Source organism: Bradyrhizobium sp. AUGA SZCCT0222 (assembly GCF_018130205.1).
In the GTDB taxonomy this organism is placed as follows: domain Bacteria; phylum Pseudomonadota; class Alphaproteobacteria; order Rhizobiales; family Xanthobacteraceae; genus Bradyrhizobium.
In genome coordinates this window covers 1-47,861 of record NZ_JAFCLX010000055.1, presented here as the reverse complement: position 1 = coordinate 47,861, position 47,861 = coordinate 1, and the positions used below count along the sequence as shown (strand labels likewise).

Genomic DNA, 47,861 nt, shown 5'->3' with positions numbered 1-47,861 from the left:
GCGGCCATCAGGCTTTTGTTCTGTGCTTTGGCGAGTTGCCGGATTACGGCGTCTAGATCAGCTTCAGCCATTCCGGACCACTCATCACTCCGCTACGTGACCCCCGGGGAAACGCGGTATTGGGGGGGCACTTTATTGGCGCACCCGACACGATTCGAACGTGTGACCTTTGCCTTCGGAGGGCAACGCTCTATCCAGCTGAGCTACGGGTGCAGTGGGCTTCATTTAGCCGATTGGTCTGGCATCGGCAACGGCCTTTGGGGCACCCTGAGGCGCCCGGCAATACGAAGGTGGCAGAACGGCGGGCGTCATCCCCGTCAAAAATCTGATCCGTTCTGCCGGATTGGTGCTAGTCTTGGTTTGTTGATCTTCTCGACCATCGATGGGGACGTCCGATGTATAAGAAGGTTCTTCTGGCCTATGACGGGTCTGTTGAGGGCCGGCGCGCCCTGCGGGAGGGCGCCAAGCTCGCACAAATGTGCCGTGCCGAGGTCTTCCTGCTGGCGGTTGTCGAGGTTTCCTCGATCATGACGCCGGAGGCCGGGCTCACCATTCCGATCGAACTGCAAACCGAAGACTACAAGGCGATCCTGGCCGAAGGCACGGAGCGGTTGAAGGCGGTGGGCTTTACGCCGACCTCGCGGCTGGAGGTGGGAGATGCCGGGCAAAAGATCGCGGAAGTGGCCGAGGAAATCGGCGCGCATCTCGTGGTCGTCGGGCATCGTCCGCAAGGGCCGCTGGCGCGGTGGTTCGGTTCCGTCGGCAGCTATCTGGTCAAGCGGCTGCGCTGCAGCGTGCTGGTCGCCCAGACCGAGATCAGCGACGATGAATTCGAGCGGCTGAAGCCGCCGGCCGAGACGGCAGCCTAGGCTCAGTTTTGCACCGCGCCGGAACGATCGGAGAGATCGTTACGCCGGAACGATGATCTTGCCGATCGGCCATAGCGCGATGCCGGCGAGTTTGAGGTGTGCCCAGGCGAAGGGAATGCCGATGATGGTCACGGCCAGCACAACTGCCGTGACGAGATGCGCGAGCGCCAGCCACCATCCCGCCAGCACCAGCCAGATGATGTTGCCGACGACGCCGAGCGGCCCGGTGCCGATATCCTCCTCACCGGTATAGAGGTCGCGCGACACCGCCCTGAACCCGAACGGAAACAGCGTGTAGGCCGCGATATTGAACGCCGCCCGTGCCCAGGGCAGGCCGATGATGGTGATGGCCATGATCACGGCGGCCACCAGCCAGCCGAATGCCATCCACGCGCCGCCAAGCACGATCCAGACAATGTTCAGAAGTAGCGAGACCGGTGACATGGCCCATCTCTACCGTGCCGGGGACGCCATTGAAACTCAAAAAGCCAGCTGCGGCAGGAATTGGCTTGTGCGCGTCGGCATCCGGAACTCGATTGCCGCAGGCCGTTCAGGCGCTAAACTGCTTTCCAATACGATCCGAACAACAGGCGTCCTTTAGGGAGAAGCGTCGATGCGTCCGCTCGAATTCGGCTGGTATCTGCCCACGCATGGCGACACCACGGCCTATGGGCTGATGGAGGCGCAGGTCGCAGGTTCCCCTGAACTCTGTGATCGCGTGGTGCAGGCGGCGGAAGCGGCCGGGTTCGAATATCTGCTGATACCGGTGGGCTCGGTGTGCTGGGAGGCGTGGATCACGGGCGCGTTCATGGCGGCGCGGTCGCGGACGATCAAGCCGCTGATTGCAGCAAGGCCCGGCTACATCAATCCGGTGCTGCTGGCCAAGATGATCTCGACCTTCGACCAGATGTCGGGCGGCCGCATCTGCATCAATCTGATTGCGGGCCAGAACGAGAGCGAGGTCGAAGGCGAGGGCGTGCGTTACGCCAAGGAGGAGCGCTACGCGCTGATGGAGGAGGAGGTCTCGATCCTCAAGGCGCTGTGGACCACGCGCGGCCCGGTGACGTTCGAAGGCAAGTTCCACAAACTGTCGGGCGCGCATATCAGGCCGCGTCCCTTGCAGCAGCCATTTCCAAAATTCTATCTCGGCGGCGGCTCGCGCCAGGCCTGGGAATTGTCGGCGAAACATTCCGACGTGCATCTGTTCTGGGGCGACCTGCCGGAGCGGATCGCCGGCAACATCGCCGAGATCAGGCAGATGGCCCGCGCCCATGACCGCGAGAACGACATCGGATTCGGCATGCGGCTGCAGGTGATCTGCCGTGAAAACGAAGCGGACGCCTGGGAGGCCGCCGATCAGCTGGTGCGTCATGCCACCGAACGGCAGAAGCAGGAGATGAAGACGCTCTACAACAAGTCAGAGGCCAACCAGCGCGTGCAGCAGCTTGCCCGCGAACATGGCGACCTGCTGCTGCCGCATCTATGGACCGGCATCACCAAGGTTCGCCCGGGGGCCGGCATCGCCGTCGTCGGCAATCCCGCGCAATGCGCGGATACGTTGCAGCAATTCATCGATGCTGGCTGCCATTCGTTCTGCCTGTCCGGTTATTTGCACGACGAGGAGGCCGAGCGTTTCGGCCGGATGATCCGCCCCATCCTCGCCGAGAACAATCGGGGCCGCTGGGCTGCCTAGGGTCGGGCGGGTAGGCATCGCGGGTCAGGCCGAGGCGAGCGCGGCTTCGCTGCCAACGCCGATCAACCGACGCACCTCGGCAGCCGGTTTGGGGGCGCTGAACAGATAGCCCTGCATCTGGGTGCAACCGAGCCTCTTCAGCAAGGCCTTCTGCTGTTCGGTTTCGACACCCTCGGCGGTCGTGATCATGTTGCGCGAAGTCGCAATGTTCACCACCGCCTGCACGATCGTCTCCGAGCCGTCGACCTCGATGTCGCTGACGAAGCAGCGGTCGATCTTGATCTTGTCGAACGGGAAGCGCTTCAGATAGCTCAGCGAGGAGAAGCCGGTGCCGAAATCGTCGAGCGCGATGCGCACGCCGATGTCGCGGAGCTGATGCAGGATCGCCAGCGCGGTCTCGTCGTCATGGATCAGGACCGCCTCGGTGATTTCGATTTCCAGCCGATCTGGCGGCAGGCGGGAGGTGGCGAGTGCGCCCATGATCCGAAGTGCGAGTGTCTGGGATCTCAACTGGACTGGCGAGACGTTGACGGCGAGTCGCACATGGGCCGGCCAGCCGGCGGCCTCGATGCACGCGGTCTGCAGCACCCAATCGCCGAGCTCGTTGATCAGGCCGATATCTTCCGCCAGCGGGATGAATTCCGCCGGCGAGACCATGCCGCGTTCGGGGTGGCGCCAGCGCAGCAGCGCCTCGCAGCCCACCACCTCGTTGCTGCCGAGGTCGAGCAGCGGCTGATAGTGAATTTCGAAACCGCGATCGACCATCGCCTGCCGCAGGTCCTGCTCCATGGTCAGCCGCGCCTTGGCGCGGGCATCCATGACCGGCTCGAAGAAACGATGGGTGCGGCGGCCTTCGGCCTTGGCGCCGTACATCGCCAGATCGGCGCTCTTGATCAGCTGGTCGAGATCGGTGCCGTCCTGCGGCGCCAGCGCGATGCCGATGCTGGCGTCGGTCGAGAGTTGATGGCCGAGGCAATGATGGGGTTGCCGGATCGCCTCCTGGATCCGCGTCACGAATTCGACGACGTCGTCGCGGTCGCCGGCCGCGGTCTGGATCACGGCGAATTCGTCGCCGCCGAGCCGCGCAATCAGATCGGTCGGCTTGAGGCAGTCCTTGATACGGGAGGCGACGGCCTTCAACAGTTCGTCGCCGACATGATGCCCGAGCGAGTCGTTGATGCCCTTGAATTCGTCGATATCGATATAGAGCAGCGCGAATTGTTCGCCGCCGACGGCCTTCTGCAACTCGCGCTCGATCTGTTCGCGGAACAACACCCGGTTCGGCAAGTCGGTCAGCGCGTCGTAATGCGCGAGATGGGCGATCTTTTCATCGGCGCGGCGACGCTCGGTAACATCCTCGACGACATGGACGATGTAGCTGGGCTCGCCGGCCTGATTGCGAATTCCGAGCCGTCTGGAGGTGATGTAGCGACGGCCCATCGCCTGGGTTTCCCAGAGATGCTCGTCCTTGAACAGGCCGTCGGCGGATCGCAGCGCCTTGTCGTCGTCGGCCGTGACGATCTCGGCGGATGCTTGCGGAAATATGTCGAAGGCGGTTTTGCCGATGATGCTGTCGCGGGAAATGCCGAATTGAGTTTCGGCCACGCGGTTGGCCAGAAGGTAGCGGCGATCCCGGGCGCCCTTCACGGTGATCTGCGAGGGGATGTGATCGATGATCTGGCTCAGGAAAGCATGGTTGCGGTCGCGTTCCTGCTCGAGTTTGCGACGCTCGGTGACGTCCTCGATGGTGGCGATCCAGCAGCCATGCGCCAGCGGCCGGCTGATGGCCAGGAAGCTTCGCCCGTCCGGGCACTGCATCATGCTGTGGTCGGCCTCACCCCGTGCGATATTCCGCAAAACGCTGGAACAGAATTCCTTGACGTCGCCGCTAAAGGCTCCCTTGTCCTTGCGGTGCTGGATCAGGTCGGAGAAATGACAGCCGGGCTTTACGATGTCCGGCGACAGGTTGAACATGTCGATGTAGCGTTGGTTGACCGTGACGATGCATGCGGAGGCGTCGTACATCACCAGGCCCTGGATCATGTTGTTGAGCGCGGTGTCGAGCCGGTGCCGTTGCGATTCCAGCCGTTGCTGCGCCTCTTTGCTTTGCCGGGTCATCTGCCGGATGATGAGGAACAGGATCAACGCGATCGTCGATGCCGACAAGATGGCGGCGCTGACCAGGAACCTGGTCTGGGCCTCCCAATCGGCCAGCGCGGCGGTCATCGAATTGGTCGCGACGACAATGATCGGGAAGCGGCTCAACTGGGCCGCGGACCCGAGCCGTTCCCTGCTGTCGATCGGGCTTTTGACGCGCAGCGTCTGCTGACCGCCCTGCGTCAGGACACGCTGCAGCAGCGGCGCCGATTTGAATTTTTGTCCGACCAGGTGTTCGGCGCGCGGATGCCGCGCCAGCAGGGTGCCGTCGGCGTGAAACATCGAAACGGCGGCGTCCGCTCCGATCGCGACGGAAGCAAAGAACTTCACGTAATTGGAAGGATCGATGCGCCGCGTCATCACGCCGAGAAAGACACCATCTTCGCCGGTCAGCCGATGGGCAACGACCGTGTTCAGACTGCCGCTGATAAGGCTGCGAAGCGCCTCGGTCTGGAGCGAAGGTGATTGCGGATTGAATTTGAAGGAATTGAAGTAGGCGCGTTCGGAGATGTTGAGGGCCGGCGTCGGTAACGGCCGCGACCAATTGATGATGTTGCCGTCGGCGTCATAGATCGAGATGTCGCCGAGATAGGACAGGACGCCGGCTTTGGATCTGAGGATTTCGTGAGCTTCCAAACTCGACATCAATTTCCGGAACGCCTGCGGCGAAGCGATGCCGGGAATGTGCAACCGCGCTATCACGTCGGCGGCGATGGTGTCGGAGTCCTCGAATTGCTGGTCGAAGTGACGGGTGAGCAGCAGTACGGTGTTTTGCAATTCGCGTTCGCTGTTAGCCAGCGCGCGCTCGCGGAATTCCGCGACCATCATGATCGTGCCGGCAAAAATCGCCGCAACCAGCAGGGCCCCGCAGACGGTCAGCCACAGCACCGGACCACGGATCGTCGTGCCGAGACGCCGACTGGCCGCCGCAGCTCGGGACGCCATGCTTTTCAGATCGCGAAACAGAACGCGCATTCCCCCTTCTCCCCGGGGAACTACATACGATGCGCTCATGTCATAAGCCGTTAGGAAATCCGGTTACCTAAGGTTTAATCGCGCCCCTGAATGCCGTTCTACGGCAGCGCCACGCGCATGGCGGGCCGCGTGCAGCACATGGTGGTATCTATCTTATGATACAACCAATGGTATTGGGCGGGCCGGGGCTTGAGCCGCTGCCGGTATTACCTAAATCGTCCCGGCGTTACGCGGGTCTCTGGCCCCTCACGTCGATGGCGATTGAGCCGTCGTTGCAGCTATGGAGTGTGAACTTCACCCCGAAAAAGCTGAAGGAAGTACCATTCTTGGTGCAGCCGTCGATCTTGACGCCGCCGCTTACTGCATCCAGTTCGTCGTTCGACAGCGCATTGCTGGTCGTCATGATTGCTCTCCACATCGTCAGGCGCGCGGGATTGCGGCCTCTGGGGGCATGATTAGCAATGTCCGGACGGCGCCTCAGTGATACGGCGCACAATGCGCGGACGCTGGGCTGCCTCAGCGGCGATAGCCGCCGGCGCGGGAAAAGGCCGGGCGGGTTTCCTGTGCCGGGCGGCTCGACAGGCTGGCGCGCGTTTCGCTGGCGAGCGGTGCGACCGGCCTGAGATCTTCCAGGAAGATCGGCTTGGAGAAGTAATAGCCCTGCGCATAGCGGATCTTGGTCGCGGCCTGCAGATAGGCCAGTTCCTCGAAGGTTTCGAGGCCTTCGGCGATCACGGTCATGCCGAGCGCTTCGCTCAGCGATTCGATCGCCCGCAAAATGCCCTGGCTGCGCGGCCGCAGATGGATGTCGGTGATGAAGGAACGATCGATCTTGATTTCGTCGGCGGTGATGTCGGCCAGCGCCGACAGCGACGAATAGCCGATGCCGAAATCGTCGATCGAGATGCCGACGCCGAGTTTGCGGAAGATCGGCAGGATTTCATCCTGGAAATGCGTCTTGGTGACGAAAGCGTCTTCGGTCACCTCGATCATGAAGCGCTTCGGAAATCCGGTCGCCTCCAGCGCCTGCGCGAACGGCCGCATGAATTCGGGATTGCCGGCCTGCTTGGCCGCGACGTTGATGCTGATCGTGGTATCGGGACCGAAGGTCTCGTTGATCAGGTCGATCGACTTGACGATCTCCGCCAGCACCAGATGGGTCAGTTCGTCGATCAATCCCAGTTCGACGGCGAGCTTGATGAAGGTGCCGGGGGCCTGAATCACGCCCTCATCGTCCCTGAGCCGCACCAGCGCTTCGATGCCCTTGACGGCCTTGGTGCGGATGTCGACCTTGGTCTGGAACGCGCAGCAGAAGCGCTTTTCCAGGATTGCCAGCCGCAGCGATTGTTCGACCTTCATCCGCGCCAGCGCCTCGCGTTCCATGCTGGAGTCGAAGAACGCTGCCCCGCCCTTGGCTCCGTTCTTGACGCGGTACATCGCGATATCGGCATTCTGGCGCAGCGTGTCGTAGGTCTTGCCGTGCTCGGGATAAAGGCTGACGCCGATCGACGTCGAAGCGAATATCTCCGATTCGTCGATGAAGAACGGCGCCTTCAGCCGTTGCAGCATGAAATGGATGTATTCGGCGACTTCGCTCTCGCTCTGGACCGGATTGAGCAGCAGCATGAACTCGTCGCCGCTGATCCGCGACAGGATGTCGGATTCGCGCAAATCCATGCCCAGCCGCTTGGCCATTTCGACCAGCAAGGCGTCGCCGATCGCGTGGCCGTAATAGTCGTTGATGTGCTTGAAATTATCGACGTCGAGAAATGCGAGCGCGAAGTGGCCGTGGACATTGCCTTGTTGCAAATGGCCTTGTTGCAAATGGCCTTGGGCGCTGTCGCGCGCGAGCAGCGTGTTGACGCGGTGTTCGATCACCCGCCGGGTCGGCAATCCCGTTAGTTCGTCATAATAGGCCGAGCGGAACAACGAATCCTCGAACGCCTTTTGTTCGGTGATATCGGCCGAACTCGAGAGCAGCAAACTGCGTCCGGCGATCTGGATCGGCCGGTGTGAGGTGAGAAATACGTGCTTGGCCGGACCGGAGGTCACGGCCTCTTCCAGTGTGGCCGCGTGGCCGCTGTGGAGCAATTCGAGACAGGTCTCCTGGCGATCGCTCAATTGCGAGGGCGCAGGCGCGGCCGCGGCCATCTGCAGTAACGCCGCGGCGGCGTCGTTCACCAGCAGGAACTCGCCTTGCTCGTCCTGAACCGTCACGCCGGTCGGAAGCAATCTGAGGACATCCCGCAGAATGCTCAATTCGGTACCAAAAGCGCCTTCATTACCGGCGCCAGTCGCTGCCGCCTGAAGGTCATGTTTATAGGGACTATGCATGCAGCGGAGCTTGCCAAAGTCCCTTCTAATTTTGGTTAAGTGGAACTGTGAAAAACCACGACACTCCTACAAGTTGGCGCTTTCGGACCACACGGCCGCAATCGTCATTAACAGAATCTCAATTCGGAATGCGGCCGCGTGCGATAATTGCGAATTGTGCCTTCAGGTTGTGCAACCGCGTTCAGCTCGCGGGGATGCGACACTGCATCGTGCAATGAACGCCGGTCTTCAGGAAACTGACTTCGGTCTTGCCGTCGAACGAGCGCAGTGCCGATTGCAACAGCTTGGTGCCGAAGCCCGGCGCTCCGATTTTTTCAACCGCGGGCCCCTCGGTTTCGTCCCAGGTGATCTTGAGCCAAGCCACATTGAGTTTGTCGTCTGACACCGTCCACGACACCTGCAACATGCCATTCGCAGCGGAAAACGCGCCGTACTTCCCGGCATTGGTGGCCAATTCGTGGAAGATCAGCGCCAGGCTGACCGCCAGCTTGGCCGGAAGGAATAGCGGATCGCCGTTCAGGTTGAATCGGACATGGCCGTAAGGCCCGAGTTCGGAGCGCAGCAAGTCCTTGATATCACAGCCGCTGCCATCGACCCGTGCGATCAGATCGTCGGTTGCCGACAGCGCGCGGATCCGGTGATCGATGCTGTTCCAGACCTGCGGTTCATCATGCAAGACCTGGTGCAGAACGGCGTGAATCGTCGATGTCTTGTTCTTCAGCCGGTGCTGCAGCTCGTCGACGATCAGCTTGCGGTATTCCTCTTCCTCGGTCAGGCGTTTGGCGACCTGCCGCTGTTGTACGACGATGGTCCGGTAGTGCTCGACGCCCCATATTGTGAGGCCGCAGACCGCCCAGAAAATCAGCAGCAACGCCAGGCGCGCGGAATCGGCCACGGTGCCGCTGAAATTGATGGCGACGCCAAGCGTGCCGCCGGCAAGCGCCGTTGCGATCCCGATCCGGAAGCCGCCAAAGGCGGTGGCAAAGAACACGGCCGGAAAATACGGCGTGAAGAACACGTCGGGGCGGATCTGGGCCAGTCCCCACCGCGCCAGGGTCGCCAAAACGAGGCAACAGACCGCAAAGGCGGTGCTGAATAGCGGTGAGGGCTGGGAAATTCCCTGCCAGCCATGCCTGAACTCGTCGATCAATTTCGTCATCGGTGTTGTCACTTCACGTGATCAGCGAATCCAAAATAAGGCCGACCCTAACGGAAACCGGGGATATCGAGCCCGCCGGCAACGACGAGGCGGTCCTGCCATGGCGATGTCAGCGCGATAAGCTCGCTTGCGTTGTTCCCGGCGGGCGGGAATATTGGCATCAACAAAAACGGGAGGAATGGATGAACCGTCTCATTCGCGCGTTCGGCGCATCGGCCCTCTTTGTCCTTGCGGCCACCGGGAACAGTTGGGCGGACCCGGTGCTCCCCATGGCTGTGACGCCCGAAGACGTCGGCCTGTCCTCCAGCCAGCTGGCGCGCATCGAGGCGGTGACCCAGAAATACGTCGAAACCGGGCTGGTGCCGGGCGCCGTGATGCTGGTGGCGCGGCGCGGCAAGATCGCCTGGCACAAAACCATGGGTTTCCGCGACCGCGCGGCGAAAGACCCGATGCGACCGGACTCGATCTTCCGCATCTATTCCATGACCAAGCCGATCGTCTCGGTCGCGGCCATGATGCTGGTCGAGGAGGGAAAGATGCAAGTCAGCGACCCCGTCTCGAAATATATTCCGGAAATCGGCCGCATGAAGGTGGGCAATGAGACCACCGAGAACGGCAAGGCGGTGCTGCAATTGACCGATCCCGCCCGCGAGATGACGGTGCAGGACCTGTTGCGGCACACCTCCGGGCTGATCTACGGCGCGCGCGGCAAATCGCTGATCAATGCGGCCTATGTCGAGGCCAGGATCGGCGGCCGTGATGCCAGCAATGAGGAGTTTGTCGCGAAATTATCGAAGCTGCCGCTGCGGTTCTCCCCCGGCGAGCGCTGGGAATACGGCGTGTCGACCGACGTGCTGGGGCGCGTGGTCGAAGTCGTCTCGGGCAAGACGCTGGGCGAATTCCTGAACGAGCGCATTCTGACGCCGCTCGGCATGACCGACACGGGCTTCTCTGTGGCGTCCGACAAGCTCAATCGCGCCGCCCAGCCCTGGCAAATGCCCGAATCGCCGCCGATGACGCCGCGCTTCGACGTGGCGCAAAAGCCCCGCTTCGAATCCGGTGGCGCCGGCCTCACCAGCACCATGGACGACTACCTGCGCTTTGCGATCATGCTCGCCGATAGCGGCGAATTCGCCGGCAAGCGCCTGCTCGGCAACAAGACCATCGATTTCATGACGGCGGATCATACTTTGGCGCGGCCGGGCCGGCCGCCGGGGCTAGGCTTTGGCCTCGGCTTCGAGGTTCGGACCAGCGTCGGGGATGCCGCCTTGCCGGGCTCGCTCGGGGAATATGGCTGGGCCGGCAACGCCGGCACGCTGTTCTGGATCGATCCCAAGGAACAGTTGATCGCGATTTACATGGTGCAGGTCGATGACGGCGTGCGGATCATGCTGCGCAATCAGTTCCGGACCATGATCCAGTCCGCGATCATCAACTAGGATTTCTCAGGTTTCGCAAAAGGGATGGTGAAATGGGACGGCTGGACGGCAAGGTCGCGGTGATCACGGGCGCGACCAGCGGCATCGGACTGCATACGGCGGAAATTTTCGTCGCCGAAGGCGCGAAGATCGTCATCGCCGGGCGACGCGCGCCGGAGGGTGAGGCGCTGGCCAAGAAACTCGGTGCTGCCTGCATCTTTCGTCAGACCGATGTCACGGTCGAGCAGCAGATGAAGGCGCTGATCGGGCTTTGCGTGGAAAAGTTCGGCAGGATCGATTGTCTGTTCAACAACGCCGGCGGCCCGGCCCAGACCGGCGGCATCGAAGGCCTCGAGGTCGATCGCTTCGATGCGGCGATGGCGACGCTGGTGCGCAGCGTGATGCTCGGCATGAAGCACGCAGCACCCCAGATGCGCAAGCAAGGCTCCGGCAGCATCATCAACAATGGCAGCATCGCAGGGAGGCTTGCCGGCTTCTCGTCATCGATGGTCTACGGCGCGGCCAAGGCCGCCGTCATCCACCTCACCAAATGCACGGCGATGGAACTCGGCGAATCCAACATCCGCGTCAATTCGATCTCGCCGGGTGCAATCGCGACCGGCATCATCGGCAAGGCGCTGGGCCTTTCGGTGGAAGCCGCCGAAAAGACCCCTGGTGTGATGCGTGAGGTCTACAAGACCGCGCAGCCGATCCCGCGCGCCGGATTGCCTGAGGATATCGCGCATGCCGCGGTGTTCCTCGCCAGCGACGAATCCTCCTTCATCAACGGCCACGATCTCGTTGTCGACGGCGCCATCACCGGCGGCCGCAACTGGACCCAGCAGCAGCAGGGCTATGTCGCGCTGCGCAAGGCATTCGATCAGGGATAGGGGACTTCCGTCATTGCGAGCGAAGCGAAGCAATCCATCGCGCCACAATAAGAAAAGAATGGATTGCTTCGTCGCCACGCCCCTCGCAATGACGGGTAGATAAACAAAGGGAGAAAACATGTCTGCAACACTTGGTTTGTCACCCGCCAGCCCCCAAGGGCGGCCGTATTATCTCGCCGTGATCGCCGGCCTCGCCTGCGCCTTCGTGATCGGGAAGACCTTGCCCTCCACGATGGATGCGATCTCGGCGATTATCGAGCCGCTTTGTTCGAACGCTGCGGCCGCAGGCTCGCCGCTCGACACCGTCGAGCCGATCGGCTCGTACGCGCTGCCGAACGTGCCGGGCAAGAGGGTGACGATCGTGCGCGTGTTCTACGGGCCCGGCGGGTTCACCCGCGCGCACCGGCATGCCGGCTCCGTCACCGCCTATGTCACCAAGGGCGAAATCCGCTCGCAGCTTGCCGGCGGCGTCGTCGAGACGTTCAAGGTGGGCCAGTCGTTCTTCGAACCGCCCGGTGCCGTGCACCTGGTCTCGGCCAATGCCAGCATGACAGAGCCCGCGGAATTGATCGCGGTATTCGTCGCCGATGAAGGCGCGCAGCTCACGACGTTTGTGGAGTAATCCCGACTTGTCATGCGCGGGCATAGTAGTCTGCCTTGTGCAGACTACGTAAACTTGTCTGCACTCCCGCGCATCCATCTGAAAAAGTCATTCAAGAGTGATGGATTGCCGGGTCAAGCCCGGCAATGACAGCAGCGAAACCTCACACCGCCTTCAGCACGACCTTCAATCCGTCCCGCGGTTTTGGGATCGGCCACATCTGCCAGTCCGGCTTGTAGCCGGGCTCCAGCGATACGCTGAGATTCTGCAGGAAATGCCGGGCGAAGCATTTCGCCTGCATATAGGCAAAATGCAGCCCGAGGCACATATGCGCGCCGCCGCCGAACGGCACCCAGGCGAAGCGATGACGGTTGCGCTGCGCCTCGTCGGAGAAGCGCATCGGATCGAACTTGTCCGGATCAGGCCAGATATCGGCCATGTGATGGGTGAACAGCGGATTGACGCCGACCAGGGTGCCGGCCGGGATCGCATAGCCCTTGAAGGTGAAATCGTGCACCGCGCGGCGCGGCATCGAGGGCACCGGCGGCTTCTTCCGCAACGCCTCCTTGAACGCCATCTCGCTCAGCGGCATTTTCTCGAGATTGTCGATGCTGGAGGGGTCGTTGGCCTCGATGCCGAGGCCTTTGACTTCCTCGCGCAGCCGCACCTGCCATTCCGGATGCGCGGCAAGCTCGCCGACAAAGGACGTCAACGACGACGTCAGCGTGTCATGCGCCGCCATCATCAGGAAACTCATATGATCGATGACGTCCTGGGTAGACAGCAGCGCGCCGTCCTCATGGGTGGCCTGGCAAAGTTGCGAGAACAAATCGTCGCCGCCGCCCCGCGCGCGGCGGATCGGAATTTGCTCGGAGAAATAGGCGACGATCCGCTTGCGCCCCGCGACGCCGCGGCCCATCTGCGTGAACGGCAGCGGGTATCGGATCGGCGCCACGGCCGCCGCCACCATGTCGACGAAGGCGCGCGTGATCTCGTCCACCTCGGGACCGATCTCGGCGCCGAGAAACGATGTTGCCGCCAGATCGAGCGTGAGCTGCTTCATCGCGGGATAGACCAGCATCTCGCCGGGTTGCGCCTTCCATTGCTTGACGCGCACGGCAATGCCGCGGTCGAGATCAGTGAGGTAGGATTTCATCGGTCCCGACTTGAACGCGACCGACAGCGCACGGCGGTGCAAACGATGTTCCTCGAAGTCCAGCAGCATCAGCCCGCGCGGAAACAGCCGGCCGAGGATCATGCCCCAGCCATGGGTCGAGGAAAATTGCTTGGCCTGGTCGAACAGCAGCAGTTCGTTGGCCTCGGGGCCGAGCAGGTTGATGCTGGTCTCGCCGAACACGTGGCTGCGATAGACCGGGCCGAATTTGGCGTGCATCCGCTCGACCTGCCCTTTGGGGTCGGCGAGCACCTCCAGCGTCTTTCCGATCACCGGCCAGCCTTCGTCGCCAGGTATGTGCTTGAGTGAATTACGCTTCGGCGGTGTAAGGGTGATCGCGGGGGAGGCCACATTCTGCATCGACATGGCGATTTGCTCCGGTTCGGCTCTGGCCCATTATGTGGGATCATCGGCATAACCAAGGCTGGAAAATAACGCTTTGTTGCGTCGATGCAAAGCCAATAGCGCCGGTGGCGCGCCGGCTCATCCAAGCCGCGCCACAAGGCCGCGGGCCGTGCTAGGGTGCGGCAAAATAAAGCCGGTCAGGGAGAACTGATATGTCGAGAATATTGGGTGTGATTGCCGTCACGCTGGCGGCGATGGTCGCCGGACCAATCGCCGCACAGGCGCAGACCATGCCCGCCATCACCAGCTTTGGTCCGGATTTCCCCAAAACCGGAATCTTCATCGGCAACAGCTTCTTCTATTACAACAACGGCCTGCCGGGTCATCTGTCGTTGATGGAAAAGGCCGCCGACCCCGAGAACGTGCAGGCCTACCGCAACACCATGGTGACGATCGGCGGTTCCGGCTTCGACTGGCATGATATCGAAAGCTATTTCCGGCCTAATGCGATCGGCAGCTATTCCTTCGACCCGAACAACAACGTCGTCTTCAACAAGCTCGACCGGCTGTTCGACGTCGCCGTCATGATGGATTGCAGCCAGTGCCCGATCCATCCCACCCTCAAAACCGTATTCACCGACTATGCGAAGAAGAACAGCACCATCGTGCGCGCCAGGGGCGCCAAGCCCGCGTTCTTCATGTCCTGGGCCTATGCCGACAAGCCGGAGATGACGGCGCAATTGGCCGAGGCCTACACGATTGCCGGCAACGAGAACAACGCGCTGGTGATTCCCGCAGGCCTTGCCTTCGCACGCGCCATCAGCAAGCAGCCCGAGCTCAACCTCTATGCGCCGGACAAGCGTCATCCGTCGTTGGCCGGCACGTATCTCGCGACTTGCGTGGTGTTTGCGTCGCTGACCGGGCGCTCGCCGGTCGGCAACCCCTATCTCGCCGGCATCGATGCGCCGACCGCGACATTCCTGCAAACCGTGGCGTGGGAAACCGTGCAGAGCTATTACGCGAAGTAGTGGCCTCTCGGCGCTGGCAATCGGCCGTCATTGCGAGGAGCGCAGCGACGAAGCAATCCATCCATCCGTTATGCCGCAAGATGGATTGCTTCGCTTCGCTCGCAATGACGAAGGATAGCACTTTGAGGATTACGCCTTGCGCTTGGCGGCTTCCTTCTGCAGGTCCGGCGCGTTGATGGTGGGAATCGCGACACGTCCGGGGCCGGTGACCGCGAGGGCCGCGGCGGCCTTGTCGTTTTCCATGATCTTGGCCATCACGGCTTGTCCTGCGCGCTCGAACACCGCGCGGTTTTCGACCAGGAATTTCTGCGACTCGCGCAGTCCCTTCACGTAGCCGTTGATCTCCGGGATCACGTAGCGCGCCACCATGTCCCAGCTGCGTCGGGTGTTTTCCGGATTGGCCCAGTCATGCACGAAGCCGACGATGGTGCCGACGCCGCCGGAAACCGCCATCAGATTCTTGATGGTCTTGATCAGGTCGTCAGGCGTTCCGATGGTGGAAGCGGCGGCTTCGCCGCCCGCGGTTTTCTCAAGCGCGTCCTCGGGTGACTTGAACGGCTCGAGGCCCGGCCGCTGCAGCGTGCCGACATTATATTCATTGTGCCACTTCATCAGGCCCGGGCCGGCCTCGCGATAGGCCTGTTCGCGCGTTTCGGCGATGTGCCAGGAGAGCAGCACGCGCCAGTCGGCGCGGCTCACGGTGGTGCCGGCCTTCTTGGCGGCGTCTTCCGCAAAGCCCCATTGCGTCGGCAGTGCCATCAGGCCCTGCGTCGACATCGAACCCAGCGAGATGATGCCGATGCCGTATTTGCCCGCCAGCGTCATGCCCGAGGGCGAAATCTGCGACGCCACCACGAACGGCATCTCTTCCTGCAGCGGCAGCAATTGCAGCGCGGCGTCGTTCATCTGAAACCAGTCGCTCTTGGCGGTGACGCGCTCGCCCTTGAACAGCCGGCGGATGACCGCGATCGCTTCGTCCTGGCGGTCGCGCTGCGTCATCGGATCGATGCCGAGGGTATGCGCGTCGGAGGCCAGCGCGCCCGGACCGGAGCCGAAGATGGCGCGGCCGCCGGTCATCCAGTCGAGCTGCACCATGCGCTGTGCGACATTGTAGGGATGGTGATACGGCAGCGACACCACGCCGGTGCCGAGCTTGATGCGCTTGGTGCGCTCGCCGGCGGCGGCCAGGAACATTTCCGGCGAGGCGATCATCTCCCAGCCCGAGGAATGGTGCTCGCCGCACCAGAATTCGTCGAAGCCGAGCGCGTCGATCTGCTCGACGAAGTCTAGGTCGCGGCGGAATTGCAGCAGCGGATTCTCGCCGATCGGATGATGCGGGGCGAGAAAGGCTCCGAATTTGAGGCGCGCCATGGGGTTTTCTCTCCGGATTTATTTTTCTTTGGAACTGCTCGGTGCCAAACTACGGGGTGGGGCAGGGCAAGGCAATCCTCCAAGCCCGCCGCTGGCGCATGGTTGTCGCGCAAGTTTGGCTGACATACCGTCGGCCGGAATTATGGCCACTCACCTCAGGGACCACCATGAATCGCATCCTCGGCCGATGAATCTGGCAAAACCCCGCATCGACATCGGCTTTGCCACCAATCACGCTCCGGCAGCGCTTGCGTTCTGGCAGAACGAGATCGGCCTGCCGTTCGACCACACCCAGCCGATCCGCCGCGGCTACAAGCAGCACCGCCACGATCTCTGCGGCTCGATCCTGAAGATCAATCAGGTCTATGAACCGCTGCCGGACAATCCGCCGTCGGGTTACCTCGAACTGCTGATAGCGCGCGATGGCCTGACTGCGCCGCAGCCGATGGCCGATCCCGAGGGCAACCGCGTCTCGCTGGTGCCGAGAGGCATGTACGGCATCGAGCGCATCGGCATTCGCCTTGGCGTTCGCGACGTCGCGGCGCATCGCCGTTTCTACACCGAAGCACTGGGATTGTCGTTAGGTGAAGCCAACGCCAATGGCGCCGAGACGTTCCTCGCAGGCGACACGGTGCTAATCGTCGAGCCCGCGGCCGACGCGCCGCATGATGCTGCTTTTGAAGGCAAGGGTTGGCGCTACATCACGTTCCAGGTCTTCGAAGTCGACCGCGAGCACGCTCACGTGCTGGCCCATGGCGGCCGCGAAGCCCGCGCGCCGGTGACGCTGGGGACCACGGCGCGGATCTCGATGGTGCGCGATCCCGACGGCAACTGGATCGAGCTGTCGCAACGCGCCTCGCTCACCGGTTCGCTCGCGCCTGCGCATGGATAGGTTTTGGTGACGATGATCCGAAGGGCGCATCAGCAGATTTTGGGATACGCGTCGCCAGATATCGCCTTGCCGGGCGCAGCCATCGATGGCATGCTCGGCATATGACGCCCAAATGCATTTCGCCCAAGTCGCTTTGGTGGCGCTCCTTTTAGGGAGCGGCATGGCGTTACTATTTTCAACGACCTTCGCCGCCGTGATCGGGTGAGCCAAGGTCGTTTTCCGGCAAGTCTCCAATCGCGGCGGCTCCAATCAGGAGAAGCCATATGCTTGTCGAGACTGTGCGACCAATTATTCTCACCGGTGATCGCACCACCGGACCCCTTCACCTTGGCCACTATGCAGGCTCGCTGAGAAATCGGGTTGCGCTTCAGCGCACGCATCGGCAGTTCGTTTTGCTGGCCGATGCCCAAGCCTTGACGGACAATATTGACGATCCCGAAAAAGTGCGCAGCAACGTGATGGAAGTGGCCCTCGATTACCTGGCCGTCGGCATCGATCCGGGCGAAACGACCATTTGCGTGCAATCCGCGTTGCCCGCGCTTGCCGAACTTGCTCAGCTTTATCTTAATTTTGTTTCCGTGGCCCGGTTGGAGCGCAATCCGACGATCAAGGATGAAATTCAGATGCGGGGCTTTGAGCGGGACATTCCCGCGGGCTTCCTGTGCTATCCGGTGGCGCAGGCCGCAGACATTACGGCATTCAAGGCGACGGTCGTGCCGGTGGGGTTGGATCAAGCTCCGATGATCGAACAGACGAATGAAATCGTTCGTCGGATCAATAGGCAGGTCGGTCGTGAGCTGTTGGCGGAGGCAAAGGCGCTCATTCCGGCAACGGGACGACTTCCCGGCGCCGATGGAAAAACGAAAATGAGCAAATCCCAGGGGAATGCGATTTCGCTTTCAGCCTCGCCCAACGAGATCAGTGCTTTTGTAAATCGCATGTACACGGACCCGAATCACTTGCGCGCATCCGATCCCGGGGTCGTTGAAGGCAATGTTGTCTTTGCATACCTTGATGCGTTCGACACCGACCACGTCGCCGTTGATGAATTGAAAGCGCGCTATCGGCGCGGGGGGCTTGGCGACGTGACGGTCAAGCGCCGCCTTGAAGACGTGTTGCAAGAGCTGCTGAAGCCGATCCGCGAACGTCGCGAGGCTGTGTCCAATGATCTCAGCTATGTGCTCGACGTGCTGCGTTCCGGCACGGCCAGGGCGCGCGCGATAACTCAATCCACCTTCGATGAATTGCGCGATGGGTTGGGCTTGTTTTCGTTAGCCGGAACAAGATGAGACCGGCTGCCTGCGTCATCGTAGTTCTACGGAGGGCGATGCATAAAGGCTTAAGGAACTTTGACTAGGTCTAGCATCAGCATTCCAGAACAGAACGCGAAGGTCCCGGTCCTTCTGTGGCGGTCGAGCCGGGGTCTTGCTTCCAATGAATCAGCTACCCGCAGGCGGCGCCGTACTCAGCGGCGTCGCCTGTTATTTCATGACCGCTCCCTTGCCTTACTGCACCGGCACGTTCAGCGCGCGCACCACGCGAAAACTGTAGCCGCCGCCGTCGACGATGCCGTTTTCGCGATAGCCCGCGCGAACCATGTTGGCCATCCAGTCCCAGGTGCCGCCGCGCAGCATGCGCCGCTCGCAATTGCCCTCGAGCCAGGGTGAGCCATCGACCGGCGTATCTTCATTGTAGCGCTTGTTGAAGCAGTCCTCGGTCCACTCGAACACGTTGCCGTGCACCTGATACAGGCCAAACGGGTTGGGCGGATAGGAGTCCACCACCACGGGCCCCTTGCTGTCCGCGCCGCGCGGCCCGGCACCGTAGGGGATCGATGCCTTGTAGTTGGCGTCCTGCGCGCTGATGGTGTTGCCGAACCAGAACGGCGTCGAGGTGCCGGCGCGGGCAAAATATTCGCGCTCGGATTCGCTCGGCAGCCGGTAGGTGCGGCCGACCTTCTTCGACAGCCACGCCAGATAGGATTTCGCGGCCACGAAATTGATGCCCTGCGCCGGCATGCGGCCGCGGCCAAAACCCTTGTCGTCGCCCTTGTCGCGGCCGCAGCCGCCGTCGGCGAGACAGGCGTCCCATTCGTCGAACGATATGGTGAAGCGGCCCACTGCGAACGGCTTTGCAAAGCTGACGCGATGAATCGGATCCTCGCCCTTGAAGCGGTCCGGCTCATCGGCGGGCGTCCCCATCATGAACGAGCCCTTCGGCACCACCACCATTTCAGGACAAACATCGCATTCCTTGAAACTGTCCTTTGGAACGAGCGACTGCTCGATCTCGGGCGTCAGCGGCTGGACGCGCTTTTCCGGAAAGAACTGCCGGGGCGCGCGCGGGGGCGGAGTCTGGCCTTCTTCCGCGACCGGTACCGGCTTCTGCATGCCCGGTGGCCACGGTTTTGTTGCCGACGCGCTGCCAGTGAATGAAACGGCGAGCACTGCGGCCATCGGCGCAAGGACAAGCTTCGACACGAATTCCATAGGTCATCCCTTGCGCGGACCGGTAATGGTGCTTGGTCGCGGGCCAAGGGATTCGCGTTCACGGTAAATTTGAAGTCGTCGGGCGCCTAAGCTAGAGCAAGCCATGAGCTATTTTCCCGACGAATCCACCGGCCGCGCATGGGCACGATACGCAATATTGGCATTGCCGCTGCTCTATCTGATCGTCGCCCTGACCTATTCGGCATACATGGCGCCGTGGGGGCGTCAGGTCGATCCCGAGTCGGCTTATGCGATGAACGGCCTTGCCTGGGCCGCGGGCTATCCCATGATGAAGAACGATCATCCCGGCACGACGACGATCCTGCTCGGCGGGATCGTCATGAAGCTCTATGCATTCATCAGCGGCCGTTCCGACATCATCGAATTCGGGCTGAAGAACTACGACGCATTCATCTACGCGTCGCGGGCCGTCGAAGCCCTGCTGATGTCGCTCGCCTTGCTGGCCTCCGGCCTCATGGTGCAGCGCGTGACGCGAAGCGCGATTGCCGCTGTTCTGATTCAGGTCGGGCCATTCGTCCATTTCGAGTTGATGCACTTCGAACTGATGCTGACCCCCGAAAGCCTGATGATTTCATGTGTCGTTCTGGGAACCGGGCTGGTGCTCAAGTCGGCGCTCGGCCGGGAGCCGCCGACCGCAGGTCTCGGCGTTGCGCAAGGCCTCGTGTTCGCACTCGGACTGTCGTCCAAATATTTGTATGCGCCGCTGGCTATTCTTTCCGTGGCGCTGCTGCGAAGCTGGCGGGCGTATGTGCTGGCGACGCTGGTCGGCGCGTTCGGATTTTTTGTCTTCAACAGGATATTGAATCCGTACGTCTTCACGAGCGGATTCCATTGGCTTGTGAGCATCGCAACGCACAAGGGTATCTACGGCGCCGGCGAGCCGGGCTTCATCGACTTCAACCTGTTCTGGTCGAACATGGGCCAGATCATCGCGGCGAGCCCTCTGATCTCAGCGGTGTTCGTCCTTGGCGGGTGCGTTGCGCTGGCGCGAATGCTGACCAGCCGCGATTACCTGAATCCGGTCAGCCTGACGCTGCTGGCGTGTTTCGTCGCCTTTGCGGCGCAGCTGCTCGCGACGTCCAAGCATTTCAACCTGCACTACATGGTTGCGTCATGGACGCTGACCGGCGGTGTTCTCGTGCTGAGCATCATTGAGATGCGAAGACTGTGGCCCGCGCTGTCGCCACGCCTGCTTGCCGGCGCGGCAGGATTGCTTTGCATCGCCCTTATTTCCACGAGCCTGATCAGGCTCAAGGACGAAGCGGTGACATGGAGCGGCCTCAACCGGACCGGCGCCAGGCTGTCGCAAGCCGTTGTCTCCGCCGCGCCGACCTGCGCCAATGTCTCCAGCATGTTCGTGCGCGCGCCGGAGAACGAGTTGAACCACGGCGCGGACATGACACTCGGCACCCCGAAAATGACGGCCGACTTCTCGGAAGCCTATGCGCGGGCTTTCAAGGAGCCGTTGCTGGATCACAACTTCTACCGCAATGTCCTGCTGCGGAATTTCATCGTTCTCGGCTACGATCAGCTCGCCCGTGAGTATCCGTGCATCGTCGTGCGGATATCGCAGGAACTCAACGCCAGTACGTCGAGTGGTCTTCTGGAGTTGCGGCCCGATCATTGTGTCGTCGAGAGCGTCCACGTTTACACGGTCGGGATGGCGTGTAGGAAAATCCAGGACGCCATGGCGAAGTGAGCGTGTTCTGGGCGCCAGTCGGAGCGCCGCGAAGCAGTCCTACCGCGTCATCCTGTTCCACGCATCGAGCCCGGCGATTTTGTAGGCTTCCGCCAGCGTCGGGTAATTAAAAGTGTTCTGGATGAAATAGTCGATCGTGCCTTTGAGGTTGAGCACGGCCTGGCCGATATGGATCAGCTCGGTGGCGCCTTCGCCGAGGATGTGCACGCCGAGCAGGCGGCGGGTCTTGGTCGAGAAGATCATCTTCATCATGCCGCTGTTCAGTCCCATGATGTGGCCGCGCGACGTCTCGCGAAACCGCGCGACGCCGACCTCATAGGGAATGCCGCGCGTCCGCACCTCTTCTTCCGTCAGCCCGGTGGTCGAAATCTCCGGCACCGAATAGATGCCGTAGGGGAAGAATTCCGGCGGCGCCAGCGGCTCCATGCCGAGCGCATGGCAGGCCGCGACGCGCCCTTGCTCCATCGAGGTCGAGGCCAGGCTCGGAAATCCGATCACGTCGCCGGCGGCGTAGATATGCGGCACGCAGGTTTGCAGCGTCAAAGGATCGACCGTGATGCGGCCGCGGTGATCGACCTCGATCCCGGCCGAGCCGAGATTGAGCCGGTCGGTGGCGCCGACGCGCCCGGCCGCGAACAGCAGCATCTCCGACGTCACGACGCGGCCGTCGGCAAGCCTGGTCTGGATGCCGCCGCCCGCGCTGTGTTCGATCGAGTTCACCGCGGAGCCGAGGCGCAATGCGACATTGCGGTCGCGCAGCTCGTGCATGAATTCCTCGATCAGTTCCTTGTCGATGAAATCCAAAAACGTCGGGCGCGGTTCGATCAAGGTCACGGCGACGTCGAGCGCCGAGAAGATGGTGGCGTATTCGACCCCGATCACGCCGGCGCCGATCACGGCCAGGCTGCGCGGCAGTTTCGGCAGGTCGATGATCTCGTCCGAGTCGAACACGGTCTTGCTGTCGAACGGCACGTAATCGGGGCGGAACGGCCGCGTGCCGCAGGCGATCAGGATGTGCGCGGCGGACACGGTTCGGGTCTCGCCATTGGCTGCCGTTATCTCGATCTGGTGCGGGCCGACAAAGCGGCCTTCGCCGGCGGCGGTGCGCACCAGATTGCGGCTGAACTGATGTTCGAGCACCTCGACCTCATGATCGAGCGTCTTCTGCAGCCGCACGATCAGGTCCTGGGCGGCGATGTCCTGCTTGACCCGGTAGGACCGGCCATAGAAGCCGCGCTCGCGCCAGCCGGACAGATTGAGCACGGTTTCGCGCAGGGTTTTGGAGGGGATGGTGCCGGTATGGACGGAAACGCCGCCGACCCGGCGGCCCTTTTCCACCACCAGCACCGATTTGCCGAGCTTGGCGAATTGCACGGCGGCGCGGCGCCCGGAAGGGCCGGACCCGATCACCAGCATGTCATAGTCGTACATCTAGGCCGTCCCGAACTCACAAGCGCCTGAAAAGCTGCAGGAAGCCTCAATCGCCATGCAGCAATCGGGCCAAATCCCGAGGGACCTTACCTCCGGGGTAATCGCTCGCATGACCGAAAGCTGTAACGGATGCGTGCAACAGATTTCGGACAAGGCCGCTGCCAATGCACCAGATCGTCACAAACCCCGTCGATAACTCAGTCGATTCCTGGCGTCGCTGGTGGGTGCTGGCGACCGTGGTATCCGCGCAATTCATGTTCGGGGTCGACGCCTTCATCGTCAACGTCGCGATCCCGACCATCGCGGCCGAACTGCGGGCGAGCGCAGCGCAGATCGAGGCCGTGATCGCGGTCTATCTGATCGCCTATGCCACGCTGGTGGTTACCGGCGGCCGGCTTGGCGACATCTACGGCACGCGCAATGTGTTCATATCGGGCGTGTTCGGCTTTACCGTCACCTCGTTGTGGTGCGGGCTCGCGCAGTCCGGTCCCGAACTCATCCTGGCGCGGCTGGCGCAGGGTGCCACCGCCGCGCTGATGGTGCCGCAGGTGCTTGCGACCATTCATCTGCTGTTTGCCGATAGCTCGCGCGACCGCGCTTTTGCCATCTACGGCGTCGTGCTGGGGCTGGCCGGTGCGGCGGGCTTTCTGCTCGGCGGCATTCTGGTGACATCAGATCTCGCCGGTCTCGGCTGGCGCGCGGTGTTTTTCGTCAACGTGCCATTTGGCGCGGTCATCATCGCCGCCGCTTTGCGGTTGATGCCGACCGTGCCGCGCCGCGCCGGCACACGGCTGGATATTCCCGGCGCGATCGTGCTGTTCGTGGGCTTGCTGTGCCTGATCGGCCCGCTGCTGTTCGGCCATGATCTGCACTGGTCGCCTTGGGTCTGGCTGGTGATGGCAGCCGGAGTCGTCATCATCGCCGCGTTCCTGCGGCTCGAACGCTTCATCGCGCAAAAGGGCGGCATGCCGCTGATCGATCTTTCGCTGCTGTCGGACCCCGCGTTCATGCGCGGGCTAGCAGCGGTATTCTTTTTCTTCTTCGCCAATCTGTCGTTCTATCTGGTCATGACCATGTTCATGCAGAAGGCGTTGCAGATTCCGCCGCTGCAGGCCGGGCTCGTCTTCATCCCGCTGGCGCTGACCTTTGTGATCGCTTCGCGCCACAGCGGCGTGCGCGCAAGGCATCGCGGCACGCTGGTGCTGATCGAAGGCTGCGCGGTGCAGCTCGCAGGTCTTGCCGCGCTGGTAGCTGTGATCGAATGGGGCGGCGCGCCATCAGCCATTGTGCTGGCGTTGGTGCTGACGATCTTCGGCTACGGCCAGGGATTGGTGATGGCGCCGTTGTCGAGCGCGGTGCTATCGACCGTGAAACCGGCGAGCGCCGGGGCAGGCTCTGGCATGTACGGCACCGTTGCGCAGATCGCCAACGCCGCCGGTGTTGCCGCGATCGGCGCGGTGTTCTTTGCGATCGAAGCCGCGGGCGCGGCGCGACCGGCGCTTCTTGTCGCGTGCGCACTGTTCGCATTGTCGATCATGGCATGTGCCGCATTCCTGACATGGATGCGGCGCGCGACCATGGGATCGCGGCTCGCGACTCCGGGATGACAAATTAACGTCGATAACGAAAATTCAATTCTGGGGACCGACAGTGCACGGTCTTTTTATTTTGCACTGCAGCAACTATCTGGTTGAGGTGACGTTGTATGGACGATCACCTCCAGGAGCTGCCAGTTGTCACTTACCAAGAACGTCGACTTTCTCCGCCATCTTCCTAAGCTGAGTGCCTTCAATGGCTTGCCGGGGTATGGCCGGAGCATTGTGCACAGCCCCCTGGTCGAAATTAACGATTTCGGCTCGAATCCGGGCGCGCTCCGGATGTTTTCATTCGTACCTGAACACCTCCCGCGCGCGCCTGCGCTGGTCGTCGTGCTGCACGGCTGCGGCCAGACCGCGGCCGGCTACGATCGCGGCGCCGGCTGGTCGACGCTTGCGACGCGCTACGGCTTTGCCTTGCTGATGCCCGAACAACAGGCATCGAACAACGGCAACACCTGCTTCAACTGGTTTAATCCGGAAGACATTTCGCGCGATGGTGGTGAAGCCGGGTCGATCCGGCAAATGATCGCGCGCATGGTCGGCGATCACAACATCGATTCACGCCGCATCTATGTGACCGGGCTCTCCGCCGGTGGCGCCATGACCTCGGTGATGCTCGCGACCTATCCGGACGTGTTCGCCGGCGGCGCCGTCATCGCCGGCTTGCCATATGGCATTGCCGGCAATGTCCGTGAAGCATTGAGCGGCATGATGCAGTCGCCACAGCGCCCCGCGGCCGAATTGGGCGACCTCGTGCGTAACGCTTCCAGGCATAAAGGGCCGTGGCCGAAATTGTCGGTGTGGCACGGCAGCGCCGATCGCACGGTGAGCCCGGGCAATGCGGATGAGATCGTCAAGCAGTGGCTCGATGTGCATCAATTACCGCTCGCGCCGATGTCGACGGGCGATGTCGACGGCTATCCGCGTCAGGTCTGGTGGAATGCCGACGGTGAGACCATTGTCGAATCCTACACCATCACCGATATGGCCCACGGCACGCCGCTTGGCGCGACCGACAATGACGAGCGATATGGCGAGCAAGGTGCCTTCCTGATCGAGGCAGGCATCTCGTCATCCTATCACATTGCGAATTTTTTCGGCCTGACCGACCAAATTCTTCAACCCAGGACAGTGCCTCATGCGGCTTCAAAGGCCGTTTCCAAGACCATTCCGGTCGACCCGACGGGCATCTCGCGCGAACGCGCCGGCGTCATCGCGATGACGGTTCCGGTGCCTGCACCCGAACCGGATCTGGCCACGGTGTTGTCGCCGCGCCCGACGCGCGTTCACCACGCCAAGCGTGCGCAGTCTCCGCGCCGCCGCGGCATTGATGTCGGTGAAGTCATCACCCGGGCGCTGACCGCCGCGGGCCTGATGAAATAGCGCAGCCTCACGCAATTAGTTGCGTGTTCACATCTCGCCGGTGAGGAACGGATTGGTCATCCGCTCCTGGCCGATGCTGGAGCCTGCGCCATGGCCGCAGACGAAGCCGACATCGTCGCCGAGCGGCAACAGTTTTTCCCTGATCGAGCTGATCAGCGTCGCATGGCTGCCGCCGGGCAGGTCGGTGCGCCCGACTGAACCGGCGAACAAGACGTCGCCGACATGGGCGAAGCGCAATTCCTTGTTGTAGAAGACCACGCTACCCGGTGAATGGCCGGGGCAGTGCAGGATGTCGAAGGTCAGATCGCCGATCGAGACCTGATCGCCTTCGTCGAGCCAGCGGTCGGGCCCGAAATTGCGCACGCCGGTCATGCCGAAGCGCTCGCCGCTCGAGACGACATTGTCGAGCAGATATTTGTCGGCGATGTGCGGCCCTTCGATCTTGACACCCAGCGCGTCGCGCAATTCGGCGGCACCGCCGACATGGTCGATATGGCCGTGCGTCAGCCAGATCTTCTCGACCGTGACGCCGGTCTGCTGGATCGCGGCCTGGATTTTTGGCACGTCCCCGCCGGGGTCGATCACCACGGCCTTCTTCGAAGGTTCGTGCCAGATGATGGTGCAGTTCTGCTCGAACAGCGTCACCGGAACGATGATCGCGCCGGCCTTCGGCGGAGTTTCGTTCTGGTCGTGGTTTTGGTTCTGATTTTGGTTCTGGTTTTCCTGGGTCATGGCCGCAGATTGCCGATTTTTGGCGTCTCGCCAAGGAAAAGATTCGGAAAAGATTTGTAGAAGATTTGCGCATACGGCGGGTAAGGACTGCCGGCAACCGATCAGGTCTTGGTTCGACCACGGCGTGCCGCCAGGTTCCGCAGCGCCAATATTTCGCGCAGCCATTGCCGTCTGGGCTGGGCGGGAAAGCCGCCCCAAACCGCGCCGGCGGGGACGTTGTCATAAACCGTGGACCTCGAAAGCAGCATCGCGCCCTTGCCGACGGTGATGTGCGGGATGATGCCGGTGCGCGGTCCCAGTACGACGAAATCCTCGATGGTGACGCTGCCGCTCAAGCCCGATTGCGCAACGATGATGCAATGGCGGCCGATCATGCAGTTGTGCCCGATCTGGCACAGATTATCGATCTTGGTTCCTTCGCCGATGACGGTGTCGCGCAATCCGCCGCGGTCGATCTTGGTGCCCGATCCGACCTCGACGTCGTCGTGAATGACGACGCGCCCGATCTGCGGAATCTTGATATGTCCCTTGCCGTCCGACACGTAGCCGAAGCCATCCTGGCCGATATGGCACCCGGGGTGGATCACCACCCGGTCCCCCACTTGGGCGTGGGTGATGGTGCTGCCGGCGCCGATGGCGCAGTCGGTCCCGATCTGAACCCGTTCGCCGATCATGGCGTGCGCGGCGATCAGCGTGCCGGCGCCGATTTTGACGGCGGGGCCGATCACCGCGAACGGATCGATCGTAACGTCAGGCCCGATCTGCGCCGTGGAATGCACCACCGCGCTCGGCGCGATACCTTGCGTGCCGAACGCCGAGACCGGACGCAGCGCGCTGCCATACATCTGGCGTGCGACCGTGACGAAGGCCTCATAGGGCTTGCGAACGTTCAATGTGACGACCCCGGCAGGGGCCTGGTGGGCGAACCGTTCGGTGGTCAGGACGGCGCCGGCTCGGCTGGTGGCGAGCGCTTCGGCATATTGTGCGTCTTTGACAAAGGTCAGATCATCAGCGCCGGCGAGGTCGATCGGCGCGATGCCGGTGATGATTCGGGACAGGTCGGCGCCCGCACACGGGTTTGCTCCCGTGAGCGCGGCAATCTCTGCCACGCTCAAGCCCGAAGAGTTCGAGAAAAAACTGAACTCGACCACGAGCTCTACCCCCTGCGGATCACGATAGCCGGGCGGGCCCACGATCCCAAGTCTATTCGGATGTCTATCGGGGCAGGGTCGCGCGAATCGTGCTTCCGGGCCGGAAGCGGTCGCCGGTCAAATCGTCGCGCCGCCGCGGCCGCGGCCTTTGCGGCCGACATATCGGGGCCAACCCGGCCATCCCGGCCCAGTGCGATTGCGCACCAGGCCGCGACGACACGCGAAGGTTTAAGGCGCGGGCGTTACCGCTTGATCTGCGCCTTCAGCGTATCCTCGACCACGCGGTCGAACGATGACGCCTTCGGCGGAGCCTTGGCGCGCGCATCGGCGACATGTTTGTCGCGCTTCGCCACCAGTGCGCCGAGTTTCTCATTGAGTGCCTTGCGCTGGCTCATCTGCTTGTTGACTTCGTCGACGCGCTGCTCGGGCTTCATCGCGCGCAGATTGTCGGGCAGGTCTTCCTCCTTGATCGAGGAAAAGCTGCTGCGGCCGGCCGAAACGTCGGCGACCAGATCACCGTCGCCGGTGACGGCTTCCGACGTCGCCTTGGAACGCTTGTTGATGAAGCTCGCCATCTCGGAGGCCTGTGCCGGCGCCGCCGCCGCCACCTGCGACAATTGCTTTGTCTTGTCCTCGGTGCGCTTCTGCATCACGCGCGGTCCATAGGGGATCACGGTGCCGTTGATCTCCCGCTGCAGGATGATGATGTCCTCATCATACGGCGTTTCGATCACGACCACCTGTCCGCCATCCTGCGGAATCGGAATAAAGCGGCCATTGCCGTTCTGGGCGATATCGCGCCACACCCGTTCGGTGTCGGCGGCGTTGCCGGCGAGCACCGCGTTGACGATGATGTCCTTCTGCTTCGCCACTTTCAGCGTTACCGGATATTTGGTGTCCTGCGCGTAGTCCATGTGCGGCGGCGCGTCGCCGACCAGGAACACGATCCGCCTGACATCGCCGCCGTCGGTCCATTGCAGCTTGTTGACGGCGACATCGAGCGCCTCGTTGACGCTTTCCGGCCAGTCGCCGCCGCCACGGGCCCTCAGCTCAAGGAGATTGGCGTAGAGATCCTGGATGTCGCGGGTGAGTTCGACCTTCCTGGTGACGTAGTCATCGCCGATGTCGCGGTAGGCGATACGAGGCCCATGCGGATCTCGGCGTCGGGATTGGAATCGACGATCGCGGTCGCGATCGACCAGATCTTGCGCTTGGCGCCTTCGATCAGGCCGCCCATCGAGCCCGTGGTGTCCAGAACGAACGCGACTTCGACCGTGGGCTTGGCGACGGCCTGCGACAGGCCGGCGGAAAGGGGTAGCGTAGCGAGAGCGAATGCGAGCGAGCGAAGCGTGATGCCGTGATCCCTGAAGCGTTGCTTCATGGTTTCTCCTCCATGTGTTCCGTCCCTCGGAACCCAGGTTCCCTCGGCTTCGCGGTGGCGTGTGGTCCAAATCAAGGCGCCTTGGGTACGAATTTGCGGCGCATTCCGCGCCGCAGCCCGGATGGCGACGGTCACGGAATCGGGTAGGCTAGGGAGCATGGAATCGCCCGCCCGCCAGGTCAGCCTCGTACCGCCGCCGGACCGCCGCCAATCGGAGACCGCGCTCGCGATCGCGCGCGGCACCGCCAGGATGCTGCGAACACTGGGTTTTTCCTGCATTAGTGAGTTGCCTTTGCCGTCCGGCCGGCGCGCCGATCTGGTGGCGCTGAACGAGAAAAGCGAGATCTGGATCGTCGAGATCAAGTCGTCGGTGGAGGATTTGCGCGCCGACCAGAAATGGCAGGACTACCGGATGCATTGCGACCGGCTGTTCTTTGCCTTCACGCAGGACCTGCCCTGCGAGATTTTCCCTGAGGGCACCGGCCTGATCGTTGCCGATGCCTATGGCGCCCATCTGCACTGCGAGGCGCCCGAGCATCGCCTGGCCGCGCCGACCCGCAAACTGATGACGGTGCGGTTCGCGATGGCCGCGGCGCAACGGATCAACCGGCTGGTCGATCCGCAGGGGCATTCGGAGTTTTAGCAACCACCGTCACCGCGATGAAGTCAGCGTCAACGACTCGTTACTTGGGCCGGTTGATGATGGTGTCCTGGGTCGGCGTGACGATGCAGATGCTGCGATCGTTCCACTGGATGCCGTAGCCGAAGATGATGATGCTGCCCTTCGGCGACGCAAGTCCGCCACCGGCAACGATATCGAGCTCCTGCAGGCTCAGTTCGCGGGTCTCATGGCTGGTTGCGTTCATGTCCGTCTCTCCCTTGTCCCGGCGAGGGACCGTGTTGCCGTTCGCAAAACCTTAGGCAGCGGCACCGTTCGTCGCTGTGACGGATGTCACACCGAGGCGGCGCGGGAGAGCAGGAAGATTTTGCGGCGCGCAATCCCGCACGATGGTCCGCGATCAGGCGGACCATCGGCGATCACGCGGGTAAGAGCCGCTTACGCGGACTTGCCGTAATTATAGAATCCCTTGCCGGTCTTGCGGCCGAGATGGCCAGCGGCGACCATTTCCTTCAGCAGCGGCGCGGGCCGGTATTTCGGGTCGTTGAAGCCTTCATAGAAAACCTCCATGACCGACAGCATGGTGTCGAGGCCGACCATGTCGGCGAGCGCGAGCGGGCCGATCGGGTGGTTGCAGCCGAGCTTCATGCCGGCGTCGAGATCCTCGGCGGTGGCGATCCCTTCCTGCAGCGCAAAGATCGCCTCATTGATCATCGGGCACAGGATGCGGTTGACTGCAAAGCCCGGGCTGTTTTTCGCCGTGATCGGCACCTTGCCGACCCGCTTTGCAAATTCTTCAGCCAGGGCGTGGGTGTCGTCGGACGTCTGCAAACCCCGGATCAACTCCAGCAGCGCCATCAGCGGCACCGGATTGAAGAAGTGCATGCCGATGAAGCGGTCCGGGCGGTCGGTCGCGGCAGCGAGTTTGGTGATCGAAATCGAGGAAGTGTTGGTCGCGACGATCGCGCGCGGGTTCAGCGTCGCGCAAAGGTCCTTGAGGATCTTGATTTTCAAATCCTCCCGCTCGGTCGCGGCCTCGATCACGAGGTCGCAATTGGCAAGCTTTGCATTGTCCGTCGTCGCGGTGATGCGCGCCAACGCGGCCTGCCGATCGGCATCGGTCATCTTCTGCTTGTTGACGAGGCGCTCCAGGCTGCCGGTCAGCGTCGCCATCCCCCGCGCCACTGCGGCATCCGAGATGTCGATCATCGTCACCTTCAGCCCCGCCGCGGCGCAGACCTGCGCGATGCCGTTACCCATCGTACCCGCCCCGATGATGCCAATCGTTTCAATCATAGCTCGCGCCTCCATTGCTGAACGCCGGCACTTGAAGATGCCGGCACTGCCGTACTCGTTAGCAGACGGCAGGCGGTAGCAAAACCGGTGAAACCAGGCAAATGCGGACATGGGTCCGGACGGCTTTCGAACCTCCGCGCTCGCCGCTAAGCTGTCGGTAAACAGGGAGAAAAATGGAATGCCCGCTTACGTGATCTTCGATGTCGAAATCAGGGACGCCACGCAATATCAGGAGTTCATGTCGGGCGTGAAGCCGGCGCTGGAAGCGGCCGGCGCCAGATATCTGGCGCGCGGCGGCCCCCACAAGGTCTACGAAGGGGACTGGGAGCCGCGCCGGATTGTGCTGCTGGAATTTCCCTCCGTCGCTGCCTGGGAGGCGTTTTACAACGGCCCGACCTATCAGGGATTGAAAAGCATCCGGGACGCCTGCAGTTCGGCGCGCCTTGTTGGCGTCGAAGGCCTCTGATTGGCATCGCCGGTATCCATCTCTTGATGTCGCCGCGCCAGCGGGAGAGGGCGCGGGCTCCTTCCGCTTCACTTCACCCTTGCCGTGGCCGTGATCAGTTCCTTGCCTGCCGCGGTCCTGATCGTCAGTTGGACCGGCTCGGCCCCGCTGCCTGCAGGGATCGGCGCAAAGATGCGATTCCCGTTTTTCGGGTCGGCCGTCACGGCATCGTCGAACAAGACAGCGTCGCCGCGTTTCATGATGATCCGCAGCGGCGTCACAGGCTCAATGCTGAAGAACTGAAGGGTGGCGCCGGACGCCTCGGCGACAAGATTGATCAGGATATTCGCGTTCGCATGCGTCACGTTGCTCATGCCGACGGTCGGGCTGTAGGTTTCCGGAATCGACACCTCGCTCCGCGCCGGAAACTCGGCGCTGTGGAAAAATTCGTCCGACACCCCCGCCCATAACTCGACGTAGGGCCGCGCCGGGTTCGGATCCTTGCGCTGGTCGGTTTCGTTCGTGAACGAGGCAAATCCCCACGTCCACATTTTCAGGCCTCGCGTGATCGTGTTGTCCGCGATGCGGATGATCCCTTCTTCATTGTCGTGGTTGATCACGCCCCAGAAATTGCCGCCCTGCATATCCGGCGCCGCATAGGCGATGCCCATCGTCGGCCAGTTCTTGAAGTAGCGCAGCTTTTCGAATCGGCTGGTGCCCGCGCCGGCACTCGCGTCGCCCTCGGCTATATTCTTTGACCATGCGGGCGTGCGGTAGGCCGCGAGCGGCGCGATGATTTCGGCGCCGCCGGTGGTTTTGGGATTGTTCGGATCCGACCCCGGCGCCAGCGTCGTGCAGGTCCAGTACTCGTACGGGATTGTCTTGTCGTTTGGGTTCTTCAGCACCAGGGTCGCATCGACCGCGGCACGATCGGCCTTCAGCGTCACATGGTAAGCCGCTTCGATGCCGCTCGATCCCTTCCTGAACTTCTCCGGTGCCGCCGGGTATTCGAAATTGTCCGTCAGCGACATCGACACCGTCACTTCGTCGGCACTCTCCTTCACAACCCTGAAATCCCACGGCTTTGACCATGTCCTGCCGTGCTCGGCATCCGGAAAGGTGGGAAAGATACCGCCATACACCATCAGCCAGTCGTAATAGAAGTTGCCTTCGCCCATTCCGTAGGGCACGCCGACTTCGGTGCGATACAGCTGTTCGTGGCCGGTCGGCTTGTAGATGATGGAAAGAATACGCCCGCCGAACTCAGGTAACAGCACGACCTTCAGATAACGGTTCTCGAGCACCCGGCCCTTGAACGTGCGATCGACGATGGTGTTCTTGTCGAGCGATCCGTTGACGAAACCGTTCTCCCCGGAGGTTGCATATTTGACCGTGCTCCAATGCACCGTCTGCTCGCTGAGCGACACCTGATCCGGCCCCGCCGACGCCGCAAGCGCGGCATGAAATGTCCAGATCGCCGAAATCACTCCGGCCGTGAAGCGGAGACCGATACGCGAGGAAGCACCAATTGCCATGGACGTGGCCTTTGACTGACCGGGCGATCCTATCGCGCAGCGGCCGGCTTGTTGAGGCGATTTGGTGCGATTTCTCCCCTGCCGGCTCGAAGTATCCCACTTCGTGCCAGGCGAGGGTAACGCTGTCGCCGCCGCGCCCCGCCTCAAATGCAAAGGCTGAGTATCTTGATGCGGCAGTCGCTTGATTTTTGCCGGGATGCGGGAGCGGCCTCGCGTTTCACAGCAACAAGCGGCTCCGTCTCTTTCTTGTTCTTGCCCTTGGGCCGCTTCGGCTCGTAATCGCCGGCGATCACCATGGCCCAGTAGGTGCGCTTGCCGCTGGCATCCCTGGCGCTCGCGATCCCGACGCGTGACGCATTCTGCAGCAGCAGGTTCTTGCGGTGCCCGGAGGAGTCGATCCACTGGCCGAGCGTCTTCTCAAAGCTCTCGTATCCGTAGGCGATGTTCTCGGCGGCGCGACCCGCACCCGCCGGCGCGACCCGCTTGGTGAACGGGCCGAGCACCTCATGGCTGAGCTCATTCTTCGCCGCCATCGCGCGCGCCTGATCCATCGCGATGCGGTCGAGCGTTGCGTCGCGCACGACGCGAACCTGGCCATGCTTGAGACGGAAGCCGGAGATCAGTTCGGCCGGCGAATCGGCGGCCATCGCCGGCGCGGCCAGCAGCAAAAAGCCTGCGGCCAGTACGCCAAAGGCGCGACGTGTCATCGTCCCCCAAATACCCATTGTTCAATAAACCAGCGCCATATCTGGCTGCTTATCCATCGTTAATGTGGACGACTCAAGGCACGGGGCGTGTATTCCCTGGCACCTGACCGACCGCGGGCGGGGTTCGCAGGCAATGGCTTGATCAGCCGCAGTTCCAGACCGGTCCGATCGGCGTCCGCGTCCAGCAAGGACCAAAACTGCCGCCATTGTAGCGGCCGCCGTAAAAACCGGGACGGCCGAAATAGCGCCAGGCGCCATCATAGCCGTAATAACTCGGGACCGGATCGATATACCAGGGACGCTGGTTGCGGCGCGCTGCGCGCAAAACCGCAGCTCTCTGGGTGTAAGCCGGGCGGCTGTTGTTCGGAGGCTGGTGATAGCCCGGCAGGAAGCCGTAGCCCTGCCAGCGTGGCGCCGGCCGCTTGTGAGCCGGGGCAGCCGGCGCGACGACCGGCAGGAGTGACAGGACAACAGCAATCAATGCAAACACGAGGCGAGACATGCGCGCACCATAGACGGCCGGCTGTTGGGAGGCGATTCAAATCTAAGTGCACGGTTCAGCGCGACTATTTCCGGTTCGCTTGCGAGCGGCTGCATGCGCCAACAGCGGCTATTCCCCTCAACGGACATTGCGCTAGCGTATTTCAGCTTGGTTGGGCCGGTTCTCGCTCGCCTCTTCGCCTCAAAGTGCTAGAATTTGGTGTGCTGGGGGTTTGCAATGCTCAGCGCCGATCGGCGCCGGCTCACTCATAAGGGAGCGTGATCATGGCGAATGTAATCGATATCGCAAAGGCCGCAGTCACCGCATACAACGAAAAGGACTGGAGCAAGGCCAGGGACATCCTGGCTGCCAACGCCGTGTATGACGAGAAGGGAACGAACCGTCGCATCAAGGGCGCCGGCGAGATCATCGAGGCCTGGCAGGGCTGGGCCAAGGCCTTCCCCGATTCGAAAGCCACATTCGTGCGCGAGTTCGCCAGCGGTGACACCGCGGTCCTCGAGCTTGTCTGGAAAGGCACTCACACGGGCCCGCTCCAGACACCAGCAGGCACCATTCCGCCTTCGAACAAGCGGATCGAGGTGCCGGCCTGCCAGATCGTCCAGGTCGAGGGTGGGAAGGCCAAGAGCGCCGTGCACTACTTCGACCTCCTGACAATGCTCACACAGATCGGTGCCTCTGGCGCGGTAAAGACTGCCGCGTGAAAGGCAAAGCCGTTCCGTCCAGTTGGAGAAGCCCGCCGGCGTGAGCCGGCGGGCGCACGCATAAGGACGACGATCGAAGCCAGGCTCGTCCGCAGACTCTCGGGCAGCGCCGCGACCTGCGAACTCGTCGGCTCTGCCGGGTTCGGCTGCGACGGTTCTAATGCCGCTCGTCCGTCCGAGCGGAAGACCGAGGATTGAAATAAGCAGGGCGCGGACCCATGAATGATTTCGTATTGCCTACCACGCGATACGCGCTCAGCGGCGATACAAACATCGCATATCAGACCATGGGCGGCGGCCCCATCGACATTCTCATGGTTCCCGGGATCGTGTCCCATGTCGAATTTTTACACGAGCTTCCAGGATACACGGCCTTTTTGCGCCGCCTTTCCACCTTCGCGCGCGTCGTCACATTCGACAAAAGAGGTCAGGGATTGTCAGACAGGCTTTCTGGCACTCCGCCGCTTGAACAGCGCATAGATGACGTTCGTGCCATCATGGACGACATCGGATCACGCCAAGCCGTGCTTTGGGGTTTCTCCGAAGGCGCCCCGATGAGCGCCCTGTTTGCCGCCACCCATCCCGACCGGGTGTCGCATCTCATTCTGTTCGGCGGCTATCCGAAGGCATTCGCCACGGAAGAAATGATCCTGGAACGCGTCAAGCTTTGGGGGACCGGAGCCATGATCAGGCAGCTCATCCCCGATCAAGCCGCGGATCCCGAAGCCGTTGCCCAGTTTGCGAAGTTCCAGCGGCTGTCGGCAAGTCCGGGGACCTACAAGGCATTCGGCCTGTTGAATATCCTCATCGACGTCAGGCCGATTCTTCCCAGCGTGCGCGTGCCGACGTTGGTGCTTCATCGGCGTAGCGATACCCTCGTTCCCATTGAACATGGTCGCAGTCTTGCAACGCAAATACCTGCTGCAAAGCTCATCGAGTACGAAGGCGGGAATCACGCATTCTGGACCGGTGATGTGGATACGCTGATTGGTGACGTCGAAGAATTTGTAACGGGACACCGCGAAAGCTCATCGGACAGTCTTGAGCGGGTGTTGGCCACCGTTCTTTTCACCGATATCGTTGAATCGACGCGCCGCGCCACTGAATTGGGCGACCAGACATGGCGGAGATTGCTGGATAGCCACGATCAAATCGCAAGGCAGATGATCGACAAACATCGCGGATGTTTGATCAAGACCACCGGCGATGGAATTCTGGCGACGTTCGACGGACCGGGTCGGGCTGTTCGATGTGCCCTGGCATTCGAAACCGCGGCCAAGCAAATTGGATTGCCGCTGCGCGCGGGGCTGCATACCGGCGAGGTCGAAATGAGAGGTCGTGATATCGGCGGCGTCGCCGTGCACGCGGCGGCTCGCGTCATGGGGGAATGTGGTCCCAGCGAGGTTCTGGTATCGAGGGTCGTCACCGACCTGGTGGCCGGTGCCGGCCTGAAGTTCTCCGAACGCGGATCGCATGAACTGAAAGGCCTTCCGGGTCGTTGGGATCTCTTCGCGGCGAGCTTCTAAGCTTCGTATCGTGCGCGAAGATAAAATCCTCAGCTTACGGAAACGCGATCGTGATCTTGCCGAAATGGCCGGCCTGCTGCATCAGCCGCAGCGCGTCAGGCACTTCGGTGAAACCAAGTGTTCTGTCGATCACGGGCTTGAGGCGGTTCTGCCCGATCGCTGACGCCATGTTCTCAAACATTCTCCGGCTGCCGACGGAGAGCCCGATCACGTGCAGATTCTTGCTGAACAGGGTAGGGATCGAGACCTGCTGGGAAAGGCCCGACAGCACCCCGATCACGAGGATGGTGCCGCCGACGCGCGCGGCCTCGAGCGATTGCTGAAAGGTGTCCTTGCCGCCGACTTCCACGATGTGATCGACGCCGCCGCCGGCCCAGTCCGCGGCGGCCTTGCCCCATTCGGCGACCGCGCGATAGTTGATCGTATGGTCCGCGCCGAGCGCTTTCGCGCGTTCGAGTTTTTCGTCGCTCGACGACGTCACGATGACCGTGGCGCCCGCCAGCTTGGCGAACTGCAGCGCGAAAATCGAAACCCCGCCGGTGCCCTGCACCAGGACGGTCTGGCCGGGCCGGAGCCGGGCTTCGTCGAACAGCGCCCGCCAGGCGGTCAGCGCCGCGCATGGCAAGGTGGCGGCTTCCGCAAAACTCAAATGATCGGGGATGCGGGTGACGCCTTCGGCGTCAAGCAGCAGCAATTCCTGCAGCACACCCGGGCGCGTGCCGCCAAGCGCGAGGCGGCGGCCGCTGGCCGAAGGCCCGCCGTCGAACCAGGATTGAAAGAACATCGGGCACACGCGATTCCCGACCGAGACCCGGCTCACGCCTGGTCCCACGGCGACAATTTCGCCGGCTCCGTCGGAGAACGGGATCAGCGGAAGCCTGTACGCGCCGCCCTGGCCCTGCACGGTTATCAGGTCGCGATAATTCAGCGATGCCGCGCGCATCCGGACCACGACCTGACCGGGGCCGGGCTCCGGCTCCGGCCGATCGACCAGTTCCAAGGCGTCGATCGACCACTCGCGTGCGACTTGCCAGACTTTCAATGAAGCCTCCCGTATTTTCGGCGATGCTAGAGCGTTTTCGAGCGAAGTGGATACCGGTTCGCGTAAAGAAAACGCGTCAAACAAGAGTCCTAGAGCTTCGGTTCTGATACAATCAGAACCGAAGCTCTAGGCCGCGAAATACCCGCCGTCGACCACCTGCGACGCGCCGGTCATGAACGAGGCCTTGTCGGAACACATCCAGACCACGGCTTCCGCGATTTCCTCGGGCACGCCCATGCGGTTCATCGGTACCTTCGCCAACGTGGCATCGAGCCGCGTCTCCACCACCTCCTTGGTCATGGGTGTGGTGATATAGCCGGGATTGACGCAGTTCACGCGGATGCCGTCCTGCGCATATTCGATCGCCGCGGTCTTCGTCAGCCCAACCACGCCGTGCTTTGCCGCCACATAGTGCCCCGATGTCGCCAGACCGATCAGCCCGGCGATCGAGGCGGTGTTGACGATCGCGCCGCCGCCGCCTTGCGCCAGCATTTGCACGATCTCGTGCTTCATGCAGAGCCACACGCCGGTGAGGTTGATCGCGAGCATGGTGTCGAACGAGATCTGGCTGAGTTCGTGCAGGCGCTGGCGTCCGGGGCCCACCGATCCGCCGGCAACGCCGGCATTGTTGAACGCGCAGTCGATCCGTCCATAGGCCGCCACGGTGCGCGCGACCATCGCGGCAACGTCGGCTTCCGCGGTGACGTCGCCGCCGATCGCAATGGCCTGACCGCCGGCCGCGTTGATCAGGGCGACGGTGCCGGCCGCGCTCTCCTCGGTGCGGTCCGCCACCGCCACCCGCGCACCCTCCCGCGCCATTGCCAGCGACGTCGCGCGTCCGATTCCCGAAGCGCCGCCCGTCACCAGCGCTACCTTGCGATCAAGAATGCCTGCCATGTCTGTTTCTCCTGCCTTGCCAAACGCGTCGATCGACGATGTGCTTTCCTGCTAACCTAGGCCGCCATCGACCGTGAAGCACTGGCGCGTGATGCGCCGGCTCTCGTCGGACGCCAAAAACAATGCCATGCGCGCGATGTCGTCGGGCGTCACAGCGTCGGGAATGTCCTGACGCGTGCGAAGCTCGGCGATCTTCTGCTCGTCAGGATACCACAGCCGGCGCTGGCGCTCGGTGATCACCATGCCGGGCGCGATGGCGTTGACGCGAATGCGGTCGGAACCGACCAGCCGGGCCAGGGAATTGGTGAAGCCGACAATCGCCGCCTTCGCCGCCGCGTAGACCGGCAGCGCCGGTGCGCCGCGCGTCCATGCCACGGATGACATGTTGATGATCGAACCGCCGCCGCGCGCCTGCATCTGCGGCACCACGGCCTGTGCGGCGAAGAAAACGTGCTTGAGGTTGACGGCGATCGACCAGTCGAATTCTTCAGGCGTCACTTCTGAAAGCACCTGGCGCTGGTCGTTGGCGGCGTTGTTGACCAGCACCGCGGCATCGCCGAACGCCGCATGGACCTTGGCCATCGAGGCGCGCAAGGCGTCGATATCCAGCAAGTCGCATGGCACGAACAGCGGCGCGGAGCCGGATGCGTCCGTCACCTCGCGCACCAATGTCTCGCCGGCGGCGGCGTCGATGTCGAGAAACGCGACACGGGCCTTTTGTGCCGCGAACGCGCGCACGAACGCGGCGCCGATGCCGCTGGCGCCACCGGTGATCAACACGACGCGGCCTGCAAGGCTGGGGTAAAGGGCATAGGTCATGCGATCAGGCGCTCCGTCACGGGGTCGAACAGGCAAATCCGGCGCGTGTCGAGCGCGAAGGCGGCAAGCGCCCCCGGCTCAGGCCGGATGTCCGGCGAGATGCGCGCCAGCACCTGCTCCCCGCCGAGCCGCAGCAGCACGATGGTCTCCGCGCCGGTGGGCTCGACCATCTCGACCGGCGCCTGGACGACGATCGGTGCGCCCGATGCGCCCGAAAAACTACGGCCGCCCTCGGCAATACATTCCGGCCTAATGCCAAGAACCACGTCGCGGCCGACAAAGGCCGCCGCCGCGTCGTAGCCCTGCAGGGGAAGGCGGACCTCGTCCGGTCGCCCGGCGCCGATCACCACCACCGGCCCGCCAACTTCCGCTTCGAGCCGTGCCGGCATCGTGTTCATGGGCGGCGAGCCCATGAAGCGCGCGACGAACAGATTGGCCGGATAGCGGTACACCGTATCCGGATCGGCGAATTGCTGCACCTCGCCCTGATGCATGACGGCGATCCTTGTTGCCATCGTCATCGCCTCGATCTGGTCGTGGGTGACATAGACGATGGTAGCGCCAATGCGCTGGTGCAGCCGCTTGATCTCCATCCGCATCTCGACCCGCAGTTTGGCGTCGAGGTTGGAGAGCGGTTCATCGAACAGGAACAGCAGGGGATCGCGCACCAGGGCCCGGCCCATCGCCACGCGCTGGCGCTGACCGCCGGAAAGCTGCGAGGGTTTACGGCCGAGCAACGGCTCGATCTGCAGCAGGCGCGCGACATTCGCCAGCGCCTTCTCCTGCTCCGCCTTCGGAACATGGCGGCATTCCATGCCGAACGTGATGTTCTGGCGCACCGTCATCGACGGATAGAGCGCATAGGACTGGAACACCATCGCGATGTCGCGGTCCTTTGGCGCGATGTCGTTGACGACCCGCCCGCCGATTTCCACGGTCCCGGCGCTCGGGCGATCCAGCCCGGCCACGATGTTGAGCAAGGTAGATTTTCCGCAGCCGGATGGCCCGACCAGCACGGTGAATTCACCGCTCTCGATGTCGAGATCTATCCCCTTCAGCACCTCCAGATTGGCGTACCGCTTCGACAGGGCACGAATGCTCAACGCTGCCATGAGTTTCCCTTCATTTCACGGCGCCGGCGGTAAGGCCGCGTACGAAGTATTTGCCACCGATCAGATAGATCAACAGGGTAGGCAGGGCCGCGATCATCACCGCGGCGCTTTGCACGCCATGATGCGGGATATCGGCGACCGCGGCCGAGAGCGCGATCAGCGCGGCGGTGACCGGCTGCTGTTGGCCGGTCGTGAATGTCACGCCATAGAGGAACTCGTTCCAGATATGCGTGAACTGCCAGATCACGGTGACAACCAGGATGGGCGGCGAGAGCGGGAGAATGATGCGCCAGAAAATACGAAAGAACCCCGCGCCATCGATGCGCGCGGCCCTTATCAACTCCTGCGGGATGGCAACGTAGTAGTTTCGGCAGAACAGGACGGTAAAGGAGAGTCCCTGGATCGTGTGGATCAGCACCAGGCCCGTTAGCGTGTTCATCAGCCCGGTATCGCGCAGCACGATGGTCCACGGCAGCAAGCGCATCTGCTGCGGCAGGAAGATGCCCAGCGTGACGATGCCGTAGATCCAGTTGTCTCCACGAAAGCGCCAGAGCGAAACCGCGTAACCGGCGACCGCCCCAAGCAGGGTCGAGAAGATCGTCGCGGGAATGGTCACGAGCGCGGAGTTCAACATGTAGGGGCGGATGCCGACACAGGTCTGCGCCACGCAGAAGTCGGACCAGGCTGTGAGGTAGTTGCCAAAGGCCCACTGCCGCGGCCAGCCGATCATCGAGGTCTGGACGATTTCCTCATTGCTGCGCAGCGAATTCAGCACGACGACGATTAGTGGTACGAGCCAAGCCGCCGCGATCAGCGAAACGACGAGATAAATCAGCATGCGGCTCGGCGCGAAGGTTCGATCACGCATGGGGGGCTCGACGTCGCTGGAGATATTGCCACGCCGCGTAAGGCAGCAGCACCGAGAGAAGAATCAGCAACATCAGCACGGCCGCCGCCGCCCCCCGGCCGAGCAGGTTGCGTTGGAACATCAGGTCGTAGACGACAAGGGCCGGCAACTGGGTCGCGATTCCAGGGCCGCCGTTGGTCAGCGCGCGGACGAGGTCGAATGTCGAAATGGCGAACTGCAGCTGGATCACGATGACAGTTATGGTGATCGGCCAGAGCGTCGGCAGGATGACGCGCCGGTACATCCGGACCGGTCCGGCGCCGTCGATCTGCGCCGCCTTGATCAGGTCGGCATCGACGGACCTGAGGCCGGCGAGGAAGAGCGCCATGGCGAAGCCCGAGGATTGCCAGATCGCAGCGACAACAATCGTCCAGATCGCCATGTCGCGGTCGATCAGCCAATCGAACCGGAAGGAAGTCCAGCCGAAATCGTGGACGAGCTTCTGGATCCCGATGCCGGGATTGAGCAGCCAGCTCCAGACCGTGCCGGTGACCACGAACGATACCGCCAGGGGGTAGAGGAAGATGGATCGCAATGCGTTCTCGCCGCGAATGCGCTGATCGAGCAGGATCGCGAGTATGAGACCTGTCGCCAGGCTGAGCAGCACGAACGCACTGCCGAACAGCAGCAGATTGTCGAAGGCGACTTGCCAGTTCCGCGACGCCAAAACCGAGGTGTAGTTGCGCAAACCGACCCAGCCCGACACCGGGACCAGCGTGGACGGCGTGAACGAGATCCAGATGGTCCACAGCGAAAACGAAACGAGGTGCGCGGCCGACAACAGCAGCGGTACCCAGATCGTCAGATACTCGGGCAGCCGGCGCACCATTTCAGGTGTCGTCGGCCGCCCTGCTCGCGGTGCCGCGGCGTCTGTCAACGCGCGCTCTCGACGGCCTCGGCGAGGCGGGTGACTGCCTGCTCCGGCTTGATCGTCTTGTTCTTCACATACTCCGTGATGACGTCGATCAACGCAGCGGTCAGGCCGTTTTCCTGTGCCATGTTGTGCGCGACGCTGAGAACCGCCTGATTACTGGCGATCGCGTCTTTCAGAGCTGCTGCGGTTCGGCGTTGACCGTCCGACCAGCCTTCGCCGGAAAGATCAACATCGGTGCGCACGGGTATCGATCCCGTGATCTGCGAATACATGGTCTGGATGGCGGGATCCATGACGAGCTGCGCCATCAGCGCCTGGCCGGCTTGCAGGTCGGGCTCCTTGCGCTGCCAGAATATGAACGCGTCGGCATTCAACAGGAACACCGGCTTGCCGTTGTCGCTGGGGCCGGGAGCAATCATGAAGTCCTCGAACTTGAAACCGGCATTGCGCAACACGCCCTGCGCCCACCCGCCCATGATCATCATGCCCATGTCGCCGTCGACGAAGCGCTTCAGGTTGGTCGAAAAGTGCTGGGCGCCGACGTTGGGGTCCATCCAGTCGGCGATCTTGCGTACCTGCACGAAGGCGGCTTTGACCTCGGGGCCCTCGAGGGCCTTCTTGTCGAGGTTCATGATGGCTGCGCGGTATGCGGCGGGACTGATGCCTGCCAGGGAGGCCTCGAACTTCTGCCCGTCATCGGGGCGGGTGCCGCCGTTGGCGATGGGATAGGCAACGCCGCCCGCTTTCATCTTTTCGGCCAGGTCGTTGAAGTCTGCCCATGTGACGGGGATCTTGTCGGCCTTGGCCTTGTCCATCGCGCGCTTGGACAGAAACAGCATGTTGGTGCTGTAGATCTGCAACGGCAGCGCAATCCACTTGCCGCCGGGCTTGTGCAGTTTCGCAAGGTCCGGGGCAACGACCTTTTCGTAGCCGGCGGCAGCGACCAGCTCATCGAGGCTCACGGTCGGGGCGATCTTCGACCAGGCCGCAATCTCGGGTCCCTTGAGCTGCGAACAGGCCGGCGGATCGCCGGCCATGATCTGGGCGCGCAGCTTGTTCATCATTTCGGTGGTGAACCCGGGAACCGGCGAATGTTGCCAGACGCCGCCCCTCTCCTCGAATTTCTTGCCGAGCGCCGTGATGGCCGCGCCATCGCTTCCCGCGGACCATTGCGAGATGGCGGTCAGGCGCGGCTTGGCGCCTTGGGCGCGGGCAAAGGCCGGCAGCGCGAGCGTGGCAGCGGATCCAGCGAGCAGACGACGCCTTGTGATCATTGGCATGGTACGTTCCTCCCGGTTTCAAACCTTGACGCGTTGGCCGCGTCGTTCATTGCTTGTCAGGCGGCCTCCGCCGATGAGACCGGCATGCCACCGCGGCAAGCCAGACAGCAGGCCGCAAAGGCCAGCGCGGCATTCGGATCATTGCCGCTCGAAGGCGGCACGAAAGCGAGTGATACCTGGGCGAACTTCCGCCCGCCCATCACGCAGGCATCGATCCCGTCGATCAACGCCTTTCGATCTGCTTCCGCGAGAACAGACGGCCAGCCGCTGATGGCCACGCCGGCACATGGCTTGACGTTCAGCGTATTGCCGATCGCAAGGCCAAGCCGGAACAGCCGTCGCCGCAGCTCCTGGCGCACGCGGGCGGAGATCGAGATTGCATTCACCCACTCATCGCCGAGCTGCAGCAATTCCGGCTCGCCAACACCGAGAAGCCCGGCCAATGCCGGAAGCGACGTATAAGCCTCGACACAGCCATGATGGCCGCAGCGGCAGGGCGGACCGCCATCGTCGAACACCATGTGGCCGAGTTCGACCGGCTGCAACGCATCGGCCTCGATCGGGTCGTCCATCCAGGCGCCTGCGACGCCCTGGCCGACAAAGACGAACAGATGCGGGCCGGCAAACGGATAATCTTCCGTGCGGCAGCGATGAAACGTGGCATGCGCCACGACCGAATTGGTGATCGCGACCGGCACGTCCGCAAACATCTCGCCAAGCATGCCGCGAACGCGCTTGACGTCACACGGAATGATCGGATTGACGAGCTCGCTCAACCGGCCAAGCCCCGGGACCGAAACGCCGATCTGCGAGAGCTGAACCCGATGCTGCCGCGTCCAGTCCCGCAGCGATTGCAGCGCCTGGTGAAACAGCCGGCTGACGGATTTGACGGTCGGCGATTTCGGCAGCGGCAGACGTTCGGTATAATGCAGCTCGCCGGAAAGCCCGCCCACCCCTACGGTCAGCCGCTCGCCGGTCAGCTCGATGGCGGCCAGCCTTACCGAGCTGTCGAGAGATACCAAACCGGTCGGGCCACCGAAGTAAGGCGCTGGCCGCCTCACTTCCTCGATCAGGCCCTCCGCCTTCAGATCAAACAGGATGCGCGACAGGCTCGCCTCGGAGAGGCGCACGGCCCTGGCCAAAGGCGGTCGAAACATGCCGCCCGACTGAAGCAGATGCCCCAGAATGGCCGCACGCGTCTGCCGCCGACTTCTCGGCTGCTCCGGCATTTCCGTCCCTGTCGTCATTCTTACTTAGTGTAAGAATGTGCGCGCGAAACATTTCAACTGTCAAGGCGCTTGCCGGCTCAAGGCATGTGTTGTGTGCGCGGCAGCAAAATCGAGGGCGCGGACGTTTGGTTCGAAGCCGGCGGCTCATTGATCTGCATCATGTGCGCCCTTCGCAAACCCGCATTGCCGCACAACTGATATGCCGCCGCTGCGAGCTGCGCCGAGATGACGAACGCGAGCAGTTGTGATCTATCTGTCGCTGTACAGCGGGCCTTGAAATCAAAATAAAATCCGGCATCGACGCCCGCGTCCAATAACGGTGGATCACTTGATGGCTGCAATCTATCCAGATCTCGAGGGCAAGTCTGTCCTGGTCACGGGCGGTGGGTCGGGGATAGGCGCGTCGATCGTGCGTGCCTTCGCGCGGCAGAAGGCCAAAGTCGGATTTCTGGACATCGCCAGAGATCCTTCGACGCGGTTGGTCGATGAACTCGCTTCACAGGGCTTTGCAGTCCGATATGAATATTGCGATGTGACCAACATCGATCGTCTACGCGCCGCGATCGGTCAGATCAGGGCCGGCATTGGGCCGATTCGCGTGTTGATCAACAACGCGGCGCATGATGACCGGCATTCGGTCGAAAGCGTCACGCCGGAATATTGGGATGACAGAATTGCCGTCAACCTGAAGCACCAGTTCTTTGCCGCTCAAGCCGTCCTGCCGGACATGCAAGCCGGGAAAGACGGCGCTATCGTCAACTTCGGATCGATCTCCTGGATGACCGCGCAGGGCGGGATGCCGGTGTACACCGCTTCGAAGTCGGCCGTGCTTGGATTGACGCGCGGGCTCGCGCGCGATTACGGCGCCTGGAATATCCGCGTCAACGCCGTCGTTCCCGGCTGGATCATGACGGAACGTCAGATCGAAAAATGGGTTACGCCGCAAGGCGAGGCCGATCTGATGAAGGCGCAGTGCCTCAAGCGCAAACTCTACCCGGACGACATCTCCCGGGTCGTGGTGTTCCTGGCCTCGGAAGAAGCGAGCGCGTGCACCAGTCAACACTATGTCGTCGACGGCGGGAGAGTGTGAAGGACGATTTTGAGCCAGGCATATCTGCCTAGGCGCCAGCCAGTACGTCGCGCACGTCGAGGCGTTCCCCGTCCGGCTTGCTGACGTAAAGATGGTCAGCCAGCACCGATTGCATGTTCTCAAACATCGAATAGAGGTCGTCACAGTAGACTGACGGATTGTCGTAGCCGTTCTTTTTGGAGAAACGATGCGGAAGGTAGCCCCCGCCGCAGGCGTTCATGAATTTGCACTGCCGGCATTTCGCGGCAAGTTGGATGGAAGCGTCGCGCGCGGCTTTCCAGCGCGGCTCGTTTCTGACGTCGTCGATGGCATGCTCGAAAATATTGAACTTGGTCTGCGTGAGGCCGTCGCCGGCAATCCGCAGCACATCGTGCGCCTCGACGGAACCGTCGGTCATGACCGTGCAGAGTTCGATAGGTTTGTAGCCGACGCCCTCGGTCGGCGAATTGTTGCCGAGCATGGCGGTGATCATGTCGCTGATGATCCGGATGTTGGCCGTGGGCTTGGTCCGGTTGGCCTCCAGCCACAGGTCGAACAGGCCGTTGTAGAACGAACCAACGGACGCGGGGGTCTCGTCCACCGTCGCGTCGGGGATCATGATGTCGTAGCTGGAAATTCCGCATTCCGCGAAAAACTCGACATATTGTTTTGGCGGGTAAGCGGGATTGCAGACGGCGAGGGCGGTCATGCCGATGTCGCGCGATGCAAGCATGCGTGCGGCCCGTTCCGCCGCGGCGTGGGTGCCGGTGCCCTGAAACGTCTTGCGGTGAATGTCGTGAATGTGTTCGGGCCCATCCAGGCTGATCGCGACGGAAATGTTGCGCGCCTCGAAACAGTCCAGCCATTCATCGCTAATCAGCAGGCCATTGGTGGTTACCGCGATCGGTATGTCGCAACCGGTCCGTGACGAAATGCCTTCGCAGGCCTCGGCAAAACGGTGGAAATTTTCAACTCCCCACAGCAGGGGTTCGCCGCCGTGCAGAATGATCGGGAAATCGATGAGGGAATACCTGGCGACGTGCTCTTCGATGCGCAGCAACAATTGCTGCAGCACTTCGTCACTCATCAGCTTCGGCTTGTCATAAACAGCCGCGTCGCGAAACCAGTAGCAATAGGAGCAGTCGATGTTGCATCGCGAGGCAACCTTGACAAGCAGCTGCGAGATCGGCTGCTCCTGGAAGCCGACCGCATCTGCCAAAGCATCTGTTGCGTCAGCCGACATGCCGATACCGGATGGCCTCAGGGAAACCATGAAGCAAAGCTAGTACTGGAAAAGCCTAGTACCGGATAAATCCGCCCCGGCGGAATCCGCCACCGCCGTAGTATCCGCCGCCTCTACGAAAACCACCGTAGCCTCCGCCGCCGCGAACAAAACCGCGTCTGAAGTAAACCTCGGTCGGTGTGACACCATTTTGCCCACGCAGATCACTCAGCAACGCCTCGATGCCCTGATGATCGCTCTGGATCGTTGCGCCCGGCCCATGCAGTTGCAGGACAGTCGATAGAACCTTCAGCGTGGTAATCGGCATGCTGTGCTCCGTTTTCTTGCGACGCAGTAAAAGGGTCGAACGAAGGCTGGTGTATCAATCAGCTGAGCAGCAGGAGATTATACCAATTCCATTGTCGCGGCAATGTGGCGAACTATTCGTTCAAAGAAGGTTTGGGGTACTTCATCTTGAAGTTGATCGATGGGGTACGAGAGCGGCCGGCGGCCGTGCCGCTATCCCGTTGCTTTCCCTATCCTCTTCTTAAATCCGAAAATGCTGCAGATGCGCAGATGCCTGGTCTGGGGGTGCAAACTTTAAACTGGGCCAACATCCGGCATGCCTTGGAGAGGGATTCTCCCGCGGGATCAAGCTGGGTCTGCCTCCAGCGGTATATATGGGTGGATCAAGGGCTAGTGAAACCGACCACGGGGATCGGGACCGTCAGCCGATGATCAGTCAGCCGTCCGCATTGAGCAGTTCGAGTACCTCGTCGAGAATTCGCTCCCGCTTGAATTCGATCAGCTTGTCGCGGCTTGCCGATGGTCGGCCGGGGAAGGCATCAGCGTGCCCTGCAGGAGGTGAGTTGATTTTGAGCGCCGACTCCGTCCTGAGTCTGCCCGACAGGCAAATCAATTCGGCTTTGCCGAAATCGTGTCAAGCCCCAAATTAAAAAATATTTCTGTTTACCAGAACACAAATCAGGGGCATATATTCACCCATCCCGTCCTGGTCAGAAGGGCGTCGGCCGTCGTCACGGACGTTGGGCGGGTTGCGGTGGACGCTGGTTTACGCCTCGACGACGGCGTGGATAAGCGTACGGCAAAACCGTGTGGTCCTGGCACCCGTTGCAGGTGTCAAGCTGTCGGAGAAGCGCGAGCGGAAACGATAGCGACGGAGTCAACCAAGAACTCGTCTCCGGGGAGAGCACGGCATAAGCCGTAAAGCCATTGCGCAGGGAAGGCTGGGTGTTCTCCGCTGCCCTGTATGCTCGTGTGCACTTTG

42 protein-coding genes, 1 tRNA gene and 1 pseudogene are annotated in these 47,861 nt (G+C 62.2%); 16 read left to right on the top strand and 28 right to left on the bottom strand.

The window, feature by feature from the left end; genetic code table 11:
• Positions 1–136: 136 nt before the first annotated feature.
• Positions 137–213 (bottom strand) — tRNA-Arg (locus tag JQ629_RS31620).
• Between the two features lie 182 nt (positions 214–395).
• Between JQ629_RS31620 and JQ629_RS31615 the strand changes: the two genes are divergently transcribed.
• Positions 396–869, top strand: coding sequence for a universal stress protein (locus JQ629_RS31615; protein WP_192736345.1), 474 nt, complete (start codon positions 396–398; stop codon positions 867–869).
• A 39-nt stretch (positions 870–908) separates the two neighbouring features.
• Here JQ629_RS31615 and JQ629_RS31610 read toward each other — a convergent pair whose 3' ends face one another.
• Complete coding sequence (locus tag JQ629_RS31610; protein ID WP_212415940.1) at positions 909–1,313, bottom strand: YccF domain-containing protein; 405 nt, start codon at positions 1,311–1,313, stop codon at positions 909–911.
• A gap of 169 nt (positions 1,314–1,482) precedes the next feature.
• Between JQ629_RS31610 and JQ629_RS31605 the strand changes: the two genes are divergently transcribed.
• Positions 1,483–2,562, top strand: a complete 1,080-nt coding sequence (locus JQ629_RS31605; RefSeq protein WP_212415939.1) for an LLM class flavin-dependent oxidoreductase — start codon at positions 1,483–1,485, stop codon at positions 2,560–2,562.
• 24 nt (positions 2,563–2,586) lie between these two features.
• Here JQ629_RS31605 and JQ629_RS31600 read toward each other — a convergent pair whose 3' ends face one another.
• From JQ629_RS31600 to JQ629_RS31585, 4 genes are all read right to left on the bottom strand, one after another.
• On the bottom strand, positions 2,587–5,694 hold the full coding sequence (locus JQ629_RS31600) for a bifunctional diguanylate cyclase/phosphodiesterase (RefSeq protein WP_502753539.1): 3,108 nt from the start codon (positions 5,692–5,694) through the stop codon (positions 2,587–2,589).
• A gap of 226 nt (positions 5,695–5,920) precedes the next feature.
• The gene (locus tag JQ629_RS31595; protein ID WP_212415938.1) at positions 5,921–6,097 is read right to left on the bottom strand and encodes a hypothetical protein; all 177 of its coding nucleotides are present in this window, start codon (positions 6,095–6,097) and stop codon (positions 5,921–5,923) included.
• A gap of 113 nt (positions 6,098–6,210) precedes the next feature.
• Complete coding sequence (locus JQ629_RS31590; RefSeq protein WP_212415937.1) at positions 6,211–8,028, bottom strand: putative bifunctional diguanylate cyclase/phosphodiesterase; 1,818 nt, start codon at positions 8,026–8,028, stop codon at positions 6,211–6,213.
• A gap of 181 nt (positions 8,029–8,209) precedes the next feature.
• The gene (locus JQ629_RS31585; RefSeq protein ID WP_212415936.1) at positions 8,210–9,187 is read right to left on the bottom strand and encodes a sensor histidine kinase; all 978 of its coding nucleotides are present in this window, start codon (positions 9,185–9,187) and stop codon (positions 8,210–8,212) included.
• Between the two features lie 182 nt (positions 9,188–9,369).
• On the opposite strand from JQ629_RS31585, the gene JQ629_RS31580 reads away from it, so the two are divergent.
• From JQ629_RS31580 to JQ629_RS31570, 3 genes are all read left to right on the top strand, one after another.
• A complete protein-coding gene (locus JQ629_RS31580) occupies positions 9,370–10,626 on the top strand; it encodes a serine hydrolase domain-containing protein (protein ID WP_212415935.1) in 1,257 nt (418 codons plus the stop codon).
• Between the two features lie 32 nt (positions 10,627–10,658).
• The gene (locus JQ629_RS31575) at positions 10,659–11,495 is read left to right on the top strand and encodes an SDR family NAD(P)-dependent oxidoreductase (RefSeq protein WP_212415934.1); all 837 of its coding nucleotides are present in this window, start codon (positions 10,659–10,661) and stop codon (positions 11,493–11,495) included.
• 118 nt (positions 11,496–11,613) lie between these two features.
• The gene (locus JQ629_RS31570) at positions 11,614–12,117 is read left to right on the top strand and encodes a cupin domain-containing protein (protein ID WP_212391478.1); all 504 of its coding nucleotides are present in this window, start codon (positions 11,614–11,616) and stop codon (positions 12,115–12,117) included.
• Between the two features lie 142 nt (positions 12,118–12,259).
• Here the strand turns inward: JQ629_RS31570 and JQ629_RS31565 are convergent, their stop codons facing one another.
• The gene (locus JQ629_RS31565; RefSeq protein WP_212415933.1) at positions 12,260–13,636 is read right to left on the bottom strand and encodes a cytochrome P450; all 1,377 of its coding nucleotides are present in this window, start codon (positions 13,634–13,636) and stop codon (positions 12,260–12,262) included.
• Positions 13,637–13,827: 191 nt separating this feature from the next.
• On the opposite strand from JQ629_RS31565, the gene JQ629_RS31560 reads away from it, so the two are divergent.
• A complete protein-coding gene (locus JQ629_RS31560; protein ID WP_212415932.1) occupies positions 13,828–14,643 on the top strand; it encodes an SGNH/GDSL hydrolase family protein in 816 nt (271 codons plus the stop codon).
• 129 nt (positions 14,644–14,772) lie between these two features.
• Here the strand turns inward: JQ629_RS31560 and JQ629_RS31555 are convergent, their stop codons facing one another.
• Complete coding sequence (locus tag JQ629_RS31555) at positions 14,773–16,014, bottom strand: LLM class flavin-dependent oxidoreductase (RefSeq protein ID WP_212391484.1); 1,242 nt, start codon at positions 16,012–16,014, stop codon at positions 14,773–14,775.
• A gap of 187 nt (positions 16,015–16,201) precedes the next feature.
• On the opposite strand from JQ629_RS31555, the gene JQ629_RS31550 reads away from it, so the two are divergent.
• Together JQ629_RS31550 and trpS are read left to right on the top strand one after the other, a co-directional pair.
• Positions 16,202–16,906, top strand: coding sequence for a VOC family protein (locus JQ629_RS31550; protein WP_212415931.1), 705 nt, complete (start codon positions 16,202–16,204; stop codon positions 16,904–16,906).
• A gap of 263 nt (positions 16,907–17,169) precedes the next feature.
• Positions 17,170–18,195, top strand: coding sequence for a tryptophan--tRNA ligase (gene trpS / locus JQ629_RS31545; protein WP_212415930.1), 1,026 nt, complete (start codon positions 17,170–17,172; stop codon positions 18,193–18,195).
• A 216-nt stretch (positions 18,196–18,411) separates the two neighbouring features.
• On the opposite strand, the gene JQ629_RS31540 is transcribed toward trpS, so the two are convergent.
• A complete protein-coding gene (locus JQ629_RS31540) occupies positions 18,412–19,395 on the bottom strand; it encodes a formylglycine-generating enzyme family protein (protein ID WP_212415929.1) in 984 nt (327 codons plus the stop codon).
• Between the two features lie 103 nt (positions 19,396–19,498).
• Here JQ629_RS31540 and JQ629_RS31535 point away from each other — a divergent pair, with 103 nt between their 5' ends.
• Entirely contained in the window at positions 19,499–21,115 is a 1,617-nt protein-coding gene (locus tag JQ629_RS31535) for a hypothetical protein (RefSeq protein WP_212415928.1), read from the top strand.
• 39 nt (positions 21,116–21,154) lie between these two features.
• Here JQ629_RS31535 and sthA read toward each other — a convergent pair whose 3' ends face one another.
• A complete protein-coding gene (gene sthA, locus JQ629_RS31530) occupies positions 21,155–22,546 on the bottom strand; it encodes a Si-specific NAD(P)(+) transhydrogenase (protein ID WP_212415927.1) in 1,392 nt (463 codons plus the stop codon).
• 164 nt (positions 22,547–22,710) lie between these two features.
• On the opposite strand from sthA, the gene JQ629_RS31525 reads away from it, so the two are divergent.
• Complete coding sequence (locus JQ629_RS31525) at positions 22,711–24,153, top strand: MFS transporter (protein ID WP_212415926.1); 1,443 nt, start codon at positions 22,711–22,713, stop codon at positions 24,151–24,153.
• A 126-nt stretch (positions 24,154–24,279) separates the two neighbouring features.
• A complete protein-coding gene (locus JQ629_RS31520) occupies positions 24,280–25,527 on the top strand; it encodes an extracellular catalytic domain type 1 short-chain-length polyhydroxyalkanoate depolymerase (RefSeq protein WP_212415925.1) in 1,248 nt (415 codons plus the stop codon).
• Positions 25,528–25,554: 27 nt separating this feature from the next.
• Here JQ629_RS31520 and JQ629_RS31515 read toward each other — a convergent pair whose 3' ends face one another.
• The 3 genes and pseudogenes from JQ629_RS31515 to JQ629_RS31505 form a co-directional block, all read right to left on the bottom strand.
• The gene (locus tag JQ629_RS31515) at positions 25,555–26,259 is read right to left on the bottom strand and encodes an MBL fold metallo-hydrolase (protein WP_212415924.1); all 705 of its coding nucleotides are present in this window, start codon (positions 26,257–26,259) and stop codon (positions 25,555–25,557) included.
• Positions 26,260–26,360: 101 nt separating this feature from the next.
• The gene (gene lpxD / locus JQ629_RS31510) at positions 26,361–27,410 is read right to left on the bottom strand and encodes a UDP-3-O-(3-hydroxymyristoyl)glucosamine N-acyltransferase (RefSeq protein WP_212415923.1); all 1,050 of its coding nucleotides are present in this window, start codon (positions 27,408–27,410) and stop codon (positions 26,361–26,363) included.
• Between the two features lie 242 nt (positions 27,411–27,652).
• Positions 27,653–28,791, bottom strand: a pseudogene (locus JQ629_RS31505) (vWA domain-containing protein).
• Between the two features lie 157 nt (positions 28,792–28,948).
• Between JQ629_RS31505 and JQ629_RS31500 the strand changes: the two are divergent.
• Positions 28,949–29,434 carry an MmcB family DNA repair protein gene (locus JQ629_RS31500; RefSeq protein ID WP_192736364.1) on the top strand — a complete coding sequence of 162 codons (486 nt, stop codon included), beginning with the start codon at positions 28,949–28,951 and terminating at the stop codon, positions 29,432–29,434.
• Positions 29,435–29,474: 40 nt separating this feature from the next.
• Here JQ629_RS31500 and JQ629_RS31495 read toward each other — a convergent pair whose 3' ends face one another.
• Together JQ629_RS31495 and JQ629_RS31490 are read right to left on the bottom strand one after the other, a co-directional pair.
• Positions 29,475–29,657 (bottom strand): hypothetical protein, encoded by a 183-nt coding sequence (locus JQ629_RS31495; protein ID WP_212268728.1) that lies wholly within the window; start codon positions 29,655–29,657, stop codon positions 29,475–29,477.
• 191 nt (positions 29,658–29,848) lie between these two features.
• On the bottom strand, positions 29,849–30,706 hold the full coding sequence (locus JQ629_RS31490; RefSeq protein ID WP_212037907.1) for a 3-hydroxybutyryl-CoA dehydrogenase: 858 nt from the start codon (positions 30,704–30,706) through the stop codon (positions 29,849–29,851).
• A 178-nt stretch (positions 30,707–30,884) separates the two neighbouring features.
• Between JQ629_RS31490 and JQ629_RS31485 the strand changes: the two genes are divergently transcribed.
• Complete coding sequence (locus JQ629_RS31485) at positions 30,885–31,172, top strand: DUF1330 domain-containing protein (protein WP_192736367.1); 288 nt, start codon at positions 30,885–30,887, stop codon at positions 31,170–31,172.
• 68 nt (positions 31,173–31,240) lie between these two features.
• Here JQ629_RS31485 and JQ629_RS31480 read toward each other — a convergent pair whose 3' ends face one another.
• The 3 genes from JQ629_RS31480 to JQ629_RS31470 form a co-directional block, all read right to left on the bottom strand.
• On the bottom strand, positions 31,241–32,686 hold the full coding sequence (locus JQ629_RS31480) for a DUF5107 domain-containing protein (protein ID WP_212415922.1): 1,446 nt from the start codon (positions 32,684–32,686) through the stop codon (positions 31,241–31,243).
• 143 nt (positions 32,687–32,829) lie between these two features.
• On the bottom strand, positions 32,830–33,393 hold the full coding sequence (locus JQ629_RS31475; RefSeq protein WP_249135413.1) for a CAP domain-containing protein: 564 nt from the start codon (positions 33,391–33,393) through the stop codon (positions 32,830–32,832).
• A gap of 142 nt (positions 33,394–33,535) precedes the next feature.
• Positions 33,536–33,895 carry a hypothetical protein gene (locus JQ629_RS31470; RefSeq protein ID WP_212415920.1) on the bottom strand — a complete coding sequence of 120 codons (360 nt, stop codon included), beginning with the start codon at positions 33,893–33,895 and terminating at the stop codon, positions 33,536–33,538.
• A gap of 263 nt (positions 33,896–34,158) precedes the next feature.
• Here JQ629_RS31470 and JQ629_RS31465 point away from each other — a divergent pair, with 263 nt between their 5' ends.
• Complete coding sequence (locus JQ629_RS31465; RefSeq protein WP_212415919.1) at positions 34,159–34,596, top strand: ester cyclase; 438 nt, start codon at positions 34,159–34,161, stop codon at positions 34,594–34,596.
• 218 nt (positions 34,597–34,814) lie between these two features.
• Positions 34,815–36,122, top strand: a complete 1,308-nt coding sequence (locus JQ629_RS31460; protein WP_212415918.1) for an adenylate/guanylate cyclase domain-containing protein — start codon at positions 34,815–34,817, stop codon at positions 36,120–36,122.
• 34 nt (positions 36,123–36,156) lie between these two features.
• Here JQ629_RS31460 and JQ629_RS31455 read toward each other — a convergent pair whose 3' ends face one another.
• From JQ629_RS31455 to JQ629_RS31420, 8 genes are all read right to left on the bottom strand, one after another.
• Positions 36,157–37,164: a zinc-dependent alcohol dehydrogenase family protein gene (locus tag JQ629_RS31455; RefSeq protein WP_212415917.1), complete on the bottom strand. Its 1,008-nt coding sequence runs from the start codon at positions 37,162–37,164 to the stop codon at positions 36,157–36,159.
• 126 nt (positions 37,165–37,290) lie between these two features.
• Positions 37,291–38,061: a glucose 1-dehydrogenase gene (locus tag JQ629_RS31450; protein ID WP_212415916.1), complete on the bottom strand. Its 771-nt coding sequence runs from the start codon at positions 38,059–38,061 to the stop codon at positions 37,291–37,293.
• A 51-nt stretch (positions 38,062–38,112) separates the two neighbouring features.
• Complete coding sequence (locus tag JQ629_RS31445; RefSeq protein WP_212415915.1) at positions 38,113–38,880, bottom strand: SDR family NAD(P)-dependent oxidoreductase; 768 nt, start codon at positions 38,878–38,880, stop codon at positions 38,113–38,115.
• The gene (locus tag JQ629_RS31440) at positions 38,877–39,992 is read right to left on the bottom strand and encodes an ABC transporter ATP-binding protein (protein WP_212415914.1); all 1,116 of its coding nucleotides are present in this window, start codon (positions 39,990–39,992) and stop codon (positions 38,877–38,879) included. Before JQ629_RS31440 ends, JQ629_RS31445 begins: the two co-directional genes overlap by 4 nt.
• Before the next feature lie 10 nt (positions 39,993–40,002).
• Positions 40,003–40,860 (bottom strand): carbohydrate ABC transporter permease, encoded by an 858-nt coding sequence (locus JQ629_RS31435; protein WP_212207114.1) that lies wholly within the window; start codon positions 40,858–40,860, stop codon positions 40,003–40,005.
• A complete protein-coding gene (locus JQ629_RS31430; RefSeq protein WP_212415942.1) occupies positions 40,853–41,728 on the bottom strand; it encodes a carbohydrate ABC transporter permease in 876 nt (291 codons plus the stop codon). The genes JQ629_RS31435 and JQ629_RS31430 overlap by 8 nt, the downstream gene beginning before the upstream one ends.
• A gap of 44 nt (positions 41,729–41,772) precedes the next feature.
• Positions 41,773–43,053 carry an ABC transporter substrate-binding protein gene (locus JQ629_RS31425; protein WP_212415913.1) on the bottom strand — a complete coding sequence of 427 codons (1,281 nt, stop codon included), beginning with the start codon at positions 43,051–43,053 and terminating at the stop codon, positions 41,773–41,775.
• A gap of 56 nt (positions 43,054–43,109) precedes the next feature.
• Positions 43,110–44,282, bottom strand: coding sequence for an ROK family transcriptional regulator (locus JQ629_RS31420; RefSeq protein ID WP_212415941.1), 1,173 nt, complete (start codon positions 44,280–44,282; stop codon positions 43,110–43,112).
• A 331-nt stretch (positions 44,283–44,613) separates the two neighbouring features.
• On the opposite strand from JQ629_RS31420, the gene JQ629_RS31415 reads away from it, so the two are divergent.
• Positions 44,614–45,372, top strand: coding sequence for an SDR family NAD(P)-dependent oxidoreductase (locus JQ629_RS31415; protein WP_283815970.1), 759 nt, complete (start codon positions 44,614–44,616; stop codon positions 45,370–45,372).
• A gap of 28 nt (positions 45,373–45,400) precedes the next feature.
• Here the strand turns inward: JQ629_RS31415 and JQ629_RS31410 are convergent, their stop codons facing one another.
• The gene (locus tag JQ629_RS31410) at positions 45,401–46,594 is read right to left on the bottom strand and encodes a radical SAM protein (protein WP_212415911.1); all 1,194 of its coding nucleotides are present in this window, start codon (positions 46,592–46,594) and stop codon (positions 45,401–45,403) included.
• A gap of 55 nt (positions 46,595–46,649) precedes the next feature.
• Positions 46,650–46,901: a hypothetical protein gene (locus JQ629_RS31405; RefSeq protein WP_212037920.1), complete on the bottom strand. Its 252-nt coding sequence runs from the start codon at positions 46,899–46,901 to the stop codon at positions 46,650–46,652.
• Positions 46,902–47,861 lie beyond the last annotated feature (960 nt).

Coding starts and splice junctions, on each gene's coding strand:
- JQ629_RS31615 (WP_192736345.1), top strand. CDS start 396: ATGTATAAGAAGGTTCTTCTGGCCTATGACGGGTCTGTTGAGGGCCGG.
- JQ629_RS31610 (WP_212415940.1), bottom strand. CDS start 1,313: ATGTCACCGGTCTCGCTACTTCTGAACATTGTCTGGATCGTGCTTGGC.
- JQ629_RS31605 (WP_212415939.1), top strand. CDS start 1,483: ATGCGTCCGCTCGAATTCGGCTGGTATCTGCCCACGCATGGCGACACC.
- JQ629_RS31600 (WP_502753539.1), bottom strand. CDS start 5,694: ATGCGCGTTCTGTTTCGCGATCTGAAAAGCATGGCGTCCCGAGCTGCG.
- JQ629_RS31595 (WP_212415938.1), bottom strand. CDS start 6,097: ATGACGACCAGCAATGCGCTGTCGAACGACGAACTGGATGCAGTAAGC.
- JQ629_RS31590 (WP_212415937.1), bottom strand. CDS start 8,028: ATGCATAGTCCCTATAAACATGACCTTCAGGCGGCAGCGACTGGCGCC.
- JQ629_RS31585 (WP_212415936.1), bottom strand. CDS start 9,187: ATGACGAAATTGATCGACGAGTTCAGGCATGGCTGGCAGGGAATTTCC.
- JQ629_RS31580 (WP_212415935.1), top strand. CDS start 9,370: ATGAACCGTCTCATTCGCGCGTTCGGCGCATCGGCCCTCTTTGTCCTT.
- JQ629_RS31575 (WP_212415934.1), top strand. CDS start 10,659: ATGGGACGGCTGGACGGCAAGGTCGCGGTGATCACGGGCGCGACCAGC.
- JQ629_RS31570 (WP_212391478.1), top strand. CDS start 11,614: ATGTCTGCAACACTTGGTTTGTCACCCGCCAGCCCCCAAGGGCGGCCG.
- JQ629_RS31565 (WP_212415933.1), bottom strand. CDS start 13,636: ATGTCGATGCAGAATGTGGCCTCCCCCGCGATCACCCTTACACCGCCG.
- JQ629_RS31560 (WP_212415932.1), top strand. CDS start 13,828: ATGTCGAGAATATTGGGTGTGATTGCCGTCACGCTGGCGGCGATGGTC.
- JQ629_RS31555 (WP_212391484.1), bottom strand. CDS start 16,014: ATGGCGCGCCTCAAATTCGGAGCCTTTCTCGCCCCGCATCATCCGATC.
- JQ629_RS31550 (WP_212415931.1), top strand. CDS start 16,202: ATGAATCTGGCAAAACCCCGCATCGACATCGGCTTTGCCACCAATCAC.
- trpS (WP_212415930.1), top strand. CDS start 17,170: ATGCTTGTCGAGACTGTGCGACCAATTATTCTCACCGGTGATCGCACC.
- JQ629_RS31540 (WP_212415929.1), bottom strand. CDS start 19,395: ATGGAATTCGTGTCGAAGCTTGTCCTTGCGCCGATGGCCGCAGTGCTC.
- JQ629_RS31535 (WP_212415928.1), top strand. CDS start 19,499: ATGAGCTATTTTCCCGACGAATCCACCGGCCGCGCATGGGCACGATAC.
- sthA (WP_212415927.1), bottom strand. CDS start 22,546: ATGTACGACTATGACATGCTGGTGATCGGGTCCGGCCCTTCCGGGCGC.
- JQ629_RS31525 (WP_212415926.1), top strand. CDS start 22,711: ATGCACCAGATCGTCACAAACCCCGTCGATAACTCAGTCGATTCCTGG.
- JQ629_RS31515 (WP_212415924.1), bottom strand. CDS start 26,259: ATGACCCAGGAAAACCAGAACCAAAATCAGAACCAAAACCACGACCAG.
- JQ629_RS31500 (WP_192736364.1), top strand. CDS start 28,949: ATGGAATCGCCCGCCCGCCAGGTCAGCCTCGTACCGCCGCCGGACCGC.
- JQ629_RS31495 (WP_212268728.1), bottom strand. CDS start 29,657: ATGAACGCAACCAGCCATGAGACCCGCGAACTGAGCCTGCAGGAGCTC.
- JQ629_RS31490 (WP_212037907.1), bottom strand. CDS start 30,706: ATGATTGAAACGATTGGCATCATCGGGGCGGGTACGATGGGTAACGGC.
- JQ629_RS31485 (WP_192736367.1), top strand. CDS start 30,885: ATGCCCGCTTACGTGATCTTCGATGTCGAAATCAGGGACGCCACGCAA.
- JQ629_RS31480 (WP_212415922.1), bottom strand. CDS start 32,686: ATGGCAATTGGTGCTTCCTCGCGTATCGGTCTCCGCTTCACGGCCGGA.
- JQ629_RS31475 (WP_249135413.1), bottom strand. CDS start 33,393: ATGACACGTCGCGCCTTTGGCGTACTGGCCGCAGGCTTTTTGCTGCTG.
- JQ629_RS31470 (WP_212415920.1), bottom strand. CDS start 33,895: ATGTCTCGCCTCGTGTTTGCATTGATTGCTGTTGTCCTGTCACTCCTG.
- JQ629_RS31465 (WP_212415919.1), top strand. CDS start 34,159: ATGGCGAATGTAATCGATATCGCAAAGGCCGCAGTCACCGCATACAAC.
- JQ629_RS31460 (WP_212415918.1), top strand. CDS start 34,815: ATGAATGATTTCGTATTGCCTACCACGCGATACGCGCTCAGCGGCGAT.
- JQ629_RS31450 (WP_212415916.1), bottom strand. CDS start 38,061: ATGGCAGGCATTCTTGATCGCAAGGTAGCGCTGGTGACGGGCGGCGCT.
- JQ629_RS31445 (WP_212415915.1), bottom strand. CDS start 38,880: ATGACCTATGCCCTTTACCCCAGCCTTGCAGGCCGCGTCGTGTTGATC.
- JQ629_RS31440 (WP_212415914.1), bottom strand. CDS start 39,992: ATGGCAGCGTTGAGCATTCGTGCCCTGTCGAAGCGGTACGCCAATCTG.
- JQ629_RS31435 (WP_212207114.1), bottom strand. CDS start 40,860: ATGCGTGATCGAACCTTCGCGCCGAGCCGCATGCTGATTTATCTCGTC.
- JQ629_RS31430 (WP_212415942.1), bottom strand. CDS start 41,728: ATGGTGCGCCGGCTGCCCGAGTATCTGACGATCTGGGTACCGCTGCTG.
- JQ629_RS31425 (WP_212415913.1), bottom strand. CDS start 43,053: ATGCCAATGATCACAAGGCGTCGTCTGCTCGCTGGATCCGCTGCCACG.
- JQ629_RS31420 (WP_212415941.1), bottom strand. CDS start 44,282: ATGCCGGAGCAGCCGAGAAGTCGGCGGCAGACGCGTGCGGCCATTCTG.
- JQ629_RS31415 (WP_283815970.1), top strand. CDS start 44,614: ATGGCTGCAATCTATCCAGATCTCGAGGGCAAGTCTGTCCTGGTCACG.
- JQ629_RS31410 (WP_212415911.1), bottom strand. CDS start 46,594: ATGTCGGCTGACGCAACAGATGCTTTGGCAGATGCGGTCGGCTTCCAG.
- JQ629_RS31405 (WP_212037920.1), bottom strand. CDS start 46,901: ATGCCGATTACCACGCTGAAGGTTCTATCGACTGTCCTGCAACTGCAT.